General features: G+C 56.3%; 59 protein-coding genes and 3 tRNA genes (1 of these 62 cut by a window edge). 21 read left to right on the forward strand and 41 right to left on the reverse strand.

Annotated elements, in window-relative coordinates:
* Window positions 1–115: 115 nt before the first annotated feature.
* Complete coding sequence (locus tag ACOTX3_RS19245; protein ID WP_029882201.1) at window positions 116–1,534, reverse strand: PLP-dependent aminotransferase family protein; 1,419 nt, start codon at window positions 1,532–1,534, stop codon at window positions 116–118.
* 176 nt (window positions 1,535–1,710) lie between these two features.
* Here ACOTX3_RS19245 and ACOTX3_RS19250 point away from each other — a divergent pair, with 176 nt between their 5' ends.
* Entirely contained in the window at window positions 1,711–1,872 is a 162-nt protein-coding gene (locus ACOTX3_RS19250; protein ID WP_013095422.1) for a DUF1127 domain-containing protein, read from the forward strand.
* A gap of 86 nt (window positions 1,873–1,958) precedes the next feature.
* On the opposite strand, the gene ACOTX3_RS19255 is transcribed toward ACOTX3_RS19250, so the two are convergent.
* Window positions 1,959–3,347, reverse strand: coding sequence for a PLP-dependent aminotransferase family protein (locus ACOTX3_RS19255; RefSeq protein WP_058678942.1), 1,389 nt, complete (start codon window positions 3,345–3,347; stop codon window positions 1,959–1,961).
* A gap of 102 nt (window positions 3,348–3,449) precedes the next feature.
* On the opposite strand from ACOTX3_RS19255, the gene ACOTX3_RS19260 reads away from it, so the two are divergent.
* The gene (locus ACOTX3_RS19260) at window positions 3,450–3,929 is read left to right on the forward strand and encodes a carboxymuconolactone decarboxylase family protein (protein WP_013095424.1); all 480 of its coding nucleotides are present in this window, start codon (window positions 3,450–3,452) and stop codon (window positions 3,927–3,929) included.
* Here ACOTX3_RS19260 and ACOTX3_RS19265 read toward each other — a convergent pair.
* The gene (locus ACOTX3_RS19265; RefSeq protein ID WP_023620661.1) at window positions 3,916–4,818 is read right to left on the reverse strand and encodes a LysR family transcriptional regulator; all 903 of its coding nucleotides are present in this window, start codon (window positions 4,816–4,818) and stop codon (window positions 3,916–3,918) included. The genes ACOTX3_RS19260 and ACOTX3_RS19265 overlap by 14 nt on opposite strands.
* A gap of 100 nt (window positions 4,819–4,918) precedes the next feature.
* Between ACOTX3_RS19265 and ACOTX3_RS19270 the strand changes: the two genes are divergently transcribed.
* On the forward strand, window positions 4,919–6,334 hold the full coding sequence (locus ACOTX3_RS19270) for an aldehyde dehydrogenase family protein (RefSeq protein ID WP_058678941.1): 1,416 nt from the start codon (window positions 4,919–4,921) through the stop codon (window positions 6,332–6,334).
* A 49-nt stretch (window positions 6,335–6,383) separates the two neighbouring features.
* Here ACOTX3_RS19270 and ACOTX3_RS19275 read toward each other — a convergent pair whose 3' ends face one another.
* Together ACOTX3_RS19275 and ACOTX3_RS19280 are read right to left on the reverse strand one after the other, a co-directional pair.
* On the reverse strand, window positions 6,384–6,896 hold the full coding sequence (locus ACOTX3_RS19275) for a GNAT family N-acetyltransferase (RefSeq protein WP_201745556.1): 513 nt from the start codon (window positions 6,894–6,896) through the stop codon (window positions 6,384–6,386).
* Between the two features lie 12 nt (window positions 6,897–6,908).
* Window positions 6,909–7,178, reverse strand: a complete 270-nt coding sequence (locus tag ACOTX3_RS19280) for a DUF1778 domain-containing protein (RefSeq protein ID WP_013095428.1) — start codon at window positions 7,176–7,178, stop codon at window positions 6,909–6,911.
* Window positions 7,179–7,392: 214 nt separating this feature from the next.
* On the opposite strand from ACOTX3_RS19280, the gene ACOTX3_RS19285 reads away from it, so the two are divergent.
* The 6 genes from ACOTX3_RS19285 (at window position 7,393) to ACOTX3_RS19310 (ending at window position 11,578) form a co-directional block, all read left to right on the forward strand.
* On the forward strand, window positions 7,393–7,716 hold the full coding sequence (locus tag ACOTX3_RS19285; RefSeq protein WP_023620659.1) for an antibiotic biosynthesis monooxygenase family protein: 324 nt from the start codon (window positions 7,393–7,395) through the stop codon (window positions 7,714–7,716).
* Window positions 7,709–8,107 (forward strand): hypothetical protein, encoded by a 399-nt coding sequence (locus tag ACOTX3_RS19290; protein ID WP_058678940.1) that lies wholly within the window; start codon window positions 7,709–7,711, stop codon window positions 8,105–8,107. The genes ACOTX3_RS19285 and ACOTX3_RS19290 overlap by 8 nt, the downstream gene beginning before the upstream one ends.
* On the forward strand, window positions 8,079–8,774 hold the full coding sequence (locus tag ACOTX3_RS19295) for an ArsR/SmtB family transcription factor (protein WP_045295461.1): 696 nt from the start codon (window positions 8,079–8,081) through the stop codon (window positions 8,772–8,774). The genes ACOTX3_RS19290 and ACOTX3_RS19295 overlap by 29 nt, the downstream gene beginning before the upstream one ends.
* Window positions 8,775–8,977: 203 nt before the next feature.
* Complete coding sequence (locus ACOTX3_RS19300) at window positions 8,978–9,448, forward strand: MarR family winged helix-turn-helix transcriptional regulator (protein ID WP_013095432.1); 471 nt, start codon at window positions 8,978–8,980, stop codon at window positions 9,446–9,448.
* Window positions 9,445–10,512: an HlyD family secretion protein gene (locus ACOTX3_RS19305; protein WP_095440265.1), complete on the forward strand. Its 1,068-nt coding sequence runs from the start codon at window positions 9,445–9,447 to the stop codon at window positions 10,510–10,512. The genes ACOTX3_RS19300 and ACOTX3_RS19305 overlap by 4 nt, the downstream gene beginning before the upstream one ends.
* Window positions 10,502–11,578 carry a DUF2955 domain-containing protein gene (locus tag ACOTX3_RS19310; RefSeq protein ID WP_013095434.1) on the forward strand — a complete coding sequence of 359 codons (1,077 nt, stop codon included), beginning with the start codon at window positions 10,502–10,504 and terminating at the stop codon, window positions 11,576–11,578. Before ACOTX3_RS19305 ends, ACOTX3_RS19310 begins: the two co-directional genes overlap by 11 nt.
* Here the strand turns inward: ACOTX3_RS19310 and ACOTX3_RS19315 are convergent.
* From ACOTX3_RS19315 to ACOTX3_RS19325, 3 genes are read right to left on the reverse strand one after another with little or no spacing between them, the layout of a single operon-like run.
* Window positions 11,548–12,846, reverse strand: a complete 1,299-nt coding sequence (locus ACOTX3_RS19315) for a DUF445 domain-containing protein (protein WP_013095435.1) — start codon at window positions 12,844–12,846, stop codon at window positions 11,548–11,550. The genes ACOTX3_RS19310 and ACOTX3_RS19315 overlap by 31 nt on opposite strands.
* Window positions 12,847–12,849: 3 nt before the next feature.
* Window positions 12,850–13,503, reverse strand: coding sequence for a LysE family translocator (locus tag ACOTX3_RS19320; RefSeq protein WP_058678939.1), 654 nt, complete (start codon window positions 13,501–13,503; stop codon window positions 12,850–12,852).
* A gap of 48 nt (window positions 13,504–13,551) precedes the next feature.
* Window positions 13,552–14,295 carry a helix-turn-helix transcriptional regulator gene (locus ACOTX3_RS19325; protein WP_108453462.1) on the reverse strand — a complete coding sequence of 248 codons (744 nt, stop codon included), beginning with the start codon at window positions 14,293–14,295 and terminating at the stop codon, window positions 13,552–13,554.
* 136 nt (window positions 14,296–14,431) lie between these two features.
* Here ACOTX3_RS19325 and ACOTX3_RS19330 point away from each other — a divergent pair, with 136 nt between their 5' ends.
* The gene (locus ACOTX3_RS19330; protein ID WP_127869156.1) at window positions 14,432–15,802 is read left to right on the forward strand and encodes an NAD-dependent succinate-semialdehyde dehydrogenase; all 1,371 of its coding nucleotides are present in this window, start codon (window positions 14,432–14,434) and stop codon (window positions 15,800–15,802) included.
* Window positions 15,803–15,843: 41 nt separating this feature from the next.
* Here ACOTX3_RS19330 and ACOTX3_RS19335 read toward each other — a convergent pair whose 3' ends face one another.
* Together ACOTX3_RS19335 and ACOTX3_RS19340 are read right to left on the reverse strand one after the other, a co-directional pair.
* The gene (locus ACOTX3_RS19335; protein WP_013095439.1) at window positions 15,844–16,164 is read right to left on the reverse strand and encodes a hypothetical protein; all 321 of its coding nucleotides are present in this window, start codon (window positions 16,162–16,164) and stop codon (window positions 15,844–15,846) included.
* A complete protein-coding gene (locus ACOTX3_RS19340; RefSeq protein WP_013095440.1) occupies window positions 16,164–16,709 on the reverse strand; it encodes a YfaZ family outer membrane protein in 546 nt (181 codons plus the stop codon). The genes ACOTX3_RS19335 and ACOTX3_RS19340 overlap by 1 nt, the downstream gene beginning before the upstream one ends.
* Before the next feature lie 402 nt (window positions 16,710–17,111).
* Between ACOTX3_RS19340 and ACOTX3_RS19345 the strand changes: the two genes are divergently transcribed.
* Entirely contained in the window at window positions 17,112–18,470 is a 1,359-nt protein-coding gene (locus tag ACOTX3_RS19345; protein ID WP_058678936.1) for an esterase-like activity of phytase family protein, read from the forward strand.
* 58 nt (window positions 18,471–18,528) lie between these two features.
* Here ACOTX3_RS19345 and yjiA read toward each other — a convergent pair whose 3' ends face one another.
* The 14 genes from yjiA to hpaG form a co-directional block, all read right to left on the reverse strand.
* Window positions 18,529–19,482 (reverse strand): GTPase, encoded by a 954-nt coding sequence (yjiA, locus tag ACOTX3_RS19350; RefSeq protein WP_038981101.1) that lies wholly within the window; start codon window positions 19,480–19,482, stop codon window positions 18,529–18,531.
* Between the two features lie 10 nt (window positions 19,483–19,492).
* Window positions 19,493–19,696, reverse strand: coding sequence for a YbdD/YjiX family protein (locus tag ACOTX3_RS19355; protein WP_059312667.1), 204 nt, complete (start codon window positions 19,694–19,696; stop codon window positions 19,493–19,495).
* A gap of 65 nt (window positions 19,697–19,761) precedes the next feature.
* Window positions 19,762–21,915: a carbon starvation CstA family protein gene (locus tag ACOTX3_RS19360; protein WP_029882188.1), complete on the reverse strand. Its 2,154-nt coding sequence runs from the start codon at window positions 21,913–21,915 to the stop codon at window positions 19,762–19,764.
* Window positions 21,916–22,120: 205 nt separating this feature from the next.
* Entirely contained in the window at window positions 22,121–23,023 is a 903-nt protein-coding gene (locus tag ACOTX3_RS19365; protein ID WP_127869157.1) for a helix-turn-helix transcriptional regulator, read from the reverse strand.
* A 178-nt stretch (window positions 23,024–23,201) separates the two neighbouring features.
* Window positions 23,202–23,714 (reverse strand): 4-hydroxyphenylacetate 3-monooxygenase reductase subunit, encoded by a 513-nt coding sequence (locus ACOTX3_RS19370; protein ID WP_020688846.1) that lies wholly within the window; start codon window positions 23,712–23,714, stop codon window positions 23,202–23,204.
* Between the two features lie 17 nt (window positions 23,715–23,731).
* Entirely contained in the window at window positions 23,732–25,294 is a 1,563-nt protein-coding gene (hpaB, locus tag ACOTX3_RS19375; protein WP_058678933.1) for a 4-hydroxyphenylacetate 3-monooxygenase, oxygenase component, read from the reverse strand.
* A gap of 177 nt (window positions 25,295–25,471) precedes the next feature.
* Window positions 25,472–26,404, reverse strand: a complete 933-nt coding sequence (hpaA, locus tag ACOTX3_RS19380; RefSeq protein WP_058678932.1) for a 4-hydroxyphenylacetate catabolism regulatory protein HpaA — start codon at window positions 26,402–26,404, stop codon at window positions 25,472–25,474.
* 9 nt (window positions 26,405–26,413) lie between these two features.
* Window positions 26,414–27,760 carry a 4-hydroxyphenylacetate permease gene (gene hpaX / locus ACOTX3_RS19385; protein ID WP_058678931.1) on the reverse strand — a complete coding sequence of 449 codons (1,347 nt, stop codon included), beginning with the start codon at window positions 27,758–27,760 and terminating at the stop codon, window positions 26,414–26,416.
* 21 nt (window positions 27,761–27,781) lie between these two features.
* Entirely contained in the window at window positions 27,782–28,579 is a 798-nt protein-coding gene (hpaI, locus tag ACOTX3_RS19390; protein WP_421631631.1) for a 4-hydroxy-2-oxoheptanedioate aldolase, read from the reverse strand.
* A gap of 9 nt (window positions 28,580–28,588) precedes the next feature.
* On the reverse strand, window positions 28,589–29,392 hold the full coding sequence (gene hpaH / locus ACOTX3_RS19395; protein ID WP_013095451.1) for a 2-oxo-hept-4-ene-1,7-dioate hydratase: 804 nt from the start codon (window positions 29,390–29,392) through the stop codon (window positions 28,589–28,591).
* Between the two features lie 122 nt (window positions 29,393–29,514).
* Window positions 29,515–29,895: a 5-carboxymethyl-2-hydroxymuconate Delta-isomerase gene (locus ACOTX3_RS19400; protein WP_058678929.1), complete on the reverse strand. Its 381-nt coding sequence runs from the start codon at window positions 29,893–29,895 to the stop codon at window positions 29,515–29,517.
* A 9-nt stretch (window positions 29,896–29,904) separates the two neighbouring features.
* Window positions 29,905–30,756, reverse strand: a complete 852-nt coding sequence (gene hpaD, locus ACOTX3_RS19405; RefSeq protein ID WP_013095453.1) for a 3,4-dihydroxyphenylacetate 2,3-dioxygenase — start codon at window positions 30,754–30,756, stop codon at window positions 29,905–29,907.
* A 1-nt stretch (window position 30,757) separates the two neighbouring features.
* Window positions 30,758–32,224 carry a 5-carboxymethyl-2-hydroxymuconate semialdehyde dehydrogenase gene (gene hpaE / locus ACOTX3_RS19410; RefSeq protein ID WP_013095454.1) on the reverse strand — a complete coding sequence of 489 codons (1,467 nt, stop codon included), beginning with the start codon at window positions 32,222–32,224 and terminating at the stop codon, window positions 30,758–30,760.
* Window positions 32,221–33,498, reverse strand: a complete 1,278-nt coding sequence (gene hpaG / locus ACOTX3_RS19415) for a 4-hydroxyphenylacetate degradation bifunctional isomerase/decarboxylase (RefSeq protein ID WP_013095455.1) — start codon at window positions 33,496–33,498, stop codon at window positions 32,221–32,223. The genes hpaE and hpaG overlap by 4 nt, the downstream gene beginning before the upstream one ends.
* A gap of 268 nt (window positions 33,499–33,766) precedes the next feature.
* Between hpaG and hpaR the strand changes: the two genes are divergently transcribed.
* Window positions 33,767–34,207: a homoprotocatechuate degradation operon regulator HpaR gene (gene hpaR / locus ACOTX3_RS19420; protein ID WP_013095456.1), complete on the forward strand. Its 441-nt coding sequence runs from the start codon at window positions 33,767–33,769 to the stop codon at window positions 34,205–34,207.
* Between the two features lie 83 nt (window positions 34,208–34,290).
* Complete coding sequence (gene tsr / locus ACOTX3_RS19425) at window positions 34,291–35,955, forward strand: methyl-accepting chemotaxis protein (RefSeq protein ID WP_013095457.1); 1,665 nt, start codon at window positions 34,291–34,293, stop codon at window positions 35,953–35,955.
* Between the two features lie 72 nt (window positions 35,956–36,027).
* Here the strand turns inward: tsr and ACOTX3_RS19430 are convergent, their stop codons facing one another.
* From ACOTX3_RS19430 to ACOTX3_RS19475, 10 genes are all read right to left on the reverse strand, one after another.
* Complete coding sequence (locus ACOTX3_RS19430) at window positions 36,028–36,546, reverse strand: GNAT family N-acetyltransferase (RefSeq protein ID WP_058678928.1); 519 nt, start codon at window positions 36,544–36,546, stop codon at window positions 36,028–36,030.
* Entirely contained in the window at window positions 36,546–38,837 is a 2,292-nt protein-coding gene (gene opgB / locus ACOTX3_RS19435) for a phosphatidylglycerol--membrane-oligosaccharide glycerophosphotransferase (protein ID WP_058678943.1), read from the reverse strand. The genes ACOTX3_RS19430 and opgB overlap by 1 nt, the downstream gene beginning before the upstream one ends.
* 270 nt (window positions 38,838–39,107) lie before the next feature.
* Window positions 39,108–39,590, reverse strand: a complete 483-nt coding sequence (locus ACOTX3_RS19440; RefSeq protein ID WP_013095460.1) for a DUF2501 domain-containing protein — start codon at window positions 39,588–39,590, stop codon at window positions 39,108–39,110.
* An 83-nt stretch (window positions 39,591–39,673) separates the two neighbouring features.
* Window positions 39,674–40,411, reverse strand: a complete 738-nt coding sequence (gene dnaC, locus ACOTX3_RS19445; RefSeq protein WP_013095461.1) for a DNA replication protein DnaC — start codon at window positions 40,409–40,411, stop codon at window positions 39,674–39,676.
* Window positions 40,408–40,953: a primosomal protein DnaT gene (dnaT, locus tag ACOTX3_RS19450; RefSeq protein WP_014830554.1), complete on the reverse strand. Its 546-nt coding sequence runs from the start codon at window positions 40,951–40,953 to the stop codon at window positions 40,408–40,410. Before dnaT ends, dnaC begins: the two co-directional genes overlap by 4 nt.
* A gap of 148 nt (window positions 40,954–41,101) precedes the next feature.
* Window positions 41,102–41,530, reverse strand: coding sequence for an organic hydroperoxide resistance protein (locus ACOTX3_RS19455; protein WP_058678927.1), 429 nt, complete (start codon window positions 41,528–41,530; stop codon window positions 41,102–41,104).
* 84 nt (window positions 41,531–41,614) lie between these two features.
* The gene (locus ACOTX3_RS19460) at window positions 41,615–42,067 is read right to left on the reverse strand and encodes a MarR family winged helix-turn-helix transcriptional regulator (RefSeq protein ID WP_038981282.1); all 453 of its coding nucleotides are present in this window, start codon (window positions 42,065–42,067) and stop codon (window positions 41,615–41,617) included.
* Window positions 42,068–42,108: 41 nt separating this feature from the next.
* Entirely contained in the window at window positions 42,109–42,750 is a 642-nt protein-coding gene (locus ACOTX3_RS19465; RefSeq protein ID WP_013095465.1) for a TetR family transcriptional regulator, read from the reverse strand.
* A gap of 67 nt (window positions 42,751–42,817) precedes the next feature.
* A complete protein-coding gene (locus ACOTX3_RS19470) occupies window positions 42,818–43,291 on the reverse strand; it encodes a threonine/serine exporter (RefSeq protein WP_013095466.1) in 474 nt (157 codons plus the stop codon).
* Window positions 43,282–44,058, reverse strand: coding sequence for a threonine/serine ThrE exporter family protein (locus ACOTX3_RS19475; protein ID WP_029882175.1), 777 nt, complete (start codon window positions 44,056–44,058; stop codon window positions 43,282–43,284). The genes ACOTX3_RS19470 and ACOTX3_RS19475 overlap by 10 nt, the downstream gene beginning before the upstream one ends.
* A gap of 411 nt (window positions 44,059–44,469) precedes the next feature.
* Here ACOTX3_RS19475 and ACOTX3_RS19480 point away from each other — a divergent pair, with 411 nt between their 5' ends.
* Window positions 44,470–45,207, forward strand: coding sequence for a helix-turn-helix transcriptional regulator (locus ACOTX3_RS19480; protein WP_058678926.1), 738 nt, complete (start codon window positions 44,470–44,472; stop codon window positions 45,205–45,207).
* On the forward strand, window positions 45,204–45,839 hold the full coding sequence (gene bglJ, locus ACOTX3_RS19485; protein ID WP_013095473.1) for a DNA-binding transcriptional activator BglJ: 636 nt from the start codon (window positions 45,204–45,206) through the stop codon (window positions 45,837–45,839). The genes ACOTX3_RS19480 and bglJ overlap by 4 nt, the downstream gene beginning before the upstream one ends.
* 42 nt (window positions 45,840–45,881) lie before the next feature.
* On the opposite strand, the gene ACOTX3_RS19490 is transcribed toward bglJ, so the two are convergent.
* Window positions 45,882–46,340 carry a YbaK/EbsC family protein gene (locus tag ACOTX3_RS19490; RefSeq protein WP_013095474.1) on the reverse strand — a complete coding sequence of 153 codons (459 nt, stop codon included), beginning with the start codon at window positions 46,338–46,340 and terminating at the stop codon, window positions 45,882–45,884.
* A 327-nt stretch (window positions 46,341–46,667) separates the two neighbouring features.
* Here ACOTX3_RS19490 and ACOTX3_RS19495 point away from each other — a divergent pair, with 327 nt between their 5' ends.
* Window positions 46,668–48,014, forward strand: a complete 1,347-nt coding sequence (locus ACOTX3_RS19495) for a PTS cellobiose transporter subunit IIC (protein WP_013095475.1) — start codon at window positions 46,668–46,670, stop codon at window positions 48,012–48,014.
* 95 nt (window positions 48,015–48,109) lie between these two features.
* Here the strand turns inward: ACOTX3_RS19495 and fhuF are convergent, their stop codons facing one another.
* A complete protein-coding gene (gene fhuF, locus ACOTX3_RS19500; RefSeq protein ID WP_013095476.1) occupies window positions 48,110–48,898 on the reverse strand; it encodes a siderophore-iron reductase FhuF in 789 nt (262 codons plus the stop codon).
* A 92-nt stretch (window positions 48,899–48,990) separates the two neighbouring features.
* Entirely contained in the window at window positions 48,991–50,055 is a 1,065-nt protein-coding gene (locus ACOTX3_RS19505) for a GGDEF domain-containing protein (protein WP_058678925.1), read from the reverse strand.
* A gap of 216 nt (window positions 50,056–50,271) precedes the next feature.
* On the opposite strand from ACOTX3_RS19505, the gene ACOTX3_RS19510 reads away from it, so the two are divergent.
* Window positions 50,272–50,541: a DUF1435 domain-containing protein gene (locus tag ACOTX3_RS19510; protein WP_028028099.1), complete on the forward strand. Its 270-nt coding sequence runs from the start codon at window positions 50,272–50,274 to the stop codon at window positions 50,539–50,541.
* Window positions 50,542–50,583: 42 nt separating this feature from the next.
* Here ACOTX3_RS19510 and ACOTX3_RS19515 read toward each other — a convergent pair.
* From ACOTX3_RS19515 to rsmC, 4 genes are all read right to left on the reverse strand, one after another.
* Window positions 50,584–50,670 (reverse strand) — tRNA-Leu (locus tag ACOTX3_RS19515).
* Between the two features lie 31 nt (window positions 50,671–50,701).
* Window positions 50,702–50,788: transfer RNA gene (locus ACOTX3_RS19520), tRNA-Leu, on the reverse strand.
* Window positions 50,789–50,816: 28 nt separating this feature from the next.
* A tRNA-Leu gene (locus ACOTX3_RS19525) sits at window positions 50,817–50,903 on the reverse strand.
* A 151-nt stretch (window positions 50,904–51,054) separates the two neighbouring features.
* On the reverse strand, window positions 51,055–52,083 hold the full coding sequence (gene rsmC, locus ACOTX3_RS19530; protein WP_045292818.1) for a 16S rRNA (guanine(1207)-N(2))-methyltransferase RsmC: 1,029 nt from the start codon (window positions 52,081–52,083) through the stop codon (window positions 51,055–51,057).
* A 102-nt stretch (window positions 52,084–52,185) separates the two neighbouring features.
* Here rsmC and ACOTX3_RS19535 point away from each other — a divergent pair, with 102 nt between their 5' ends.
* From ACOTX3_RS19535 to prfC, 4 genes are all read left to right on the forward strand, one after another.
* Window positions 52,186–52,599, forward strand: coding sequence for a DNA polymerase III subunit psi (locus ACOTX3_RS19535; protein WP_013095480.1), 414 nt, complete (start codon window positions 52,186–52,188; stop codon window positions 52,597–52,599).
* Window positions 52,568–53,011 carry a ribosomal protein S18-alanine N-acetyltransferase gene (gene rimI / locus ACOTX3_RS19540; RefSeq protein ID WP_014830569.1) on the forward strand — a complete coding sequence of 148 codons (444 nt, stop codon included), beginning with the start codon at window positions 52,568–52,570 and terminating at the stop codon, window positions 53,009–53,011. The genes ACOTX3_RS19535 and rimI overlap by 32 nt, the downstream gene beginning before the upstream one ends.
* Before the next feature lie 20 nt (window positions 53,012–53,031).
* On the forward strand, window positions 53,032–53,709 hold the full coding sequence (yjjG, locus tag ACOTX3_RS19545) for a pyrimidine 5'-nucleotidase (RefSeq protein ID WP_045292816.1): 678 nt from the start codon (window positions 53,032–53,034) through the stop codon (window positions 53,707–53,709).
* 92 nt (window positions 53,710–53,801) lie between these two features.
* Window positions 53,802–54,394: the 5' end (the start) of a peptide chain release factor 3 gene (gene prfC, locus ACOTX3_RS19550; RefSeq protein WP_023621922.1), read on the forward strand. 997 nt of this gene lie beyond the right edge of the window; 593 of the gene's 1,590 nt are visible here — the first part of the coding sequence; the start codon lies at window positions 53,802–53,804; its stop codon lies off the right edge, out of view.

The raw sequence follows: 54,394 nt of genomic DNA on the forward strand, positions 1-54,394 counted from the left end.
CATAAACGGGTTCTTATGCCTTAGTTGTAAGTGTCTACCATGTCCCCGAACAAGTGTTCACTATGTCCCCGGACCGTACAGTGGGAGAGGGCCGGGGTGAGGGCATCAGGCCGCACTAGCCCTCCTCCATCGCAATCACAATTGCTTCACCCATCTTCTTCAATGCCTCGCGATGCTTATCCGTCGGCGGTAATGCCACGTTAATCCGCAGGCAGTTGCGGTACTTCCCGGAGGCGGAAAACAGCGACCCGGCCGCCGCCTGGATCTTCAGGCGGCACAGCTGCTTGCTGACGCACACCATGTCGACCTTCTCCGGTAGCTCCACCCACAGCAAAAAACTGCCCTGCGGGCGCGTCACGCATATGTCTGCCGGAAAATATTGCCGTACCCAGCAGGTATAGGTTTCCATATTCTGCTGATAAATCTGGCGCATACGCCGCACGTGGCGATGATAATGGCCGTCGCGGATAAACGCCGCCACCGCCATCTGCGTGCCCGGCACGTTAAACCCGCCCGCGGCGTATTTCATGTGCATCACCCGGTCGTAGTAGCGTCCCGGCACAATCCAGCCGACGCGTAACCCTGGCGCCACGGTTTTGGTAAACGAACTGCAGAGGATCACGCGGCCATCAATATCCATGGAGTGAATGGTCCGCGGGCGCGGGTATTCCGCCGCCAGCTCGCCGTAGATATCATCCTCGACGATCACGATATCGTGCCGCTGGGCCAGGGCCAGCACCTGCTTCTTACGCGACTCCGGCATGATAAACCCAAGCGGATTATTGCAGTTAGGCACCAGGATGACCGCTTTGATGGGCCACTGCTCCAGCGCCAGCTCTAATGCCTCAATGCTGATCCCGGTTTGCGAATCGGTCGGAATTTCTATCGCCTTGATGTCAAACCCGCGCAGCATCTGCATGGTGCCGTGGAACGACGGCGACTCCACCGCCACAATGTCTCCTGGTTTACAGACCGACAGCAGGGCGATGGAGAGTGCGCCGTGGCAGCCGTTGGTGATCACAATCTCGTTCGCCGCCACGGTGGAGCCCCCGTCGAGCATCAGCCGGGCGATCTGCTCGCGCAGTTCAAGGCGCCCGTCGAGTACGTCATAGCTCAGCATTTCGGCGGGGTTGTGCTGTGCGATGCGGCTCATCTCACGCCACAGGGGCTTCAGGCTCGGCTGGTTAACGTCTGGCGAACCGCCGCCAAAGGAGATCATCTCTTTGTCGGCGCGGGCATCCAGCAGCATCATCACCTCATCCCACTGGGTGACGTCCACCGGGCGCTGTACCGGGCGCGTCATGGCCGGCACCGGCGGTTGGGCCTTGCGCTTAGACACAAAATAGCCGGAACGCGGCTGGGGAGTGATGAGCTGCAGGTTTTCGAGGATCTGATAGGCCTGCTGTATGGTGCTGATGCTCACGCCGTGCTCCTGGCTCAGCGCGCGTACCGACGGCAGACGTTCACCGCTGCGATACAGCCCTTGTTCAATGCGTTCTGCCAGTAGATTGGCCAGATGTTGGTAGCGCGTCATGCTGTATCCTTTGTTGTCACCATACAGATTACAAAACCAGTACAGATTGCCGCAAAAAACGGCATGCAGATACCGTTTTAGCGGATCTGTATGTTAAACAAAAGTTGTTTTTGAGTCTGTATTGCTAAAGCCGTTTTCCACGATCATAGCCCCACTGACACGGTGAGGAGAGCATCATGGAATTCTATGAGAATCGTTCAAAACGTCCGTTTATTGTCTTCGTCTGGATCGGCAAAACGATCTGCAACTGGTATCGCATCAACCGTACCCGCCGCATTCTGAGCCAGATGAGCGATGAGCAGCTCAAGGACGTTGGATTGTCGCGGTATGATGTGTGAGACACGTCGCCGCCGGGTGGCGGCTGCGCCTTACCCGGCCTACTCGATCCCGTAGGCCCGGTAAGCGTAGCGCCACCGGGCGATGTTTAGCTCAACAGCGTAAGTGTCTGCCGCTTCGGTCTTTCCAGCAAATCCACCGCCTCCTGATATGACCGCACGTTGTTATAGCCCATCACCAGCCCGTAACGTTTGCCCGACCCGCGATACCACTCTGAAAGGGCATTCACCTGCAGCTGCTGCGCTTGCCAGCAGCACGCCACCTCCCGATCGTTGCTGCCTTTCGCCAGAAACGCCACGATATGCATTCCGCCGTCGTTTTGCTCGGTGAAAAACAGATCGCCATATACCTCACGCAGGGCGGCAATCATCCACTCCCGGCGGGTCTGGTACAGCGCGCGCATCTTCTTGAGATGACGGAAAAAATGGCCCTCGTTGAGAAAGGTGGTGAGGATTTTTTGCGTCAATACCGGCTGGCCGCTGGCGACGATGTCCGCACAGTCGGTAAATGCCTCAACCGTGCTGGCGGGCATCACGATGTAGCCCATGCGTAAGGAGGGCATAATGGTTTTACTGAAAGTGCCCATAAAGATCACCCGATCATGGCGATCGAGGCTTTTCAGCGACGGCAGCACCTTGCGGGTATAGTGAAATTCTCCGTCGTAATCATCTTCAATAATCCACGCCCCGTTCTGGCTCGCCCAGTCGAGAAGCTGCTGTTTACGCGGCAGAGAGAGCGTTACCGCCAGGGGGCTCTGGTGAGAGGGCGTCACGATAGCAAAACGGGCGTCGCGGTGATGGTGCAACAGATACTCCGTGTCGATGCCGCAGCGATCGATCGGCACGGTGTGCAGACGTGGCACAATCCGCTTAAGCAACTGCTGGCCCATGAAATAGCCCGGATCTTCAAACACCACTTTGTCGCTGCGGCTAGCGAGCGTATCGAGGATCAGGCGCAGGCTGCCGCTGTAGCCGCTGGTGATCAGCACCTGTTCGGCGGTACACGAGAGCCCGCGGGAGATATTCAGATAGCGGGCGATGGCCTGGCGCAGGGGATACCAGCCCAGCACCGGCGGGTTGAGCATCTCTTCCGGGCGCATGGAGCGCGTCGCCTGGCCTGCCAGCAGTAACCATTTTTTATAGGGGAAGCTGTCGAGGGAGGGAATGCCGGGGCGCAGAAAACCCGCTCGTTCACGCTGGCTGATAAGCGATGCCGGGAGTGTACCGGTGGTGTGATCCGCTGGAGCTGGCGTCGCGGGCAGCAAGAGATCGGGATTGACCCGCGTGCCGCGCGCGCCCTGGCTCACCAGGTACCCTTCGCCGATTAAAATGGCATACGCCGTTTCGACGGTTTTGCGCGCCACCTTGAGCTCTTCGGCCAGTACGCGAATGGCGGGCACCTTATCGCCAGGCTTCAGCACGCCGCGCGTAATGTTGTCGCGATAGCGGGTGTAAATGTCGTGATAGCCCGGCTTCATGTCCTACCTCATTTTATGGTTTTTGTATCTTTTTACTATGTCATGACCCGCGTAAATTGTCCTCATCGCATGACACATACCGTGTAAATAAGAGGAAAGACAATGAGCACTCGCGTAAACCACCATAAAGTCACTCCAGCCCTTGCCAACGCGCTGTCCGCCCTGAGCATGGAAGTGGCGAAAACCTCCATCGACCCGGCGCTGAAGCACCTGATCGACATTCGCGTTTCCCAGCTGAACGGCTGTACCTTCTGTCTGGATATGCACTCCAAAGAGGCCAAAATTGCCGGGGAGCGCGAACTGCGCCTTTACCACCTGGCGGCCTGGCGCGAATCTCCGCTGTTCAGCGCTCGCGAGAAAGCGGCGCTGGCCTTCGCCGAAGCGTTGACCCAGATTGGCGTTCACGGGGTGAGTGACGCGTTGTACCGCAGCGTGGCGGAACACTTTTCTGACGTGGAAATTTCAGAGCTGAACTTCGCCATCGTGGCGATCAACGCCTGGAACCGTTTAGGCATTACCTCGCGCATGGCCCCCGGCTCGCTGGACGCAGCTTACGGGCTGAACAAGGCTAACCTGGAATAATCCCGCGCTCGCGGATCATCGCCACCAGCGCCCGCAACCCCGGCGGGACGTGGCGATGGCCTGGATAGTAAAGACGCAGCCCGGCAAACGGCTGCGTCCAGTCGTTTAACACGCTCACCAGTTCCCCGCTTTTCAGCTCGTCACGGATATAGAGTTCCGGTAAAAAGCCAATCCCCAGCCCTGCTTTGACCGCGCGGATCGAGGCAAAAAGATCGGATGTCGCAAAACGCGGCGGCACGGCCAGCGCATACTGGACTCCCCGACGGGCCAGCTCCCAGCGGTAGATCCCACCGTGGGCCATGCGCATCCCGATCCCCTGATGCAACAGCAGATCCTCCGGCGTTTGCGGGATACCGTGGCGGGCAAAATAGTCCGGTGTGGCGGTCACGAGCTGGCGGATCTCTCCGGTCAGCGGTACGGCGATCATATCCTGCGGCACCGCCTCTTCAAGGCGGATCCCGGCGTCGTAGCCTTCAGCGACGATATCGATCATCCGCGCCTCGCTCACCGTTTCAACACGCATTTTCGGGTAGCGGATCATAAAGTCGATCAGCAGCTGGTCCAGAAACAGGGAGCCAATATTGTTCGGCACGTTCAGGCGCAGGGTGCCTGCGGGTTCACCGGTATCGCTGTGGATCTCTTCCCCGGCCTGACGAATTTCCTGCAGCGCCGGACCGATGCGCGCCACATAACGCTGCCCGGCGTCGGTGAGCGCCACGCTGCGGGTAGTGCGGTTAAAAAGACGCGTCTCGAGGCGGCTCTCCAGCCCGGCGATGGCGTTACTCACCGCCGTGGCGGACATACCCAGCTCCTGGGCGGCACCGCGAAAGCTGCCGCGTCGTACCACCGCCATCACCACTTCCAGCTCTGTCAAACCTGAACGATGCATAGATTATCCTGAAAATCGAAACAACCCTTGCAGCATAGCGTGGATTATCGCAACGGAGTAGTCGTGCCAGACTGTGTCCACACAGCCTGAGGAGGTTTATATGCACCACATCGAACAGATTTTTATCAACGGCGAATTTTTTACCCCGCATGGCACCGAGCGTTTTGATTTATACAACCCAGCGACGGCACAGGTCATAGGGCAGGTGCGTCTGGCAGATGAGGTCGACGCTGAACGCGCCATTGCGGCCGCCAAAGCGGCGTTTCCGGCGTGGTCGCAAACCACAAAACAGGAACGGATTGCTGCGTTAACACGTATGCATGCCGCTGTTGCCGCCCGTCATGATCAGCTGCTGGAGGCGATAATCGAAGAGTACGGCGCACCGGCTGCGCGCTCGGCGTGGATGGCCAGTTATCCGGCCGATGTCATAGCCCAGGCGATTGAGGCCCTGGAGGCGTTTGAATTTTCATTTTCAGCGGGGGCGGCATCGGTGCAGATGACGCCGCTAGGCGTAGCGGGTCTGATCACGCCGTGGAACAGCGATGCGGGGTTTATCTGCGGCAAACTGGCGGCGGCGCTCGCGGCGGGCTGCACGGCGGTGATCAAACCCAGCGAAATGAGCGCCCTGCAAACGCAGATCATCACCGAGGCGCTGCGTGATGCCGCATTGCCAGCGGGCGTGTTTAATATCATCACCGGGCGCGGCGAGACGGTGGGGGAGACTATTAGCCGCCACCCGGACGTGGCGAAAATCTCGTTTACGGGGTCGACGAATACCGGCAAAGCGATCCTGCGTAACGCGGCGGAGGGTTTTAAGCGCGTCACGCTGGAGTTAGGCGGTAAATCGCCGACGATTTTGCTGGATGATGTCGATCTTGCACGGGCGATCCCGCTGGTGATTCAGGCCGGGTTTATGAACAGCGGGCAGGCGTGCGTGGCCGGCACACGTATTCTGGTGCCGCAGTCGCGCAAGGCCGAGATGGAAACCGCCCTGGCGCAGGCGGTGGCGGCGGTGAAATCCGGCGACCCGCGCGAAAGCGCGACAGAGATTGGCCCAATGGTCAGCGAAAAGCAGTGGCTGCGGGTGCAGGGGTATATTCGCAAAGGGCTCGACGAAGGCGCGCGACTGCTGGCGGGCGGCGAAGGGCGACCGGACGGGACGCGGGACGGCTGGTTTGTGCGCCCGACGCTGTTTACTGATGTGAACAACCAGATGACCATCGCGCGTGAGGAAATTTTTGGCCCGGTGCTGTGCATTATTCCTTATCAGGACGAGGCAGAGGCTGTCGCGATTGCCAACGATACCGAGTACGGCCTGAGCGCGATGGTGCTGGGGCGTGACACCGGGCGTGCGCGTCGCGTGGCGCAGCAGATTGTTTCCGGGCGCGTGCTGGTGAACACCCTCGCGCATGAGCCAAAAGCCCCGTTTGGCGGGTTTAAACACTCCGGCGTGGGACGCGAGATGGGCGAATGGGGAATTGGGGCGTTTATGGAGCCGAAGTCGATTGTGGGTTAAACCCATTACGTGTTACTCACGCCCGGCTCGCGGGGCGTGAGAAACAGGCTTAATCTGCAAACAGTCTTTCAATGGTTTTAGTCGGCAGGAAGAGAGTATTTTCATTCTCTGCCTGAAGGGCGATAAACCCCAGTTTAAGGTAAAAGTTTTTGGCGCTGTCGTTCAGCGCTTCTACGAATATCCCGTGGATACCCACGGCAAAAGACGCCAGGTAGACCGTTTTCAGAGCATGGGTGACCAGTAACTCCCCCAATCCTTGCCCCTGGAAGCGTTTATCTATCGCCAGGCGGCCTAGCGTGACGCTGGGAACATTTTTGTAAGGCACTCGCTTCTGCTGGGTTTTAGAAGGAAGGTACGCCTTTTCAAAGCAGCTCCCGGACAGCGTGTAATAACCCAACACCCGCGGCTTTTCCCCGGATGCGACAAGAACGTAACCCCGCAAAAATTTCCCACGATGCTGGCGTTTCAGGTGCGCCGTCAGAAAGGTGTTTAGGCTCTCTTCTCCGCAATCGAAATGGCTTAGATCATACTCAACGTCATCTGAAAAAATCCCTATTTTCATGTTATTCACGTATCACTCCAGATCCTGGAGACGCCTGGCTGCTCGCTTCAGTCGTTCATTTGGCGTTGGCGGGTTACTGATCGCATCCATCACCTGGTTCCAGGATGCCTCGTTGAGGATCAGGCGGCGGTGCTGTTCAATCACTTCTGCTGCGCGCTCGGAGGCCGTACTTACCATGAATTGTGAAATTGACTGGTTCGTCATTGCCGCTGCTTCTTCGATCAGGCTTTTGTCGTCTTCGGTTAAGCGTAGATCGATGCGCTGTTTCTTTAGTGCTGACATGATTCGCTCTTCATCGTGACCTGGGGTTCATGCCCCGGTTGCATAGTAATATTGTGTACGGAATTTTACCGTACATAAATCATATGTCTGTCATCGTCGGATTTCAACGGGAAATTGAGCGCAGCGCCATCCGGCACAACACTTCGCTCCATACCGAAGCATCCTTGTCATCTGTCCTGCATTCTCTCCATACCATCACAACGGAGAGACCTTTATGATCGCAGTCATTTTCGAAGCCAAAGCCGCGCCGGCGCATCAGGCGCGCTACCTGCAGCTCGCGGCCGAACTTAAACCCCTGCTGGCGGATATTGACGGTTTTATCGATATCGAACGTTTCCAGAGCCTGACCACCGACGGCAAAATTCTCTCGCTCTCCTGGTGGCGGGACGAAGAGGCTATCCGCAACTGGAAGCAGAACGTTTTTCATCAGGCCGCGCAGGCCGAGGGGCGGGAGTCGATTTTTACGTACTACCGCATTCGGGTGGCACAGCTGGTGCGGGAATACAGCGCCGAAAACGGAGGGCACGCGGATGTATGATGTTCATGTGATTTTTAACGATATGCCGGGTGAACTGGCACGCTTTGGTCAGCTGTTGGGCAGTAAGGGGATTGGACTGGAAGGCGGTGGCGTATTCGGCGTTGAGGCGCATTTTCTGGTGGAAGACGGCGAAAAAGCCCGCCATGTTCTGCTTGAGGCCGGATTTAACCTGAAAGCGGTTCGTCAGCCCATCATCAGAAAACTGAGGCAGGAACGCCCCGGCGAACTGGGGGAGATAGCTGCTGCACTGGCGGCTCGCGGGGTGTCTATTCTTACCCAGTACAGCGACCACGCGAATCACCTTATTCTGCTGACGGATAATGATAAGCTGGCCGCAGCAATCACCGAACCCTGGGCAACCTATGTTAAAGACGAGCTTACCGCCAGATAACAGCGCAGCGCTGGAGCAGGCCATTGCCGCAGTAGCAGCCGCAATGGCCGATCCGTCGCGCGTGAAAATGCTTTGTGCGCTGATGGACGGGCGGGCGTGGACGGCCACCGAGCTGAGTGCGGCGGCGGATGTGGCGCCGTCTACCGCCAGCGGGCACCTTGCGCGACTGCTGGACGGAAAGCTCATTACCTGCCTGTCGCAGGGGCGCCATCGCTATTATCGCCTGGCAGGGTATGACGTAGCGGAGCTGGTGGAGCAGATGATGGGGCTGTCGTGGCACCGCATTTCTCCGCCGGAAACCAGCGCGCCAAAAGCCCTGCGTGAAGCCCGCACCTGCTACGACCATCTGGCGGGCGCGGTGGCGGTGCAGATCTACGATTTCATGCAGGCCGAAAGTTGGCTGGAGCCAGACGGTTCGGCACTGACCCTGTATGGCCGGGAGCAGTTTCTGAAACTCGGTATCCCGTTAAGCACTCATCCCCGGCGAAAGGCCTGTTGCGCCTGTCTGGACTGGAGCGAGCGGCGGTTTCATCTGGGCGGTGAAGCCGGTGCGGCGTTGCTCATGCATCTGGAAAGCAAGGGCTGGATCCAGCGGGTAGCGGGGTATCGGGAAGTGGTGCTTACGGCTTCGGGGAAGGGCGCCATTACCCGACATTTTAGCCGCTAAACTCCGCTGCGGGCTGTGCCCTCTCCCCAACCCTCTCCCTTAAGGGAGAGGGGGTCCTCCGTGCAGGCATTATTGTATGGGGAACCCTCAGCCCGCCGGGAGAGGGAGATATCCTTTCGCAATTCCTGCTCTTTCGCCTCGCGTTTCTTGATACTTACCCTGATAACTATTATCTTGACGACGTGTTTCGAGAGGTTCCCCCCATGAGTGAAGAACAACTGTTTTGCCGCAGGCCGATGGGCATGCGGATGGCGATGATTGTGCGCCAGTGGCGCGCCGTTATTGACGACGCCATTCTCGATACCGGGTTAACCCAGTCGAGCTGGACGGTAATGATGCAGCTTCATCAACTGGGGGATAACGTCTCGGTGAGTGAACTGGCGGAGGTGCAGGGCATTGAACTGCCGCCGCTGATGCGCACCCTGACACAGCTGGAAAAGCAGGGATACCTGCTGCGCACCGTATCGCCTTATGACAAGCGCATCCGGCTTCTGACGCTGACGCCTGAGGGAAAAGCCATCCTAAAAAGGCTCACCCAGGTGATTGAGACGTACCAGACACGCGTATCGCAAAACATCGCGCCTGAGCATATCGAAATTTTCAGCGCCACCTTGAATCAAATCGCCTGCAATTTGCGGACAATCCGCGAAGAAGATAACAAGACCGAAAAATAATGACTCCTGAACAAAAGTTTGCCCGCTGGGTAAGGGTGAGTATTGCCTCTTTCCTGCTGATGTTTGTCTACTTTGTCGTCGCCGATATCTGGATCCCGCTGACGCCGGACTCCACCGTCATGCGCGTGGTGACGCCGGTTTCTCCGCGCGTCTCCGGGTATGTGTCGGCCGTGCACGTACACAACAACAGCCAGGTGACGCGGGGCGACCTGCTGTTTGAGCTGGATGACACGCCGTTTCGCAATAAAGTGGAAGCGGCGCAAATCGCGCTTGAGCAGGCACGCCTGTCCAATGAACAGCTGGACGCGCAGATCGCCGCCGCCCAGGCCAGCCTGAAAACCGCCGTGCTGACCGCGCGTAACGACAAAGTGACCTTTGACCGCTACCAGAAGCTGAGCACGTTACAGAACGTCTCGCAGGCGGATCTGGATAAGGTCCGTACCACCTGGCAGAGCAGCGAGCAGTCCGTGAGCTCGATTCAGGCGAACATCCATAACCTGCGCATCCAGCGCGGCGAGCGGGAAGAGCACCGCAACGTGACGCTGCAAAAATACCGTAACGCGCTGGATGAGGCGGAGCTGAACCTCGGCTGGACGAAGGTTTACGCCCAGGCGGATGGTACGGTCAGCAACCTGCAGTTGAGCCCCGGGTTTTATGCCTCGTCCGGCTCGGCGGCGCTGGCGCTGGTGAATAATCAGACCGATATTGTGGCCGATTTTCGTGAGAAGAGTCTGCGCCATACCCATCAGGGGACCGATGCCGCCGTGGTATTTGACGCCTTTCCGGGACAGGTTTTCCGCGCCCACGTGACCAGCAGCGATGCGGGGATCCTTGCCGGACAGGAGGCGGTGAGCGGCGAACTGTCCGCGCCGGAAACCTCCAACCGTTGGGTGCGCGACGCTCAGCGAATGCGCATTCACGTGGCGCTGGATGAGACGCTGCCGAAACCGCTCCCGACCGGCGCTCGTGCCACCGTGCAGCTCTACAACAGCGAAGGGCCGTTTGCGCGCTTCTTCTCCGGGATGCAAATCCACCTGGTGAGCCTGCTCCACTATGTCTATTAGCACGCTGGCGCGGGTCTTTACCCCGCACGGCAACATCGTCTATACGGCCAATGACTTTCGCCAGACCCTGCGCATCGTCTTTGCCGGGATGATCGCGCTGAGTATTTCAAGTTTCTATAACACCAGCTACGGCGTGTTTTATGTGGTCTACCCCATCATGCTGCTGTCGCTGGTGCCGGTCTTTAACCGCCATGTGGCGAAGCAGTTTATCTTCAGCGCATCGCTAAACTGCGTCGAAATGGTGATTATCATCGGCTATCTGTCCCAGTGGCCGGTGATCATGACGCTGGTAGTTTTTGCCCTGTATGTCATGCGTTTTCGCTTTATGAGTAAGGGGCCGCTGTTCCTGTTCGGGTCGATGGGCGTGGTGTGCCAGAGCGTGATGCTCAACTTTATGAGCTATCCCACCACCGACTGGCACACGCTGCTGTTTTCCAACATTGAAGCGAGTGTGATGGCGGTATGCCTGAGCGCGCTGATGAACTACCTCCTGCCGGACGTTGAACCGCGCAAGCCGCCGCCGCTGATCGAGAAAGATGATGCCCGCGTGCGGCACGAGTCTCTGCTCTCCGGCACCGTTGCGACGATGATTTTTGTTATCTTCCAGATAAGCGATTTAAGCGATTCGCTTTCGGCGCTGATGGCCGGTGTGTTGATTCTGTTCCCGATGCACTATCGCGGCGCGGTGATGAGCTCTATCTGGCGCGTGGCTGGCGTGGTGCTGGGCTGTCTCTATATTCTGGTGGTGCAGCTTATCCTCTACGATCACAGCAGCCACATGCTACTGATGATGCCGCTTATCGGCCTCGGGCTGGCGTTTGGTGCGCGTCTGCATGTGATGGAGAAGGTGGGAGCCGGCGTTGGGTTTGCCAGCATCACCACCATCGGGATTATGTTCGGTCAGAACATGCACCCGGACAGCGACCTGGTGTTCAGCGATCTCTACCGCATCACCTCGGTGACCTTTTCTCTGGTGGCGACGCTGACGATGGTGTTTCTGGTGCACTTGATCCTCAATCGCTTTGAGGCGACGCGCTACGTCATTGCACCACCCAAAACGGAGTAATGCGCAAGCACGGCGGGCAGTTGCGAGAGTAAAAACAGGATCAGGCCAATTGTCCCGCCCACCAGGGTGCCGTTGACGCGGATAAACTGCAGATCTTTGCCGATATTAAGCTCGATCTGGCGGGACATATCTTTGGCGTCCCAGCTTTTTACCGTGTCGCTGATATGGCGAGTGAGAAACGCCGCGAAATCCGGTGCCACGCGGTGCGCCGCCTGCTCCAGATGCTCATTGAGCGATGCCCGCAGGCTGTCGTCACCGAGCAGCGTTTCGCCGAACCACTGCCCGGCGTTGGCGATGCGCTGCTTCACGCGGGAATCCTCACGTTGCATATCCGCCTTCAGCCACTGGCGCAGGTCAGCCCACATCTCACCCAGATAGCGGTTAAACGCGTCGTCGTTCTTCAGGTAATGCTTGATGTTCTCTGCCTTTGCGGCCATCTCCGGATCGTTTTTCAGGTTGTCGATAAGCTTCAGCGTGGCGCGGTCGAACGCCTGGCGGATCTGGTGGGTGCGGTCATGACTAACGTCGTCCAGCAGGGTATTCACCGCGTTTGACACCATCTCCGCGCTCTGATCGCCCAGCCACTCGGTGGGCAGCACCATCGCCTTGCGCGGATGCTCGGTCTTAAGCCAGTGGACGATCTGGTCTGAAATAAATTCCCGCGTGCTATCGCGTTGAATCAAGGTGATCAGGCGGTTGATGATGGCGTCCAGCAGTACCTGATGGCGGTTGTTTTTGGTCATGCTCTCCAGCATCACTGCGCTGGTTTCGGTGAAATCGACCTTGTCGATGGCCTTATGCACCGCGCGTTTGAGCAGGCGCTGAATACGCCCGTCATCGGTCAGCTCAAGAAAACCACCCATCACCTGAATCAGATGCTGCCCGACACGCTGGGCATTGTCGGGCTTACTGAACCAGGTGCCAATCATCTGCGCCGGCTCATAACGGCGGATCAGCGCCACCAGCGACTGGGTGTCGAGAAACTTCTCCTGCACGAACTGGCCGAGATTATCGCCAATCCGGTCTTTATTGCGCGGGATAATCGCCGTATGGCGCGAGATAAACGGAATGGGCACCCGGCGAAACAGCGCGACGACCGCAAACCAGTCCGCCAGCGCGCCAACCATCGCCGCCTCGGCAATGGCCTTCACGCCGCGCACCCAGAAGGTTTGCGGCAGAAACAGGGTGGTGATAAACGCCGCGACGGCAATCAGCAGCAGCGACAGCGCCAGCAGCTTGGCGCGTTTGAGTTCAGCGATTTTTTCCATGGGTTAAGGATAGAGGGAGACGGGGGGAAAGTGCAAAAACCGCCACAACACCCATACCCCAAAACCTATCAACACCGCGCCCGCCGCCCGCTCAATTAGCCACAGCGAACGGCTGAGCCTCTGTTGCACCGCGGGCAGCCCCATCAGCGACACCAACGCCAGATCCCACACCAGCACTACCATCACCATCCAGACGCCGCAGGTCGACTGCTGAAGCAGCGTGACGTCCGGCCCCAGTAACGCCGTCATCAGCGCCAGATAGAACAGGGCGTTCTTTGGATTTAATAACGCCGAGCCAAGTCCCAGCAGGATCTGCTTACGCAGTGAAGGGAAGCGCTGGTGGGTTTCATTCAGTGCCAGTGCTTGCGGGCGGCTGCGCACCAGATGCGAGCCGATCCACAGCAGATACAGCGCCCCGCAAAGCTCGATAAGGGTAAACAGCCACGTAAACTGGCGCAGCGCGCTCCAGCCAATAATCACCAGCAGGATATACAACCCGTTGCCCGCGGCGATGCCGAGGCACAGCCCGGCGCTGCCGCGCACCCGGTAGCGCGCCGCGTAGCCCACCAGCAGGAAGAAATCCGGGCCTGGGCTTAACAGGGCGACAAAATGCGCCAGCGCCAGAGCGAGAAAAGCGGAAGGGAATAACAGTTCCATAGCAACCTCTGTGTAAAAAACTGAGGTCAGACTACGGCGATGCAAACGCTATTTATTGTCCGATATTGATCGGCCCGTGGCGTACTGGCGCGGCGTGGCGGCGGTATAGCTCACAAAGGTCTTATGAAAATGGCTCTGATCGGCAAACCCGCTCTGGTAGCCGACATCGGCAATATCATCCCCGGCACGCAGCCGCGCTTTGGCGTATTCCACGCGGGAGATGTTGAGAAAGCTGCCCGGCGTCAGGCCAGTGTCCTGCCTGAAGGTGCGGATCAGCGTCTCTTTGCGCAGCGAGAAGCGGTGGGCAAGGTCGTCGAGTGACGGCGGGCTGGTTAAATCGGCAAGAAACGCCTGCTGGATGTGCTGGCTGGTTGTACGTAGTTCACCCGTGCGGCTGGCGCAGCGCGGAAGGGCAGAAATCAGCATGTTCAGGGAATTAGCCGACATGTTCTCAACAACGTTCTGGTAAAGAGCAAACAACGTGCTGTCGCGTATGACCTGTTCTGCCAGGGGATAATCCGTGTCGATATAGAGCATATGATAGCTGCGGGGCTGGCCCGCAACGGGGTTGCAGCTGTGCGGCACATGCGCCGGGATCACGATGAGATCGCCGGGGTGGAGGATGTACTGCGTGTCATTGCACCGGCAGCAGGTCTGGCCTTCCACTATCGCGCCAATCGAGAGTTGGGGGTGACAATGACGTTTATACGCCACGGTACTCTGCCACGTGCTGCGCAGCTCAAGGCCCGGAAGGCGGTTAAAGGTCTGGCGGATCTGTCGGGTATGGGTCATAGGCGCTCCTGTCACGACATTTTTATACCATGCCCTGGCCCTACTAAGAACCTTCCGGATATACCCAACTTTACGTCCATCACCCGTCATGTTGTCTACCCTTACTACCCTAAGCGGTAAAACATGGAGATTCGATATGGCTTATCAGACAGTAAATCCTGCCACCAACCAGCTCATCAAAGAATATCCCTCTCATACCGACGCGGATATCGAAGCGGCGCTGAAAGCGGCCGACGCCCTTTACCATTCGCAGTGGGCGAAAGGCGACATTGAACAGCGTCTGCCGGTGCTGCATAAGCTTGCTGACCTGATCGACGAACGCACCGAGGAGCTGGCTAAAATTGCCAGTCAGGAGATGGGTAAGCTCATCGAACAAAGCCGCGGCGAGGTGAAGCTGTGCGCGCAAATCGCCCGCTACTATGCCGATAACGCGAAGCAGTTCCTGGCCCCGGTGAAGTACCAGTCTGAACTCGGAGAAGCGTGGGTGGAGCATCACCCCATCGGCGTGCTGATGGCCGTGGAACCGTGGAATTTCCCGTATTATCAGCTGATGCGTGTTCTGGCACCTAACCTGGCGGCGGGTAACCCGGTGCTGGCTAAACATGCCAGCATCGTGCCGCACTGTGCCGAAACCTTTGCTCATCTGGTGCGTGAGGCAGGGGCGCCGGAAGGGGCGTGGACCAACCTCTTTATCTCGTCTGAGCAGGTGGCGAACATCATTGCTGACGACCGCGTTCAGGGGGCCGCGCTAACCGGTTCTGAGAAAGCGGGCAGCGTGGTGGCCGCGCAGGCGGCGAAGCACATCAAGAAATCCACCCTTGAGCTGGGCGGTAACGACGTTTTCGTGGTGCTGGACGATGCGGATCTTGATAAAGCGGTGAAGACAGGCGTGAATGCGCGACTTAACAACGCCGGTCAGGTCTGTACCGCAGCGAAGCGCTTTATCCTGCATGAGAAAATTGCCGATGCCTTCCTGAGCAAATTCACCGACGCCTTTAAGCAGGTGAAAATTGGCGACCCGCTGGATGAAAGCACCACGCTTGGGCCACTGTCGTCTAAAGATGCGCTCGAAACGCTGACAAAACAGGTCAATGAGGCGGTGAAAAAGGGCGCGACGTTACACTATGGTGGTAAACCGGTGCAGCGCGACGGGAGCTTCTTCGAGCCGACGATCCTGACGAATATCTCCCGCGACAACCCGGCGTACTTCGAGGAGTTCTTCGGCCCGGTGGCGCAGATATATATGGTGAAAAACGATGACGAGGCGGTCGCCCTGGCGAACGACTCCCACTACGGACTGGGCGGTGCGGTGTTCAGTCAGGATATTGAACGCGCGAAGAAAATGGCGTCACGGATTGAGACCGGGATGGTGTATATCAACTGGCTCACCGATACCGCGCCAGAGCTGCCGTTTGGCGGCGTGAAGCGCTCCGGTTACGGACGCGAGCTGTCGGATCTGGGGATCAAAGAGTTTGTGAACCAGAAGCTGGTGGTGGTGCGTAAGTAAGCAGCAATAAAAAACCTGCCAGTAGGCAGGTTTTTTAGAGATTATTGCACTTCAATTTTATCCCAGCCGCTTTTGAACATGCAGCTGTCTACGAGGGTCGCCCTGCGATCCTCATTGGCGTCTTCAACCGTGTAGCTCGTGGAAATATCCTTTTTCTTGTTCTTCAGATCCGTTTTTTCCGAGTCCGAACCGGTTACGACGTTATCCGGGGGCAGATCGATCAGCGCCTGCGCTTCACATTCCGTGAGCTTTTTGTTCATTTCAGCGTCGCTGACGCCCGGTTTCACCCATTTGTACTGGACGCAGCCGGTGAGCAGAAGCGTGAGGCTCAGAACGCAAAGCGCGGTAATGCGGTGTTTCATCAGAAGGTGACTCCACCGCCAACATACGCACCGTCAATCAGGGTGTGGCCTGGACGACCGTCTTTACCATCAACGCTCACGTGGCGGTAACCCACTTTCAGGGTCACAGGTGTAACTGGCGTCCAGCTTACGCCGCCGTTGGCTTCAACGTAGTTTTTCACGCTGTTGTTCATCCCTTCTGGTGCCACGTAGCCTTCACCATACAGATGAATGCTGTCGGTCAGGGCAACGTTTACGCCGCCACCGATCGGGAACGCCACGCCGTTATCGCCTTTTTTCGGGCCGATATAGATAGCTTTTGCACCCGCGTTCAGCATGACCGGGCCAAGACCCAGGTTATAACCTGCACCCACACCGCCGGTCTGCGTACCGTCATCGGTGTTTTTCAGCCAGTTGCTTTCCACATACAGGCCAGATGAGGATTTACCCATCTCCAGGTTGAGGTTGGTAAAGTTTTTACCCTGCTCAACGCTGCCACCCAGAGCGAGTGCAGAACCCGATACAGCAGTCAACGCAGTCAGCAGAAGGATATTCAGTTTTTTCATCTCATATGCCTCGTCATCAATTTAATCTGGGCGCACCTTAACAAGCGATGTTAATGACTGCAAATGTGATGAAAGTCGCCGTTTTATGCTGGTTTTGTTAATTTTTTAATTTGGTGGTGTTGCGAGAGTGTTGGGTTGCGAGGTCGTCAACGGGTAATGATTTGGCGTTTAGGAAGTGTTTATTTTTTTAGCTAAACATAATCTGAACGAGAGCAGAAAGAGTGGTTCGCAGCGAATTAATTGAGTTTCTAATAATTTCCAGAAATGTTTCCGCTGTTACAGATAACAACAGAGCTTTACATTTCTTTGGCGCTCCGGCCCGCGCAATGTTGCCATTCGATGTCATTTTCCTGACACGTTTCTTCTTTACGGTATGAGCTTCACTTTATGGAAGCTAACAATATGAAAAGAAAAATTATTCCTGTGCTAATCGGTTGTGCGCTCTCTTTCTCTGCCCTCGCGGCGCAGCCTACGGCTGAGCGCTATGTCGTCAGTTTTCCAGAAGGCACACACGTGAACTACACCGGCGCGTTTGCCAGTGCATTCCCGAACGGGCTTCCGGTTGGGATAGGTTCTGGCCTGCTGTTCACCGGGAAACAGGGCGATGCCCTGACCTTCGCCACTATTACCGATCGCGGTCCGAACGCGGATTCACCGAAAGTGGGTAAAAACGAAGCCAAAATTTTCGTTACGCCAGATTTCGCGCCGCTGCTGATGACGATTCGTGTACAAAACGGCAAAGCGGAGGCCATTGATGCCCGTCCTCTGCATGACGATAAAGGCGCGATCAACGGTCTGCCGCTGGAAAGCGACGTGATTGGATCCACCAATGAAGTGGCCTTCAGCGACACGTTAAAGAGGCTGAAGGGGGATAATCGCGGGCTGGATACGGAAGGGATCACCCCGGACGGTAAAGGCGGTTACTGGCTGTGCGATGAGTATGGCCCGTTTCTGATTAACATCGACAGTAAAGGGAAAATCCTGGCGATCCACGGTCCGCAGGCGGCAGAAGGGGAAAAAGCAATTGCGGGCGGTTTGCCAAATATCCTCAAATGGCGTCAGGCGAACCGCGGCTTTGAAGGCCTCACCCGTATGCCGGACGGGCGTATTATTGCCGCCGTGCAAAGTACGCTGGATATCGACGGTAAGAGCAAGAAAAAGGCGCTGTTTACGCGTCTGGTGAGCTTTGACCCGGCAAGCGGGAAAACCGCGATGTACGGTTATCCCATCGACAGCGCGGCCTACAGCAAAAACAGCGACGCTAAAATCGGCGACATCGTGGCGCTCGATGACCAGCACATCCTGCTGATTGAACAGGGAAGTGATAAAAACGACGGAATGCGTAACCTGATTTACAAGGTCGATCTCAGTAAGGCGAGCGACCTGTCAGGTTTCGACAAGCCGGGCGAGTATCCGGAGTTTGATGATGAGAAAACCCTGGCACAGCGCGGCATTACCCTTGCGCAGAAAACGCAGGTTGTTGATCTGCGCGCCCTGGGCTGGCAGCAGGAAAAGGCTGAAGGGCTGGCGCTGATCGACAGCAAAACGCTGGCGGTGGCGAACGATAACGACTTTGGCGTGAAGGTGGCGATGCAACATCCGGTCGAGGGCAAGAAGCTCAAGGATTATCGGGTGAACGCGGAAGGAAAGCTGACGCTGGATGATAAGCCGGTTGAGACGACCCTCAGCGTGAAGCCGCTGGAGAAACCGGAGTCTGACAGTGAGTTGTGGATTGTGACGCTGCCGGAGGCGGTGAAATAAGTTTATCTCTTACCCCTCACCCTAACCCTCTCCCAAAGGGAGAGGGGATGCTGGGCGGTTATCTCTTCAGCCCCGCAAACGCCGCCCGGATTTCCTCTTCCGGCAGCTGGATGCCAATAAACACCATCACGCTGCGCGGTGTCTCGTCGCCCCAGGGTCTGTCCCAGTCCGCGCTGTACAGCCGCTGTACGCCCTGGAACAGCAGGCGGTTTGGTTCGCCGTCGATCCACAGCATGCCTTTGTAGCGCAACAGCTTATCCGCAAACGACAGCAGCAGGTTCTCCATCACGCGGGAGACCTCGCTGATGTCTACCGGGTAATCCAGCTCCACCACAATCGACGCTACGTCGTTCTGCTTATCCGCCATAAAGTGAAACCGCGGTTTTGAGGTGACATGCTCTTCCAGCATAAAACCGTTGGTGTTGAACAGCTGAGACAGGTCGATATCGCCGTGCGTCACGGTGTATACCGGTGCGCGGGCGTTGATGCGTGCCAGGCGCTCGCGCAGTTTAACGCTCTCGCCCGCCACGTCGGTTTTGGTCAGCAGGATGCGGTCGGCGTAGCCCACCTGAGACTGGGCGATGGTGAACTGGTTCATCTGATCGTCGGCGTGAACCGCGTCGACCAGGGCAATCACGCCGTCCAGCAGGTAGCGCTGGCAAAGGATGTCATGCGAGAAAAAGGTCTGAATAATCGGGCCGGGGTCGGCCATGCCGGTGCATTCAATCACCAGGCGGTCGAAGTGGATGTCCCCACGATCGCGGCTGTCGAGCAGGTCCAGCAGGGCATCTTCCAGTTCGTTAGAGCGGGTACAGCAGATGCAGCCGTTGGTCAGGGTTTTGATCTGCGTGGCGCGATCGCCAATCAGCTGGTCGTCAACGGAGACTTCGCCGAACTCGTTTTCGATCACGGCGATTTTGAAACCGTGCTGCGCGTTGAGAATGTGGCGCAGCAGGGTGGTTTTACCGGCGCCGAGGAAACCGGTCAACAGGGTGACGGCAATCGGGGTCATGGTCTCTCCTTTAGCAGCAGCGGACGCCGCCTTCTCCACTTCCGCCGTAGCGCGCTTCCTGACGCTCGCGGAAGAATTCAGTGTAGGTCATGTAGGGCTTATCCGGGTGGTTGATTTTCATATGCTCAACATAGTTGTCATAGTCCGGAATGCCAATCAGCATTTTCGCTGCCTGACCGAGGTATTTTTTTGCTTCGCCTAAGTTACCAAACATAACCTGTCCTGATAAGAAAAAGCCCGGTGGCGCGCAGCGATCCGGGCTTACAGTTACATGCAGGATTAATGGTGCGAAGAGGTCTTCACGCCGCCTTCCGGTACCGGCACGTACGGGGTCTCTTTGTCCGTTCGACCTTCAGCGTTACGCACTTTCATCCAGGTTTTGATGCCGTAGAAGATAATGCTGTACACCACCACCAGGAACAGAATGCTCAGACCCGCGTTGGTGTAGTTGTTCACCACGATATGGTTCATGTTGGCAATCTGCTGGGCGGTGAGATCCGCGCCACCGGCGGCAATTTTCGCTTTGTACTGGTTAGCCATGTAGAAGAAGCCTTCCAGCTGCGGGTTGCTGCTGAACAGTTTCAGACCCAGCGCCCAGGTGGTGCAGAGCAGCAGCCACAGCGCAGGCACCACGGTGACCCAGATGTATTTGGTGCGTTTCATCTTCACCAGTACCACGGTGCCGAGCACCAGGGCAACGGCTGCCAGCATCTGGTTAGAGATACCGAACAGCGGCCACAGGCTCTTCACGCCGCCGAGTGGGTCAACAACGCCCTGGTACAGCAGGTAACCCCACAGGCCAACGCAGCCCGCAGTACCCAGCACGCCCGCCACCAGAGAGTCGGTTTTCTTCAGGAACGGCACGAAGTTCCCCAACAGATCCTGCAGCATAAAGCGGCCTGCACGGGTACCGGCGTCCAGCGCGGTGAGGATGAACAGCGCTTCGAACAGAATACCGAAGTGGTACCAGAAGCCCATGTCCGCCCACGGCAGTACTTTGTGGAACACGTGTGCAATACCTACCGCCAGCGTCGGTGCACCACCGGCGCGGTTCAGCACGGACGGTTCGCCGATGTCTTTCGCGGTCTGCATGATCTGCTCAGGCGAAATCACAAAGCCCCAGGAGCTGACGGTCGCCGCCGCGTGGGCGCTGGCGTCCTTCAACTGCGCCATAATCAGCGCCGCGTTGTCACCGCCCATCTCATGCAGGTTTGGCATGGTGATGCCCAGGCCTGCCGGCGGGGTGTTCATCGCGAAGTAAAGACCCGGTTCGATGATAGACGCAGCCACCAGCGCCATGATCGCCACGAAGGATTCCATCAGCATGGCACCGTAACCGATGAAACGCGCGTCGGTTTCGTTGGCCATCAGCTTCGGCGTGGTGCCGGAGGAGATCAGCGCGTGGAAGCCAGAAACGGCACCACAGGCGATGGTGATAAACAGGAACGGGAACAGGGCGCCTTTCCACAGCGGACCGGTACCGTCAATGTACTGGGTCACCGCCGGCATTTTCAGTTCAGGGTTGATGATCACAATACCGATCGCCAGCCCGACGATGACGCCGATTTTCAGGAAGGTCGCCAGATAGTCACGCGGAGCCAGAATCAGCCATACCGGCAGAAGGGCAGAAATAAACGCGTAACCAATCAGGGCAAAGGTGATGGTGGTGTCTTTAAAGGTCAGCGCCGGACCCCAGTACGGGTCGTGCGCAATCACACCGCCGAAGTAGATAGAGGCAACCAGCAGCACGATACCAATGACCGACACCTCGCCGACGCGGCCAGGGCGCAGGAAGCGCATATAGATCCCCATGAACAGCGCAATCGGCACGGTAGAGCAGACGGTAAAGACGCCCCACGGACTTTCAGCCAGCGCTTTCACCACGATTAATGCCAGCACCGCGAGGATGATGATCATGATCAGGAAGCAGCCGAAGAGGGCGATGGTACCCGGCACGCGGCCCATCTCTTCTTTGATCATCTCACCCAGCGACGAACCGTTACGGCGCGAGGAGATAAACAGCACCATAAAGTCCTGCACCGCACCCGCCAGCACTACACCAGCGAGCAGCCACAGGGTACCCGGCAGGTAACCCATCTGCGCGGCCAGTACCGGGCCGACCAGCGGGCCAGCGCCTGCAATGGCGGCAAAGTGGTGACCAAACAGCACATAGCGGTTGGTTGGCACGTAGTTCAGGCCGTCATTGTTAATGACCGCCGGGGTGGCACGCGTCGGGTCGAGTTTCATGACCTTCTGCGCGATGTATAAGCTGTAGTAGCGATAAGCCACAAGGTAGACGGAAACCGACGCGACCACGATCCACAGGGCGCTTACGTGTTCGCCCCGGCGTAATGCGACAACCGCCAGACAGAAAGCGCCGAGGATCCCGAGTAAGGCCCAGGGCACGTGCTTCAGTAGTTTTTTAGTATCCATAGTAAGACCTGGTTTTTTATGTAAAGAAAAAAGGGTCAGGGTTCGTTGTGAGGAGGTATTGAGTAATGCTGGAGCGATCGTGCCAGAAGCTTGCGCGCGTAAAGGGGAGAAAATGGGTGAGTGGTTGAAAGTGCCTGGTGAGCGGTCAAAGGGGGCGGCGAGTGGTTCAGGCTCGCCGCCAGCGGGAGAAATAATGTGATACAGATCACCCGGTTACCGTGGCTGCGCTCCCCGCCAGGTAGCCTTCCAGCGTTTTAACCAGCTTTTCCTTAAGCCAGGCTGGCTCCAGGATCTGAATGTTGGGTAACCAGTAGAACAGCAGCGGCAGGATCTGGTTTTCATGTGCTGCCTGACAGCGCAGCATCACACCGTCGTGTTGCTCCTCCAGCAGCTCTTGTGCCGGGAGGAGATCGCGGCGCAGGAAGTAGTGTGAAATATTATCCTTAATAAATATTTTCACCTCGAAAGTATCTTCCGATACCCACGGGTCGAGGTTTTTTTCCAACAGCCCGATCACATTTTCGTCCGGCGTAAAGGTGCGTTTCTGAATATCAAGCCAGCGAATCTGACTCAATGAGAAGGATTTTAACCGGCTATTTTCGGTAGCTTGTAAATACCATATATTTTTTTTGTTAATGAGTTTATAGGGGTTAATCAGCCGGGTTTTGCCTTTATAAACGATCTGGCAAACATTACAGTTTTTAATCGATTTTTCAATGTTGGATAAATGGCGACGAATATCACGTTCCGCCGTGTGCTCCGCCTCGTTGGCGAGAATAAGAATATGATTTTCGTCAACGCGGTTTTCGAGTTTCTCCCAAAACTCCGCGTTTCTTTCGGGGAAAAAGCTATCAGCATTCAGGAAGTTAGCAAGGGTATGGTGTAATCCTTGTCCGCCGGGCGTTTGCGCGGAATGGATCAGCCGATATAGCCCGTTTCCGGTATGTTCCACAATCGGGGAGAGCGCATTTAAATCCCGGTAGACGGTACGCTCGGTAATATTAAATTTCTCCATCAGCGCACTGCGGTTTATCACACCGTTTAAATGTAGCTCAAGGAGAATATCGACCAGACGTTCAGCCGAGCGGCTCCGCGTCGTTTTAGCCATAAGGTCTTCCTGTATATTAGGGTATGCGCTGAATGATGCGGGTAGCACTGACACAGCGTGTCAGTATTCAGGCACAGAAAATTTCTCTTATGGCTATATAACGGCGTGATTTAGCGGAAACCTTAGGAATTTTTGCAGAAAGGCGCGCTGGCCTCAGGAGGGCCAGCGCGAGAGGGGATCACACGGCTGCTTCCGGCTCCATCATTACCGGGTGGAAACGGCGTTTGAAATAGATCAGGCCGTGGCCCTCTTCACTGAGGATGATATTTTTAATTTCAACAAGATAAACCAGATGCGTGCCGATGGTTTGCACCTGACTTATCTCGCCTTCCAGGCTTGCCAGCGCCCCTTTCAGCACCGGTTGCGCCAGCGGACCTTTCTGCCAGCAGGAGAGGGTAAAGCGCTCCTCCATGGCCATCCCGGTCATACCGGCGAAGTGGCGAGCCATGATCTCCTGCTCGTGGTTGAGCACATTCACGCACAGCTTGCCGTTGCCCTGAAACACCGGGTTCATGGCGCTGTTGGCGTTGATACAGACCATGATCGACGGCGGGGAATCCGTTACCGAGCAGACGGCAGTGGCGGTGATCCCGCAGCGTCCGGCATCGCCCGCCGTGGTGATGACATTCACCGCGGCCGACAGGCTGGCCATGGCGTCGCGAAAACGCAGGCGTTGTTCATCTGAATGCATTGAAACCTCCCGCTGCGTTATTTCAGCAGCTTGTCCAGCATGTTGATATCGCTGTTGTTGTGCAGGTGTGGCACCGTCCAGCCGTGTTGGTCGTACTCAGACATGCAGCGGTCGACCATCGCCATCATTTTGTCCATGTTGCCGGAGCTTTGCGCCTGGCGCAGACACTGCAGGCGAATTTCGTCCTGGCTGCCGGAGTAGTTGATCTCATACAGCTCGTGACGGCCGCCAAATTCGCTGCCGATGGCATCCCACATCAGCTTCAAAATCTTGATGCGTTCGACGTGATCCATGCCGTTGGAGCCGCGCACGTACTTCGCCAGATACTGATCGATCTGCGGGTTGTTCAGATCCCGTGCGCTGGATGGCAGGTAGATCAGCCCGCTGGTGACGTTGCGTTCGATGATGTTTTTAATCTTCGCGTAGGCCATTGGCGCCATTACGCGATAGGTTTGCAGCGCCGCGTGATCCGGCAGGTACGCACCGTTCACCCACGGCGTGGCTTCGGAACACATGGAGTCGCTCAGCGCCCAGAACATATTGCGCCAGGCGACCACTTCGCCGAGATCTGCCTGCACGCCGCGGAACTCCAGGGTGCCGGTACACTCCAGCGATTTTTTCAGCAGGGCGGTGATGAAGTCGAGCTTCACCGCCAGACGCACGCAGGCCTGCAGCGGGTACATGCGGGCAAAACCGCCTTCCATAGTCCAGCGACGGCAGCGGTCGAAATCGCGGTAGATCAGCACGTTTTCCCATGGGATCAGCACATTATCCATCACCAGGATCGCGTCGTTTTCATCAAAACGGCTGGAGAGCGGGTAGTCGTACGGCGAGCCGGTAGCGCCAGCCACCATCTCGTAGGAGGCGCGGGAGATCAGCTTCACCCCTTCGGCATCCATTGGCGCGACGAACATCAGCGCAAAGTCCGGGTTTTCGCCCATCACCTGCGCGGAGCCAAAGCCGATCATGTTGTAGTGGGTCAGCGCGGAGTTGGTGGCAACCACTTTGGCGCCGCTGACGATGATCCCGGCGTCGGTCTCTTTTTCCAGCTTGATATAGACGTCTTTCACCTCGTCCGCCGGTTTGTGGCGGTCGATAGGCGGGTTGACGATAGCGTGGTTAAAGTACAGGCCGGTTTCCTGAATGCGGGTATACCAGTTACGGGCATTTTGCTCGAACTGGCCGTAGAAGGCCGGGTTTGCGCCAAGCGCGCAGCCGAACGCGGCTTTGTAGTCCGGCGTGCGGCCCATCCAGCCGTAGCTCAGGCGAGACCACTCGGCGATGGCGTCCCGCTGCTGACGCAGGTCGTCGGCGCTTTTCGCCACGCGGAAGAACTTATGGGTGTAACCGCCGCTGCCGGTGTCGGTGCCCCAGCACAGCGTGTCCTGCATGTCCGGTTTGTGCAGCGCGTCGTACATCTGCGCGATGGAGGCCGCCGCATTGCGAAACGCCGGATGGGTGGTGACGTCTTTAACGCGCTCGCCGTAGATATAAATCTCGCGGCCATCCTGCAGGCTTTTTAAATACTCTTCGCCGGTTAACGGGCGTTTGGCATCGGCGCGGAACTCTTCAGGCTTCATAAGGACCTCGTATCGGAATTGGTTTGTTAAATTTATGTTTTGTTTTTGTTGTTTAATTGAAGCGTGAGAGGGGCGGAACGTGAAGGGACGATTGGGACAACGGCAGGTACTTTTCGCGAGAGATCGCAGAGTGTGATTTCCCTCACCCTAACCCTCTCCCAACGGGAGAGGGGACGGTTACTCCCTCTCCCGTTGGGAGAGGGCAGGGGTGAGGGCAACAGGGGAAACCGGTACTTTCTGCGCCCGATACGCGCTGGGCGAGCAACCCGTCAGGCGATTGAAAAAGCGGGCAAAATAGGCCGGATCCTTAAAGCCCAACTGCCACGCAATCTCGCTGACCGTACTGTCGGAAAAGAGCAACAGCCGTCTGGCTTCGCGCAGCTGGCGGTCGAAGATCAGCCGCTTCGGCGGACGGTTGGCGAAGCGGCGGCAGATATCGGTCAGGCGGGATTCGGTCAGGTGGAGTTCACAGGCGTAGTCCGGCACCGTCCAGTGCTGGTGATAGTGGGTGTCAATCAACTGGGTAAAGCGCTGGAACAGTTTTAACTCACCGCGCATGCCGCCTGAAGCGTGGTCGTCGAGCCTGGCGTTACGCAGCAGCAGGGTAAAGACCGCCTGCGCGAGCAGCACCAGGGTATGCTCGCGCCCAGGAAGTTGCCCGGTGGATTCCCTGGCAATCAGCTGCCAGTAGTGCCTGAGCGCCGCCAGCTCGTCGGGCTTATCGGCCAGCGACAGGCAGATCCCCGGCAGGCCAAACGCTTCTCGCGTGCCGGGGTAGAGCACCTCCAGCAGCGGCCAGATGAGATCCTCGCGTACCGTCAGAACGTGGCCATCGCTGTCGGATTCGGTGATAAACGCGTGCGGCACCGACGGCGGGGTAATGACGAACAGCGGAGCCTGCACCGAGTAACGATGATCGTCGAGCTGGAGTTCTATCTGCCCGGTATCAAGAAAGTGCATCTGAAAATACTGGTCGTGACGATGCGCCTGCATGTCGCGGCCAAAAAAGGCCGCCATGCGGGCGAACGACTGATAGTGCACATCGTCGGTGCCCAGACTTTCGTCGTACTCTTTGCTGATATCGATATTGGCGACGGGGCTCTGGCACATAGCTCCTCCTCAGTGGATCTTCTGTGCCGCCATCCCCGGATCGCGCCCGAGGCTGTCCTGGCGGGTCATTGGGATCCGCGTCAGCACCAGCGCGCCCACCACCAGCAGCCCGGCGACGAACCACAGCCCGGAGCTGAAGCTGCCGGTGGCATCACGCAGAATGCCGATCAGCAGCGGGCTGACGGCGGATCCGACGTTGCCGATAGCGTTGATCACCGCCAGCGCCACCGCACGGGACTGCAGGCTAATAACCTGATCCGGCGTGGTCCAGAATATCGCCATGGCGGTAAACGATCCGGTTGAGGCCATGATGATGCCAAGCAGCTGGATCAGGCTGTGATCTGTGGCCGAGGCCAGCATCCATCCCGCCGCCGCGAAGAGATACGGCAGGATGGTGTGCTTTTTTCGCTCTTTCAGCCTGTCGGAGCGACGGCTCCACCAGATCATGCCGAGGATGGTGCAAAACTGCGGGATCGCCGCCAGCAGGCCGATCACAATGTTGCTGCTGCCGGTGTTGAAGCTTTGCAGGATCTGCGGCGTCCAGATGTTGATCGCACTCAGCGTGTTCGTCAGGCAGAAATAGGCCAGCGTATAGAGCAGTACCGCCGGGGTCAGGACTTCACGCAGCGTTGAACGCGGCGTGGCGGCTTGCGCCACCGCCAGCTCTTGCTCACGGGCGATCATGGTTTTCAGCGTTTGCTTTTCTTCATCATCCAGCCAGCTGGCCTGATCCGGGGTGTCGTTAAGGTAGAACCAGGTCACCACGCCGAGCACCACCGACGGTAACCCTTCCAGCAGGAACAGCCACTGCCAGCCTTTCAGATTCCACAGCCCGTCCATCGCCAGGATGTAGCCGGAAAGAATAGAGCCGAGCATCATGGTTACCGGCATGGCAATCATAAACAGTGCGTTGGCGCGGGCGCGGTGATAGGCCGGGAACCACCAGGTGAGATAGACCAAAATCCCCGGCAGGAACCCAGCCTCGGCAATGCCCACCAGCATGCGCAGCACATAGAGCGTTTCCGGGCTGGTGGCGAACATGGTGCAGGTGGACGCGATCCCCCACACCACCATGATCCCGGCGATCCAGCGCCGGGCGCCGATCTTCGCCAGCATGATGTTGCTCGGGATCCCGCACAGCACGTAGGTGACATAAAAGAGCGTCGCGGCCAGGCCAAACATCGTGGAGGTAAGGCCCAGATCTTTGCCCATCGTCAGCCCGGCAAAGCCAATGTTGATGCGATCGAGAAACGAGAAGACAAACAGGACGAAGAGAAACACGATCAAACGACGGAACAGCTTATTTATAACGCGATGTTCAACAGCTTTATTATCTTGCAGGGTAGAGGTCGTCATGGTGCGCTCCAGATCTTACGTTTAGTAGACGGATTTATTGTTATTAACTGACGTAACCGGGTGATCGATAAAACGTGCCGCCAGCGCTTCGGCGCTGCGGGCGAGCAGGGTCGTGTCGACGCCGACGGCGACAAACAGCGCGCCGAGTTCGAGATAGCGTTTTGCCAGCTGCTCGTTGGCCATCAGGATGCCGGGCGCTTTGCCGGCGCTCAGGATCTGCACGATCGCCTGTTCAATGGCCGCCTGCACTTCCGGGTGCTGAGGATTACCGGCAAAGCCCATGTCGGCGCTCAGATCCGCCGGGCCGATAAACACCCCGTCGACGCCGTCCACATCCAGGATCTGCGGCAGGTTTTTTAGCGCCTCGCGGGTTTCGATTTGCACCAGCACGCACATGGCGTCGTTGGCCTGGTGCAGGTAGTCCGGGATGCGGTTCCAGCGTGAGGCCCGCGCCAGGGCGCTGCCCATGCCGCGAATACCCGCAGGAGGATAGCGCGTGGAACGGACCGCCAGACGGGCTTCTTCGGCGTTTTGTACCATCGGTACCAGCAGGGTTTGCGCGCCCACATCCAGCAGCTGTTTGATCTGCACCGGATCGTTCCACGACGGGCGGACGACCGGCTGGCTCGGATAAGGGGCGATGGCCTGCAGCTGGGTTAAGACGGTCTGCACGGTGTTCGGCGCGTGCTCGCCGTCAATCAGCAGCCAGTCGAAACCAGCCCCCGCCAGCAGTTCGGCGCTGTAGCTGCTGGTCAGCCCCAGCCATAAACCAATCTGCGGCTTTCCGGCTTTCAGCGCCGTTTTGAATGCGTTTTGCATGGTTATCTCCTAGACAAAGCGGCAGCTGATGGAGCCCATGTTGCCGTAGTCCACGTGGAAGGTATCGCCTTTGCTGGCCGCGACCGGACGGGTAAACGAACCGCCGAGGATGATCTGCCCCGGCTCAAGCTGCACGTCGTAGGGGGCAAGTTTGTTGGCCAGCCACGCCACGCCGTTAGCCGGGTGGTTGAGCACGCCCGCGGCAACGCCGGTCTCTTCGATCACGCCGTTGCGATAGAGCAGGGCGGAGATCCAGCGCAGATCCAGCTCGTCGGGCTTAATCGGACGGCCGCCGAGGATCACGCCCGCGTTGGCGGCGTTATCGGAGATGGTGTCGAACACCTTGCGCGGGCGCTGGGTTTCCGGGTCAACGTTGTGGCAGCGGGCGTCGATCAGCTCCAGCGCGGGGATGACATAATCCGTGGCGTTGTAGACGTCGAAGATCGTGCAGTTCGGTCCGCGCAGCGGTTTTGCCAGCACGAAAGCCAGCTCCACCTCAATGCGCGGGACGATAAAGCGATCGACGGGGATGTCGCTGCCGTCGTGGAAGAACATATCGTCCAACAGTGCACCGTAGTCCGGCTCGCTGATCTGCGAGCTGGCCTGCATTGCTTTTGAGGTGAGGCCGATCTTGTGGCCTTTCAGCACGCGGCCTTCGGCGATTTTCAGGTTCACCCATTCGCGCTGTACGGCGTAGGCGTCTTCAATCGTGATCTCCGGGTACTCCAGCGAGATCGCGCGGATCTGCTCCCGGGACTGCTCCGCCTGATGCAGGCGGTGGGCGATCAGGGTATGGGTGTGTTTGTCGAGCATGGCGATATCCTGTTTTATGTTTGTTTTCTCCCTCTCCCAGTGGGAGAGGGACGGGGTGAGGGCATCGGGCCGCAGAGATTTCCCCTCACCCTAACCCTCTCCCAAAGGGAGAGGGGACGGTATTACGTAAACAACGCGTGCACGTTGTTTTGCTTGTAATTGAGCGTCGGGTGCAGTTCGTCGAGCTCAAACGACAGCGCCAGATAGCGGGCGGCCATGAGGTTGGCAAAATGCGCTTTGATCAGCGCAAACAGCATCTCCCCCACGGCCTCGCGGCTTTCCTGGCTGCGCCCGGCACCAATCTTCAGCGTCATATGCACAAAGGCGTAATCCTGCTTGCCGTCCGCCATCTGCCAGGTATCCAGCCAGTGGGCGCGGCTGCGGATACCGCCGATGGGGAAAATACCGGTGGCGGCCAGCGCCTCGTTCACTTTGGCGAACAGCCCCGGCAGGTCGGCCTGCTCGCGGATGTTGTCGGTACATTCAGCGATAAAATGCGGCATGGTGGCTCCTTACGCGGGCAGCGGGAAAACGGCGTTAACCTGGCCGGTACCGGAGCTGGCGAACAGCTCGGTGAGGAATTCAACCTTGCCGTCGTATTTGTCCCAGCCGAGCATGCCCAGCAGCATCACCGTGTCGTGCATGTTGCCCTCGCCGTAGCAGTAATCGGCGTACTCCGGCAGCATGCTGCAGAACTCTTTGAACTGGCCTTCGCGCCATAGCTTCACCACCCGTTCGTCCATCTGGCGGTCGAACTCGCGGGTGTAGCTGTTCATCCCTTCTTCCGCACGCTGGTCGTCGATAAAGCGGTGCGACAGTGAGCCGCTGGCGAGCACCGCCACGGTGCCATCATACTTTTCAATGGCGCTGACGATGGCCTCGCCCAGCCTGCGGCTGTCGGCGAAGTCGTGAACCGTGCAGAACGCCGAGATGGAGACCACTTTGAAGTGCTTATCCGCGTTCATGTAGCGCATCGGCACCAGCGTGCCGTACTCCAGCTTCAGGCTCGGGATGTTGTGCGCTTTGGCGCGCACGCCAAGCTTGACCGCCTCGTCGGCGATCAGTTGCCCGAGCTCCGGGTTGCCGTCGTAGTCGTAGGTCATGTCGCGGATAAAGTGCGGCAGCTCGTTACTGGTGTAGATGCCTGAAAAATGGTCCGCACAGTTGATGTGATAGGCGCTGTTCACCAGCCAGTGGGTGTCGAAGACGATGATGGTGTCGACGCCCAGCTCGCGGCAGCGCTTGCCGATCTCTTTATGCCCGTCGATGGCCCCCTGACGGCAGCCGTGGTTTTTACCCGGCAGCTCAGAGAGATACATTGACGGTACGTGCGTGATTTTTGCCGCTAACGCTAACTTTCCCATTTTAGATCCCCCATTTTGGAATCGGATGGTCGCCCATGGAGATGCAGACGTTCTTCATCTCCGCGAACACCTCAAAGCTGTACTCGCCGCCTTCGCGCCCGGTGCCGGAGGCCTTCACGCCGCCAAACGGCTGGCGCAGATCGCGCACGTTCTGGGTATTCACGAACACCATGCCCGCTTCGATATTGCGCGCCAGACGCAGCACTTTGCTGACGTCCTGGGTCCAGATGTACGACGCCAGGCCGTACTCCACGTCGTTGGCCAGGCGCAGCCCTTCCGCTTCATCCTTGAACGGCAGCAGGCATGCTACCGGGCCGAAGATCTCCTCCTGCGCCACGCGCATGCGGTTGTCGACATCCGCCAGCACCGTCGGGCGCAGGAAGTTACCGCCTTTCAGGTGCGCAGGCAGGTCGGCCGGTTTGTCCGGGCCGCCCGCCAGCAGGGTCGCGCCCTCCTCAATGCCCAGGCGGATATAGCCGGAGACTTTCTCCCAGTGCTGTTGGCTAATCAGCGCCCCAATCTGGGTGTTCGGATCGGTCGGATCGCCCACGCGCAGGCGGTTGGCGCGCTCGGCGAAGCGTTTGACGAATTCTGGGTAGATGCTCTGCTGGATGAAAATGCGCGAGCCCGCGGTGCAGCGCTCGCCGTTGATGGAGAAGATGGTGAACAGGGCGGCGTCCAGCGCGCGCTCAATGTCGGCATCTTCAAAAATCAGCACCGGGGATTTGCCGCCCAGCTCCATGGAGTATTTCTTCAGCCCGGCGTTTTTCATGATATTGCGCCCGGTGGCGGTGCCGCCGGTGAAGGAGACGGCCCGCACGTCGTGATGGCGCACCAGCGCATCGCCTGCCGTGGCGCCGTAGCCCTGCACCACGTTCAGCACGCCCGCCGGAATCCCCGCCTCCAGCGCCAGTTCGCCCAGACGGTCGGCGGTCAGCGGCGAGAGTTCAGACATCTTCAGCACGGCGGTATTCCCCAGCGCCAGACATGGGGCGACCTTCCAGGTGGCGGTCATAAACGGCACGTTCCACGGCGACACCAGCGCGCAGACGCCCACCGGCTGCACCAGGGTGTAGTTCAGCATCTTGTCGTCAACCGGGTAGGTTTTGCCGTTCATCTGCTGGCACACTTCGGCGAAGAACTCGAAGTTGTGCGAGGCGCGCGGGATAAGCACGTTTTTGGTCTGGTGGATGGGCAGGCCGGTGTCGGCGGTTTCCATCGCGGCAATGTCCGGCACGTTCTGATCAATCAGATCGCCCAGGCGACGCATCAGACGCGCACGCTCTTTCATCGGCAGGTTGGCCCACTTTGGGAAAGCCTCTTTTGCTGCCGCCACGGCCTGATGGATTTCCGCTTCCCCGCCGGCGGCGACTTCTGCCAGCACCTCGCCGGAGGCCGGGTTGGTGGTGTGGAAGTAGTCGCTTCCCGCCACGTTTTTGCCGTTGATCCAGTGGTTAATCTTTTTCATTTTGCCGTCTCCTCACTCACAATCCGGTTTACCAGGCGACCCACGCCTTCCACTTCCACCACCACTTCATCCCCCGGTACCACGTCGGACAGTCCTTTTGGCGTGCCGGTGGCGATCATGTCGCCCGGCTGCAGAGTCATGAATTCGCTCAGGTATGCAATCAGGTATGGGATGCTGAAGATCAGATCCGCCGTGGTCCCTTCCTGACGTAATTCACCGTTGACGAAGGTGCGCAGGGTTAAGTTATGCGGATCGGGAATGGCTGCTTTTGGCACGATGTTGGGGCTGATGGGGGTTAACCCGTCGCGGCTTTTGACCCGCAGATTCGGGCGGTAGTAATTTTCGAGATAGTCGCGAATGGCGTAGTCGTTACAGACCGTGTAGCCCGCAACAAAATCCATCGCCTCGGCTTCACTGACCTTACGCGCGGTTTTGCCGATGACCACCACCAGCTCCGCCTCGTAGTGCATGTACTCAACGTTGTCCGGGCGTACCGAGGTCTGGTTGTCGCCGTTGAAGGTATTGGGCGCTTTGATAAACACCAGCGGCTCGGTCGGTGGCGTGAATGCCAACTCGCTGGCGTGATCGGCGTAGTTCAGGCCGAGGGCGAACAGCGTGGGGTGAGGGTGCGCGCCCTGAGCCATCGCCACGTCGCGTTCATCCACCACCGGGTTTTCCAGTGCCGGGAACCCTTCCGCCAGAATGCGTACCCGATCGCCAGGGCGGATCTCGACGCGGCTTTGCGGCGTGCCGAGCAAGATCGCATCGCCCGGATTCAGGGTCGCGAACTCGCTCAGGGCGCTCAGCAGTTCGGCGGCGTTGCGCTGTAGCCCGGCGGTGTTCCAGTGGTCCGCTTCGCGGCCGTTGATTTCGGTGATGATAGTCAGGTTATCCACGTTGTCGACGGCGACCAGCTCACCCAGCGGACAAAACCCGTCCCGGCATTTGGCTTTGATTGCCGGGCGATAAAAGCTCTCTTCCGGCAGGCTTACCTCGTTGGCCAGCGCGTACCCGGCGATGTAGGCCGCTGCGTCCTCCACGCGAACTTTGCTGGCCGTTTTGCCCACCACCAGCGCGACGGTTGCGCCGCTCAGCACCGTCTCACCCTGCGGAAACGGGATGGGTTCACCTGCGCGGATCACCGTGTTGTGTGGCTTGATAAACCACACCGCGGTTTTTGGCGGGGTGTTGTAGGGGGCTTTTTCAAACGCCTCAGCCCAGGCGTCGCGCTGGCTTTGGTGGTTCAGCGCCACGGCAAAAACGGTACCTTTCATTGACATACTCCTCAGGCCGGAACGCCGGCGTTGATTTTGTTAATATGTTAATGATCTGGTTTTATGCTTTTGCTGATTATTTCGCAATCAGAAGTGAAATATTTGTGATATGAATAACAATAAATTTACATTTTCGTTTGAAATGATATATTTATCATCGTGTTAATAAAGGGCTGTTGTTTCTGTTAGACTTTTCGATGGTCAAAAAGCAGTTGATTAAAACAGCGATTTTGAATTGTTTACTTGTTAACAATAAGCGGGAGTGGCTATGCATGATTCTTTAACTATCGCCCTGTTGCAGGCGCGGGAAGCGGCAATGTCCTACTTCCGACCGATTGTGAAGCGGCATAACCTGACCGAGCAGCAGTGGCGCATTGTGCGAGTGCTGGCTGAACATCCCTCGATGGATTTTCACGATCTGGCGTTTCGGACCTGCATATTGCGCCCGAGCCTGACGGGCATTCTGACGCGCATGGAGCGCGACGGTCTGGTGCTGCGCTTAAAACCGGTCAATGACCAGCGCAAGCTGTACGTGTCGCTGACCAAAGAGGGCAACGCGCTGTACGAGCACGCTCAGGCGCAGGTGGAAGAGGCGTACCAGCAGATAGAGGCGGAATATACGCCGGAGAAGATGAAACAGCTGACGGCGCTGCTTGAGGAGTTTATCGCGCTGGGAAACCGCCATAACGCAGCGCGTGACGAAGAGTAAAAACCACAAATTAAAGGATGATTTTCGTAAAGTTTTCCCTTTCCAGGCCGAAAATTCTGTATCTGTCTGAAGGAAGAGAAAACATGTTAAACCGTATCAAGATTGTCACCAGCTTAATGCTGGTTTTAGCGATATTTGGCCTTTTACAACTGACCTCCGGTGGCCTTTTCTTCAATGCCCTGAAGCATGACAAAGAGAATTTCACCGTCCTGCAAACCATTCGCCAGCAACAATCCACGCTGAACGCCAGCTGGGTGGCATTGCTGCAAACCCGTAACACCCTGAACCGCGCGGGCATCCGCTACATGATGGATCAGAACAATATCGGCAGCGGCGCGACCGTGAACGATCTGATGCAAATTGCCTCTGTGTCACTGAAACAGGCGGAAAAAAACTGGGCCGCCTACGAAGCCCTGCCGCGCGATCCGCGTCAGAGCGACGCTGAAGCGATGGAAATTAAGCGTAACTACGATATTTATCACGGCGCGCTGGCGGAGCTGATTCAACTGCTGGGGGCAGGCAAAATTAACGCTTTCTTCGATCAGCCTACCCAGAGCTATCAGGATGGTTTTGAGAAGCAGTATGTGAACTACCTGCTGCAGAACGACAAGCTGTATCAGATGGCGGTGGAAAACAGCAACAGCTCTTACAGCCAGGCGATCTGGGTGCTGATCAGCGTGCTGATGGTTGTGCTGGTGGTCATCGTGGGCGTGTGGCTGGGTATCAAGCAGGCGCTGATCTCTCCGCTGACCCGTCTCATCGACAACATCCGCCATATCGCCAGCGGCGATCTGGTGAAGCGCATTGAAGTGGAAGGCGCTAACGAGATGGGTGAGCTGGCCGACTCGCTGCGTCATATGCAGAGCGAGCTGGTGCGTACCGTTGGTGACGTGCGTAACGGCGCAAACGCCATCTACAGCGGCGCGAGCGAAATCGCGATGGGCAATAACGATCTCTCTTCCCGTACTGAACAGCAGGCCGCTTCCCTGGAAGAGACCGCTGCCAGCATGGAGCAGCTGACGGCGACCGTGAAGCAGAACGCCGAAAATGCCCGCCAGGCGAGCAACCTGGCGCTGAGCGCGTCTGAAACCGCACAGAAGGGCGGAAAAGTGGTGGATAACGTGGTGCAAACCATGCGCGACATCGCAGGCAGTTCGCAGAAAATCGCCGATATTATCAGCGTGATTGACGGTATTGCCTTCCAGACCAACATTCTGGCACTGAACGCGGCGGTTGAAGCTGCACGTGCGGGTGAGCAGGGTCGCGGATTCGCCGTCGTGGCAGGTGAAGTACGTAACCTGGCCCAGCGCAGTGCCCAGGCTGCCCGTGAGATCAAGAGCCTGATTGAAGACTCCGTCGGTCGTGTGGAAGTGGGCTCAACGCTGGTGGAAAGCGCCGGTGAAACGATGGGTGAAATCGTTAATGCGGTGACCCGCGTGACCGATATCATGGGCGAAATCGCCTCTGCCTCTGATGAGCAGAGCCGCGGTATCGATCAGGTTGGTCTGGCGGTGGCGGAGATGGATCGCGTGACTCAGCAGAACGCCTCGCTGGTGGAAGAGTCTGCTGCTGCCGCTGCGGCGCTGGAAGAGCAGGCGAGCCGCCTGACGCAGGCCGTCGCGGTGTTCCGTATTCAGCAGGAGCAGATGAAAGCACGTGAGTTTGCCGCAGCCAAAAGCGTTGCTGCACCGGTGGTGATGCGTAAACCGGCGACCGCGGATGCGGGCGATAACTGGGAAACCTTCTAACGCCGTATGTGGTGCCGGGTGGCGGCTACGCCTTACCCGGCCTACGCAATGACGGTGCACCGTCGGGCGATATTACAGAGGCAGGCGCATGACACAGCGAGCGTCATACGCTAAACCGTGCGCCGTCTCTTCTTCGCGTTTTTCACGCAGTTCAGGCGTCAGCGTCGTTATCATTTCAAACCCCAGCCGCGCATAGAACGGCGCATTCCACGGCACGTCCCGGAAGGTTGTCAGCGTCAGCGATGCCAGCCCCCTTTTGCGGGCCTGGTCAGCGACACAGGCGATGAGCCGTCGGCCGATCCCTTTTCCCTGCCAGTCCAGATGCACCGAAAGCTCCACGATGAACAGCGACGAAACGTGCGTCTCTGCGAGGATAAAACCGACCGGCTGGTCGTTGGCCAGCGCCAGCCAGCTCAGTCCGCGTTCGGCGTAGTCGAGATGCTGCTCAGCGGAAATGACCTCGCCCTCTGCAAGCCAGGCGAGTTCCGGGTAATCCCGGAAACGCTCGCCCGCCGCGCGTTCTATGGCGGGCAGGGCGGTGACGTCACCGGGGCGTGTTGGGCGAACGGTGATGTTAAGGCCGACACGCATTAGCCTGCGTTACCCACGATTTTAATTTCGACCATGCCAATCCCGAGCTCGCGCGGTGAGTGGCCGAGAATATTGCCTTCATTGGTAGATTGCGGCTCTGGCGGCACAATCACCAGGGTATTACTCCGTGAAGGATTATCGAAATGCAGCGTGGTGGTGCTGACTTCGTTGCCAAGGGTCAGCGTCTGCTCGCTGTCGCCCACCCGTACCGGAACAGGGCGGTTAGCATTAGCGCCATACGCTTTGGCGGTGATCACCAGGTCGAATTTCTGCGGCAAGGGGTGGGCATACTCAATTTTTACCTCATTGCCCAGCTGTGCGTTGGACCAGCGTCCCCAGGACTCCGGACGAGAGATACCGCTGAACTGTTTAACCTCTTCCGGCGCACCGGCGACGTTGAAGATAAAGCTGTCGGCTTTATAGCGAATATCGTTATCGACGATTTTCAGCATATCAATGTTGCGCTGATAGCGGGCGGTATCGATAACCGTATCCCTGAAGGCGGTTTTGCCCTTCCATACTGGCTTATCCACGTGCTGCACGGTTTGCTCCCCGCCAAGCTGCCCCTGAGAGACGCACCAGTCCGTCGACAGCGCCAGCGGCGGCGACCAGAGCTGGCCCATTTTGTAGCACTTATCGACCCAGACAAAGTTATCTCGCGGGGCAAACTCCGCCAGCTGGAAGCGCAGCGGCGCCGAGTATTCGCTTTCAGGCAGCGGCTCAACGCGGTTATCCGACACGCGCAGCAGCAGCGGCAGCCGGAAGTGGCTGCCTGAGAAGGCGATCGTTTTTTTATCCTGATCGATAGTGAAGTCTTTCATCTCTTTCGGGAAGTTCCACAGACGTATGATATCCGGCTTCCAGGCGAGGATTTTTTCCTTCATGTTGAGGAACACTTCGGACAGCGATTGTCCCGACAGCGTGCTGCGGCCCAGACCAATAAAGTTGTCACCGCCAAGAATATCCAGCACCGTGGCGCCGTTATCCATCGAATTACGCTTGGTGGCGATTACCTCCTGCTGCGGTTTGTCGCCGCGCAGAACGAAGAACAGGTTGCTGCGATCCTGTTTGTTCAGCTGATCCCACGCGCTGTTTTTCATCGCCAGATGGTCTGAAGAGACCACGATCACCGTGTTTTTGAACCAGGGTGAGGTTTTGATTTTCTGAACAAGGGCGGCGATATGCTCCTGGCTACAGGTGACGGCGCTGAAGGATTTATTATCTTTTCCGTCAATGTCGTAGCGTTTGCGCTTGCAGGTGCGCGAGACAAAACCGTCAGGATGGTGAGTATCTACCGTCAGGGCAAAGAGGGAGAAGCGTTTCCCGGCGCGGGACAGTTCTTCGAATTTTTTCCAGGTCTCCTCCAGCACGGTATCGTCGTAGAAGCCCCAGTCGTTGCGGTAAGTGGGGTCGGCGACGGTCGTTTTTAACTCTTCTGAGCCGTACAGATGATCAAACCCGTGTGATTTCAGGAACACATCTTTCCCGGCAAAGCGCAGGTTGGCCCCCTGGACAAAATAGTTCTCGTAACCGGAGTTTTTCATGATGTCGCCCAGGCAGATATTCTGCGGGAAGAAGCTCGACATTGAAGCTGAGGCGTTACCTTCAAAGGGGGCAAACAGAGGAATGCCGCACTGGGAGGCAACCATTCCGGCAATGGTGTAGTCGGTGCCGGGCAGCTGCATGGTGTGACTGAAGTCGAGGCCTTCGTTTTTCAGCGCGCCCAGATCCGGCGTCAGGTTCGGGAAGGCGTCGTTATCGAAATAGGTCCTCTCCAGACTCTCGCCGTAGATGTACACCAGATTAAGCCTCGGGTTGGCTATCGTTTTCGATGGCTCTTTATAGTACGCCACGAAATCCGGGTCACCGTCGCGCGACTGGGATTTCACCAGCTCGGTGATCTGATGAAATGCCGGGCTGGCATCCACGGAGGCCAGCGCAAGGAAAAGCGCCAGCAGGCTGTAGCCATGGTGGTGCGGAAGATGACGGCGGCGGCGCAGCACCCAGGCGAGCGCGCCAAAAATGGTCACCAGCGCCAGCACCAGGCCCAGACCGGGGAGGACATATTTACCCACGCCCGCGCCCGTCAGGCTATTGGTCAGGGTGTAGAGCACCGCATCGTTTATCCCGTCTCCGGTAAAGTAATCGCTGGCGTAGAGCGTAATGTTTAAAACAATAAAAATGCCGAGCACCACCAGCGTGGCGATAAACCACCAGGTGTTACGGCCAGCTTTCCAGGCGTAAACGCCGATGGAGGCCAGAAAAAGGGCAAGGGACATTAACTCTGACAACAGCATATCCTCATGACGCCAGGTGCTTCGCTGGCTAATTGATTATTTTTTGGGTAATACAATGTAATGGCGATGTCGCTAAGCTGCAATTTTAGTGTCACGAAAGTGTGCCGTTGTTAGGAATTGGTTTAGAAAATCGTTTTTTTGAAGGCGGTCGCATCCTGCTGTACGGATGCTGAGACGAGGGCAGAAGGGGAAAATGCCGGTTTCACGCCGCGTTGCAAGACTAACGTATTAAACGCGGCGTGTTGTGGCAGGAAATGGGGCCGATCAGGAGATGAAATTAACGCCTTGTTTCAGCACCAGATCGCAGGCTTTGGTTTTCACCTGTTTCGCCAGAGATGAGTTGCCAAGGGTGCTCAGATTCAGCTGCTGACCATTTTGCGCGTTCAGCAGACCCTGAATGCCGTCCATGTAGTTGGTGTCGGCTTTCTGCTCCTGGGTGTCCAGACCCAGCTTACCGAGCACCTGGTTTTTCACATTTTGCGCATCGGTCACGGAAGCCAGCTTTTGCTTCGCACAGTATTCCAGGATGCCTGCTGCGTTGTTCATTGTGCCGGCACTCAGACTCTGGGAGCTATTGCCCAGCAGGCTGGTGAGGGAAGAGGCTGACAGCCCGCCCTGAGTGCTGCCGCTCTCTTTGGTGAGTTCGCTGGCGGCGCTGGAAAGGGACTCCTGCCATGACGCGGCATGGGCCATGCCGGTGACCAGCAGGGCGCCTAAAAGTGTGCTGAAAAGAATCTGTTTTTTCATAATGGCTTTCTCAAAAAGGTCCGTTTTGGGCCGGAAGAGGTCCAGTATATACCTCCGCTCCGGCGGCGATTCCTGGAACTGTCTTAATACTCTTTACCGGTGACGCGGCTGCGATAGCTTTCCCAGTCAAAGATGACGTAGAGGCTGTTGCCCAGCTTCATGCGATCCATCACGCGCTCGCCCAGTAAGCGGGTCATCTCGTCGATATTGTGGTTGGTCAGCATGCCGGTGGGACGCTTGGAAGAAGAGCGGCGATCGACAATCTGGTTAATGATCACCTTTTCATAGCGGGATTCGGTTTGAACACCAATCTCGTCAATAACCAGCAAATCCACATTGCTCAGATCGTTAAGCAGCTGCTCTTCGCTGGTTTCACGGTTGCTGAAGGTGTCTTTCATGGCAGACATGATATCGGCCACGGTAATGATTAACACCGATTTCCCGCGCAGAAGCAGTTCGTTGCAGATGGCGGCGGCCAGGTGATTTTTACCGGTGCCGGGCTTACCGCTGAAGATAAAGCTGGCGATGTTGCCGTCGAATTCGTCCACGTACTGCCGGGCGGCGGCCAGGGCGTTCATCTGCCCGTTGGTCTCAATTTTATAGTTATCGAATGAGCAGTTCTGATGCAGGGGGCGAATACCGGAGCGGTTAAAGGTACGCTGCATTTTCATCGCCCGGTTTTCACGGGCGAGGGCGGCAGCGCGGATCTCACCCTGTTCTTTTTGCCACGCCAGAAGTTCTTCACCCGTTGTGAAGGCAGGCTTCACATTGGCTGGCATCATCTTTTGCAGTCGTTTCATCAGGTCGCCGACGTTTTTCATTTCGCACCTCGGAATCCATTAGGGATCTGTTTATCCGGTTCTGAAAAAGCGTTGATATCGCGTTTTGGCTGGCCGTTATTGCTGGCGCGGTTAATTTGCAGATGGCGGGCGAGCTTTTGCTGCCACTGAATGTGGGTGAAGACTTTGCCCTCTGCCTGCCACCAGGCAATAAAGGCGGCAAGCTCCTCAGGGGTAGCCGGTTGCGTCAGCGCAATGCCCCACAATGCCGCCTGCCGCTGGAAATCCACATCCGGATGCCAGCCCGCGTACAGGGCAAATTTCCCCATCGGCACCGTGACGGGGGCGTTACCCGGCTCTTCAAAGAACTGGTTATCGAGCGTGACGTCACTTGCCGGGCGCGACAACCGCGCTTCTATCTCCAGAAGCTGCGCCAGACGCTCCGGGGTGAGGGCGTAAAACGCCGGGGCGTTATCGGCCAACACTGCAAGCGTGCCGCCTTCGGCGTGCGTCAACACACCGCGGGGATCGCGCATAAAGGCATCAATACCAGCAATGCTGGTGGTCAGAATTCTGGAGGACATAACGCTTTCTCTACTGATTACTACGGGCGTGATATGGGCTTATGGTAGCACAGAGAGGATGAGGGAATGGAGGGGATTTCCCCGGTGGCGCTGCGCTTACCGGGGCTACAGTCGTAGGCCTGATAAGCGCAGCGCCATCAGGCATTTATCACGCGATGATATTCAGGGTCACGTCGATATTGCCGCGGGTTGCGTTAGAGTACGGGCACACAATGTGCGCGGCATCCACCAGTTTTTGGGCTTCTGCAGGATCCATGCCTTCAACGTGAATGTTCAGTTTGGCTTCGATACCAAAACCGGTTGGCAGTGGACCAATTCCCACTTCACCTTCAATGAAGGCCTCTTTTGGCAGCGTAAATTTGTCGCGCGCAGCCACAAATTTCATCGCCCCCAGGAAACAGGCAGAGTAGCCGGCAGCAAACAGCTGTTCAGGGTTGGTCACTTCGCCACCCATGCCGCCCATCTCTTTTGGCACACCCAGTTTGACGTCCAGGACGCCATCGGAAGAGGTTGCGCGGCCGTCACGGCCTCCGGTCGCTTTTGCTTTGGCAGTGTAGACAACTTTTTCTAAAGACATGGCAGGTTCCTCATTTTACGTTAGTGCGTGCTATTAAATAGCACGCGATGTATTTGGGTAAATAAATACGCGTAAAGTATAGCCTTACGCGTGATGTAACTGATGTCGCAAAATTTCAAGCTGCTGCTTGAGTGCCAGCATGGTGTCAGTGTCACATTGCGCTGCGCATCCCACCGCGTGAGGGATCCCGGAGGCCTGCTGCTGTAGCTCACGTCCCGCATCGCTCAGCGTGACGGCAACCTGGCGCTCGTCTTTACGCGAACGCTGACGGTTGATCAGCCCGGCGCTTTCCAGACGCTTCAACAGCGGCGTCAGGGTGGCAGAGTCAAGAAACAGCCGCTCACCGATGTCCGACACCGTAATGTCATCTTGCTCCCACAGTACCAGCATCACCAGGTATTGCGGGTAGGTCAGGTTAAGCGGCGCCAGCAGTTGCCGGTACAGCTTGTTAAGCGCCAGGTTTGCCGAATAGAGGGCAAAACAGAGCTGGTTATCCAGCAGAAGCGCGTTGGTGGTGTCGTTCGTTTTTGCGTTCATGAGTTGAATATAGATAGTGTGCGATATAATTGCAAGCAATTTTATGGACAGGTATAACGAAGCGCCACCTGAACGGCCATTTTCCGGTAGTGCTGGCGCTGAGCCTGCTCGTCTGCTCCCTCTTCAAACAGCAGCGTAAAGGTGTAGCTGTTGGCAACATAGTGGAAGCTGAAGCTGCTGATCAGGCGGTGAAGATCCCGCGGGTCAACCGACTGGCTGAACAGCTGCTTTTCTTTTCCGCGCCGCAGGATATCGTCGAGCAGGTCGAGCGCGCTGCGGTTGACCTGGCGCAGGTAGCTGGATTGCTGCATAAAGCGACCACGCTGCATGTTCTCCATGCAGATAATACGAATGTAATCCGGGTGGTCTGCGTGGTAGTCAAAGGTGGCTTCCACCAGGTGCACCAGCGCTTCAACCGGCGGTATGTCTGCAAGGCTGAGCGCTTTTTCACTGGCGCGGATCCGGGTGTAGACGTACTCAAGAACGAGAAGGTAAAGATTTTCTTTGTTCTTAAAATGGTAAACCACCATCCGTTTAGTGGTGCCTGCTTTCTCTGCGATCTGCTCCATGCGGGCGCCGTTCAACCCATATTCAGCAAAAAGGGCGATAGCGCTCTGAAAGATTTTTTCCTTCAGGCTGGATTCTTCACTGTGCTCCGGGAGTTCGCTGCCAGGGTTTGCCACATCCTTTCCTTATCGTCACTAAACGGAATAGAAAGATTATCCCCATGGCAGCGAAATAACACAAACATCAAACGCGCGGGCGTTTGCGGTAAAGCCACAGCCCCGGGATCGACAACCCGATAGAGAGTGCGCCAACAATAGATGAGGCCTTAAGAAAGTTGCTCAGCAGCAGGATCATTTGTGGCTCGGTGTAGCCAAAGTGGCTGATTTTTACCGCTGAAATCATGGCCGTATAGGCTGAAATGCCGGGGAACATCGGGATGACGGCCGCGACGGTGAACACCTTAGGATGCGCCAGATACCAGCGCGACCACTGAATACCAATGCTGCCGACCAGCATGGAGGCCATAAAAGTTGACCACTCGATGTTAAAACCGGCGGTCATCATGATCATTCTCGAGCCATGACCGATGGCGCCCAGCAGCGCACACCATGGCAAAGCGCGCTGCGGGACGTTGAAGACCATCGCAAAGCCGACGGCGGGAATGGCGGCCAGGATCATGTCCTGCATCAGTGCCAGCAGAAACGTTATCACGCCCATCCGCGTAACCCCCACAGCGTCATGGCCATCACTACGCCGATACAGGTTGCCAGCGTAAGCAGGCTGGCAATCGCCCAGCGCGCCAGACCGGTATTGATGTGCCCTTTAAACATATCGGCAACGGCGTTAATCAGCGGGAAGCCCGGAACCAGCAGAAGCACGCTGGCGGCCATGGCGATGGTGGGCGTGTTGGCAAACTGCGGCAGGCGCAGCAGCAGCCCCGACACCGTGGTGGCAACAAACGCGGTGATGCAGAAGTTAATTTGTGGGTGCAACTGCCGGTGCGTCAGTACCTGGCGTACATACATGGCGATGCTGCTGGCGCAGAAGGTCACGAACGCGCCGTCCCAGCCCCCTTTATTGAGCTTACAAAAACAGGCGCACGATAACCCCACCATCAACACCACCAGCCAGCGCGGATAACGTAGGGGTTTAATTTGGTTGAACCGTTTTTCTATCTCTTTCAGGTCGAGCAGCTTATGTTCAGCCAGAATGACGATGTGCTGCACTTCGGTTACCACATGCATATTAATGCCGCGGTCGTGGTTTTTACGGGTAGAGGTGAGGCACTGGCCATCTTTGATGGTGGTCAGCACGATAGCGTTCGATGAAATCGCGCTTTCGACGCTATCCATCCCCAATGCCAGCCCCAGACGCGTCGAAAGCTCCTCGACCAGGGCGCTTTCCGCCCCGTGCTGGAGCAGGAAAAGTCCGCACTGAATACACAGCCGCGTGGTGGCACGCTGCATCGATATTTCTGCCTGCATGTAGTGTCCCGAAGTGTTGGTGAGTCGCTTGCCTGTTGGCCCTGATGCTTACTTTTAGCACAGAGTGCGGTATCCCTTGCTCTGGGTCAGATCAAGATTCCTGCAAACAGTTGCAGCCCGGTTCGCGAAAAAGAATGAGGTTTAAATATAAATACGATGAATTTGTATGAGTCGAAATATAGAATATTTATATTAAGTTATTCTTATTTTATATTTTCATTATTTTAATGCTCTTGCAATTAAATTTAATTGCGCTTTGTGAGATATTAGCGTTGTTTTAGGCCTTTCTTAAGCTAAGAACATATCTCATCTTCTGCTTGTATTAATCAGTCTACACTCAGGGACGAAAAAACATAAATCTTGATGCGTTTAGACGCTACTCATCAAATGAAAAATGGACACGGAGGGTCTATGTTGTCATTGAATGGTAAACATGGCGTAGTTATTAGCAGGGTACCCGTTATGCAAAACGGGTTAGGCAGCGTTATGGCAAACCATTTCCCAGAATTTGAATTGACTTATTGTCGTTCGCTGCAGGAGTTAACGTTACTTCAGCTTCGCCGGGCTAATGTCATTATTGCTGATATTTCAGGTGAATACAGGAAACCCCGGGGAACGTTAGAAGAATATTACAACTTACTGAACCAATACCGGGATATTCACTGGATTTTTATGGTCTCTCGTCCCCTTTATCCCATTGCAGTGGAACTGCTTATGCGCCCGGAAAGCACGTTGCTTTCTGAAATGGAACCGATTGAAGGCGTGATTAAAGCTATTCGTGCAGGTAGCGAGCGGGCAGAGAGGATAAGCCAGACGTTATTGTCTCCTGAACCCGCCGAGGCGGAAACCGAAGACGAACCGTTTGTTGCGCTGACCCACTCTGAACGAAAAGTGTTACGCCTGCTAGGTAAGGGCTGGGGAATTAACCAAATTGCTACCTTGCTCAAGAAGAGCAACAAAACGATCAGTGCGCAGAAAAACAGTGCGATGCGACGGTTGTCGCTGCGCAGCAATGCCGATATGTACGCCTGGATTAACAGTGCACAGGGAATGAGAGAGCTGAGTTTAATGTCAGCCTATGGAGAGTATGAGGAATGGAAAAAACCGATACACCAGGACATATCGCTGTCATCGAAAATTGCACAATGAGTGCCGTTGGGCTGCAGCATCTTTTTGCGATGCCGATGCTCAGCCATTATCGACTGCACCTCTTCAGTCAGTTCGAAAGCTTTAAAAAGGCGCTGACCAATATCTCTTTTTTCTCGGTGATCTATTCGCTCTCGGATGCGCGTGAAGAGCGTCGTAACTGCCTGGCTTCCCTGCGGGATCTCGCTTTCACCCATAGCGATATTCAGCGAATTGTACTTGCGTCTGATGACATGGAAGCGCGCCTGATAAGCCATCTGTCGCCTTCTCGTCTGCATGGCATTGTGAGTAAATCGGTACCGCTGAGCCACCTGCAGGAGGAGCTGGTGGTGCTATTGAGAGAGACGCATCATATCAATGACAATATGCTGAACCACTGGTATGTCAATCAAAACAGATTGTTAAGCCCAACGGAGCGGGCGATATTGCGGTATATGTCTTTCGGGTTTTCCATTCCTGAAATCGCGACACAACTTGAACGCAATATTAAAACCATCCGCGCGCACAAGTTTAATGCGATGGTGAAACTGGGGGTGAATTCTGACGTAGGGCTGCTTGATGCGGCGGATATTCTTACTCATCTTCCGGCAAGAGACATGCGCTGTTCGGTGTCAGGCTCGCCGGCATTTTTATAATCGGTGATTTTTTGATGCGCCAGATACATTCTGGCACATCAATTAAATGCATACATCGACCCACTTTGCGGACGTCAGCTCAGCCATCCGGTCTGGAGAAATGCGTACGGCGCTGTGGATGGCACCTGCAGCGGGCAGCACTTCCGCGTACTGTTTTAACGAAATATCGCAGTAAACAGAAAGTGGGTTTTCCAGCCCGAACGGACAGACTCCCCCGACGGGATGGCCTGTAATCGTCACCACTTCATCACTACTGAGCATGCGCGCTTTTGCACCAAAGGTATCTTTCAGTTTTTTGTTGTCCAGACGCGCATCGCCTTTCGCCACTACCAGAATCACCTCATTTTTTACTTTTAGCGATAACGTCTTGGCGATTTGTCCCGGCTCAACGCGATGAGCGGCAGCAGCCAGCGCAACGGTCGCGGTACTTTGACTCAGTTCAATGATTTCTATATCCGGCGCGTTGTCGGCAAAAAACTGCTGTACAGACTGCAAACTCATTGTTTCCTCCTGACAAATATCCTGCGTAATCTGTCATAAGAATTTATCTGCTGTAAATATCTCTTAAGTAACAAATATCCAACATGGCCGATTTCTGGATCGCCTTCACATTCACGGAAACCGGTTACAGTAACCGGTTGCAGAGCGTGAATCAGAGATTAATACTGACGACGTAACGTCCCCTGTATCCAATATAAGAGCACATTATGAAACCATTCCGTCTGAGCAGTACCGCTGGTACACGAGCCAGCAAGGTTGTGAAGCTGATTTATGGAACAACGTGTGGCGTGAAAACGCCCGTATCGAACGTCTGACAGGAGATCTGCTATGTCTGCCAACCATGCTGCGTTTAATCTGATATTCCGTTTCGTTGAAAATTACGTCAGTCCCATTGCCGGGCGGATCTCTTCCCAGCGTCATGTTATGGCTATCCGCGACGGGTTTATCTCCGCGATGCCCTTCATGATTGTCGGTTCATTTTTGTTAGTGTTTGCTTACCCACCGTTTTCGCCAGACACCACCTGGGGCTTCGCGCGCGCCTGGCTGGACATGGCAAAGCAATTTGAAGGCCAGATTCTCACGCCGTTCGATATGACGATGGGCATTATGTCCATTTATATTTGTGCGGCCATTGCCTATAACCTCGGCAAACACTATGTGAAATCGCATCAGTTAGATCCGTTCATGTGCGCCATGCTGTCGCTGATGGCGTTTCTGTTGGTGGCTGCACCTAAGACCAAAGGCACGCTGCCCGTAGACAGCCTGGGAGGCACGGGGATCTTCACTGCGATTCTGGTAGCAATCTACTGCGTTGAGATGATGCGTTTCCTCAAAGCGCACAATATCGGTATCCGTCTGCCGGACCAGGTTCCTCCGATGATCAAAAACTCCTTTGATCTGCTGATCCCGGTGCTGGTGGTTGTACTGACGCTCTATCCGCTGAGTTTGTTGATTCAGTCTCAGTTTGGCATGCTGATCCCGCAGGCCATTATGTCAATCTTCAAACCGCTGGTTTCCGCTGCGGATTCTCTGCCTGCCATCCTGCTGGCGGTGTTGATTGGTCATTTACTGTGGTTCGCAGGGATCCACGGGGCGGCAATTGTCTCAGGAATGCTGCAGATGTTCTGGCTGACCAATCTCGGGGCTAACCAGACCGCCCTGGCGGCAAGCCAGCCTCTTCCCCATATCTTTATGGAAGCGTTCTGGACGTTCTTTATCGTGATTGGGGGCTCGGGGGCGACAATGGGGCTGGTGTTCTGCTACCTGCGCAGCCGTTCAGCGCATCTGCGCTCAATCGGGCGTCTGAGCGTGGTGCCGAGCATCTTTAATATCAACGAACCGGTCATTTTTGGTACGCCGATCGTCATGAACCCGGTGTTCTTTATTCCGTTCCTGCTGGCACCGATGGTCAACGCCGTGCTGGCCTGGGCGGCAATGAAGTTTGATTTGATAAGCCGCGTGATCTCTGTTGTGCCATGGACAGCACCCGCACCTGTGGGCGCCGCATGGGCGCTGGGCTGGGATTTCCGCGCGGCCATTCTGGTAGTGGTGCTTGCGTGTGTCTCCGCCATTATCTACTTCCCGTTCTTTAAAGTGTACGAGAAGCAGCTGCTGGAGCAGGAAGCGGAAGAAGCGCAGCGTAATGCGGAAGCGGAAAATCAGCAGGTGGCCTAGGTAAAAGCAAAACGGCAACATAAGTTGCCGTTTTTAGTGTTTGTTCCCTCTCCCTGTGGGAGAGGGGCAGGGTGAGGGCATCAGGCCGGGTACGACTACTTCAGCGTACAATCCCCGCACTGCTGAACGTCCGGCAGGCGATAGCGCTGGCAGCAAGTGCGGCGCACCAGAAGCCCGTCACGCGGCACCACGGTACGGAATAACGGGTTATCGCGGCCATCCGCAAGCTGTTTCGTAAAGAACAAGGACTGACGCAGGGCATCCACCTTCTCATCACCGAGCAGGGGCTTCATTTCCGTCAAATACCAGTGGATTAAATAGCCGGTATTACTCCAGATAAGCTTCCCGTTGATCTCACCTGTCTCTTCCAGAGCATTCACTACCGGCATCAGGGCGCGGGTCACGAGCCGCTCCATCCGCTGCGTGGCAGAAAGATGCATGGCCGTTGGGTCTTCGTGAAGATCGATCCAGAAGCAGGCCGCACGCCCCGTCTCGTGGAACTCAACGTGAAAATACTCCGGGGAGAGATCCAGCATGGTCTCCTGGGTGAGCAATGCCAGCATGAGCGGAGGCGCCATCAGGCCGATATACCATTGCGCCCAGAGAGAGAGCAGGGGCTTGTTTTCCCGCGTAAGGGTGGGTTGATTGCGATAGATATGGTCAGAATAGGTTGCCAGCAGCGACTGGCGTTTTGCCGGCTGCTGCCACTGTGCCAGTGTCATGGCGTGGTGCGGATGCGGCTCATCCAGTTTGATAAAGTCCAGCAGATGGGCACGGGTTGCCGCTATCTTTTCGCGTATGGCTTCCGCAAGCGAAGAGTCTCCCGTGGTGAGACGGGCTCGCCAGAGGAGGGGTTCAACAGTCTGTACGGTATGAGTGGCCATAATAGATAGAAATCTAAATGATAATGATTGCCAATCCTAACTATTGCTCATACCGATGGCAAGACTTTTGTCCTGGAGAGAGAATGCTGTGCTTAAACCGCCTGTAGCTCTTCGCTGAGCAGAATGTTATTCCGCCCAAGATGCTTTGCTTCGTAGAGGGCTTTATCTGCTTTTTCCAGCGCGCCTTCTGCGTCTTCATTCTCAAAAATGGCAATACCAATGCTGATGGTGACGTTAGTCGCGACGCGCTCATTGAACATGTGGGGGATTTTTAAGTCGTACACTTTCTGACGAATGCGCTCTGCCGTCTGGCGGGCATGTTCCAGCGAGATGTTCGTCAGCAGTACCATAAACTCTTCCCCGCCAAACCGCGCCACAATGTCCCGCGAGCGTACGGCATCACGAATGGCTGCCGAGACACGGATTAACGCCTGGTCACCCATCATATGGCCGTAGTGGTCGTTATAGGCCTTGAAGTGATCGATATCCATTAGCAGGACAAAGTGTTCGCCGTTCTCTACCGCAGGCAGATTCTCCAGTCGGCTTTGCAAGCCGCGACGGTTATACAGGCCGGTAAGCGGATCCATCATGCTGAGATCGGTCAGGGTTTCTCGTTCTTCCAGTAACCGGGAGAGGAGCTCCTGAGCGAAGCGATCGTTACGTCTTTGTAGTACGTGGTGAACGCCGATAGCCACGACCGGAAGAATGAAAGAGTAGATCATTCTCAACCAGTGTTCAGAGGGGCTTAACCACAGGCAGACAATAAATGCGGGTAATGAGTGGAGCGTAAACGCTTTGATATTAATGGCGAATGCCAGCGAACCGATAAAAAGCACCGTTAATAGCGCCATGATCAAATATGTCGCCCGATCGTGCGTAATTAACGAAAATTTTGAGGCGATTTGCCAGGCCCATAAAATACCGAATATCGCTGAAACCACAGGAATATTTATCTTGCGGGTACTCTTTTGCCAGTGCCAGAGCAGCAATCCGGTGCTGAGCGTAAAAATAGCCAGCAGGGGGAAAGATAACAGCTGAACAGAATAGAGCGGATTTGTTACCGAGAACACCGCTGAGGTTGCGTTCAAAAATAAAAATAAACGTAACGATAATTGATATTTGCTGTTGACCAAAGACCGCCAGGATTGTGATGTCATAGTAGTGCGTTTTTATTAAAATTTAATTAAAACAGATAAATGGGTGTTGTTTCGCAATAATGGAAGCAAAAAAAATCAACGAGTAATTATCAGAGAAACTTTATGAGTAGTTAACAGGTGGGCAATTTATCACCTTAAACAATGCCTGTCATTACGGGAAAGGTAAACGGCCACGGTTTTTAATTATCGGTGCTGACAAATGATAATGCTTGTCATATGATATTGGTTATCATTATCGATTCGAAAGGGCAAACCATGTTGAACCGGGTGTTAGGAAGTGGTTGGGGGGTATTACTGCCGGGAGCCATCCTCGGCGGTCTGATGTTTGCCGATCTCTCCATTGAACTCTGGAAAGCCATCATTGTGTCAGGGCTGCTGATGACCTCAGCGATGATCTGGCATAAGCAATTACGGCACTTTGTTTTGTTGCCATCATGCGTCGCGCTGGTCAGTGGAATTCTGGTGATACTGATGAGTTTGAAATAATAGGGAATAGCAAGAAGGACTTCAGAGGGGATGCAAGATAATTGGTGCGAGGGGGGGGACTTGAACCCCCACGTCCGTAAGGACACTAACACCTGAAGCTAGCGCGTCTACCAATTCCGCCACCTTCGCACAGTTATCTTACTTTTTGATATCGCCTCGTTGGTGCGAGGGGGGGGACTTGAACCCCCACGTCCGTAAGAACACTAACACCTGAAGCTAGCGCGTCTACCAATTCCGCCACCTTCGCCCAGTGCGAGCAATATCAACGTGATTTATGGTGCGAGGGGGGGGACTTGAACCCCCACGTCCGTAAGGACACTAACACCTGAAGCTAGCGCGTCTACCAATTCCGCCACCTTCGCATACCATCGATACTGTAAAAGTATCGTAACCACGGAGGCGCATTCTAGATGTTTTGAGCTTTACGTCAATAGAAAAATGCGCGCGTTGTTTTGATTGCTGCAAAAATGGCCGGAGGGGGATGGCACTTCTCCGGCAAACAATACCCGTGGATTACTTTTTAGCCTGACGCGTCATCACGGTACGGTAGACCTTAAAACGGCCCGTTTGCGCGATAACTTCATGGAAGCCGAAGGTTTCATCCAGCACTTTCGGGTACGGCAGAAACGCGTTGGCGACGATCCTCAGTTCCCCCCCGCTGTTCAGGTGACGTACAGCGCCACGGATCAGCGTTTGCGCTGCTTCAAGGCTGGTTTCGATGCCATCGTGGAACGGCGGATTTGAAATAATCATGTCGAACCGACCGGTAACGTCAGAGAAGACGTTGCTGGCGAAGACATCCCCTTCGAAGCCGTTTGCGGCAAGCGTCGCACGGCTGGCTTCAACTGCTGGCGCGCTGACGTCACAGAGCGTCAGGCGGACTTTTGGTGAGTGGCTTGCCAGCACCGTGGCCAGTACCCCTGCACCGCAGCCTACGTCCAGCACTTTGCCTTTGGTGTGCGGCGTCAGCGTGGAGAGCAGCAGCTTACTGCCCACGTCCAGCCCGTCACGGCTGAAAACGCCCGGCAGGGTTTTAATGGTCAGGCCATCAAGCTGATACGCATCCCAGTATGTCCCGGCACCAAAGGAAGGCTGGTTTTCCAGACGACCATGATACAGGCCGCAGCGACGGGCGCTGTCGACTTTATTGAGCGGGGCGTACGCTTCCAGCATCTGCTCTGCGCTTCGCACGCCGCTGCGGTTCTCACCGACCACGAAAATATCGCACCCTACCGGCAGCAGAGAGAGCAGATTCATCAGCTGGAACTGCGCTTCCGGTTTGTTCTTCGGCCAGTAGTAGATCAGCGTGTCGCAGTCAGCGACATCACTCTGTTCCGCCACCAGGCTAAAGCGTGCGCGCTCGCCCATCTGGCGGCTCAGCACCTGCCAGTGGTGGTAGTATTGGGTGTGGGCACGGCTTTCAGCACAGTCGAAACGCGCGGGCAGGTCATCCTGCATATCTCCGGCAAACAGAATACGGCTTTCTTCGAAATCATCACTGTGACGCAGCAAGACTTCACTTGCCGGGGTAAATGCAGACATGAATTGTTCCTCAATAAACTCAGGCGGGGATTATAGTAGGTAGATGGCGCACTTTCGACACATTTGCTATATTTGCGCGCCTGAGAGACAGGAGTTTTCGCTATGACATCCCGACGTGACTGGCAGTTGCAGCAGCTGGGTATCACCCAGTGGGCCTTGCGTCGCCCGACGGCGTTGCAGGGTGAAATCGCCATCGCCATCCCTGCGCATGTGCGTCTGGTGATGGTGGCGGAAGAACTGCCTGCCCTGAATGATGCCCTGATTGGTGATGTCCTTCGCAGCCTGAAGCTGACGGCCGACCAGGTTTTACAGCTGACGCCGGACAGGGTCGCCATGCTTCCTCCTGACAGCCATTGCAACTGCTGGCGAATGGGCGAGACAAACGACATATCCCTTTCCGGGAGCCAGATCAGCTCCCCCGTGCTGGAAGAGCTGAAAGCCAACCCAAAAGCGCGAAGCGCGCTATGGCAACAAATCTGCGAATATGAACACGATTTCTTCCCTCACGACGCCTGATCTGCGTGCGGCGTATGCGATTGAAACACGCGCCCATGCGTTTCCGTGGAGCGAAAAGACACTCGCCAGCAATCAGGGCGAACGGTATCTGAATTACCGCCTGGACGTTGACGGCACCCTGGCTGCATTTGCGATAACCCAGGTCGTTCTGGATGAGGCCACGCTGTTTAATATCGCGGTGGATCCCGCATTTCAGCGCCGTGGGCTGGGAAGAGAACTGCTTACGCATCTCATTCGTGAGCTCGAAACCCGTGACGTTTTCACCCTATGGCTGGAGGTGCGCGCGTCAAATGTCGCCGCCATCGCGCTCTATGAAAGCTTAGGCTTTAACGAGGCGACAATTCGCCGTAACTACTACCCGACCGCAGAGGGACGTGAAGACGCCATTATTATGGCTCTGCCGATTGGATAACGAAAAATAAGGTTGTAACGATGAAATGGGACTGGATTTTCTTTGACGCCGACGAAACGCTCTTTACGTTCGATTCGTTCGGTGGTCTACAGCGGATGTTTTTGGACTATAGCGTGACCTTCACCGCTGAAGATTTTCAGGACTATCAGGCGGTGAATAAACCGCTGTGGGTGGATTACCAGAACGGTGCCATCACCGCGTTACAACTGCAGCACCAGCGTTTCGATGTCTGGGCCGAACGGTTAAATGTAAGTCCAGGCGCGTTAAACGAGGCATTCCTCAATGCGATGGCCGATATCTGCGCCCCGCTGCCGGGGGCGGTTTCCCTGCTTGATTCGCTGAAAGGCAAGGTCAAACTGGGGATCATCACCAACGGTTTTACCGCGCTGCAGCAGATTCGCCTTGAGCGCACGGGCCTGCGCGATCATTTCGACGCGCTGGTGATCTCAGAAGAGGTGGGCGTGCCGAAGCCGGATCCGCGTATTTTTGATTATGCACTGGCGCAAGCCGGCAACCCCGATCGCGACCGTGTGCTGATGGTGGGTGATACCGCGGAGTCGGATATTCTGGGCGGCATGAATTCTGGTCTGTCCACCGTCTGGTTGAATGCGCATGGCCGCATGAAGCCAGAAGGTATTGAGCCAACCTGGACCGTAACGTCGTTGAACGAACTGGAGCAGCTCCTGTGTAAACAATGATTGCCTGCCCCCCATTGATGGGTAAAATAGCCGCATTTTTCGTATTCCATGATGCGCGGCCTGCTGTCGCGCTTATATAAGAAGATTTGATTATGACGTTGTCTCCTTATCTGCAAGAGGTGGCCAAACGCCGCACTTTTGCCATTATCTCGCACCCGGATGCCGGTAAAACCACCATCACCGAGAAGGTGCTGTTGTTCGGACAGGCCATCCAGACCGCCGGTACCGTAAAGGGCCGTGGCTCCAGCCAGCACGCAAAATCTGACTGGATGGAGATGGAAAAACAGCGTGGTATTTCGATTACCACCTCCGTGATGCAGTTCCCGTATCACGACTGCCTGGTGAACCTGCTGGACACCCCAGGCCACGAAGACTTCTCCGAAGATACCTACCGTACGCTGACGGCGGTGGACTGCTGCCTGATGGTGATCGACGCCGCAAAAGGTGTAGAAGACCGTACCCGTAAGCTGATGGAAGTGACCCGTCTGCGCGATACGCCAATCCTCACCTTTATGAACAAACTCGACCGTGACATCCGTGATCCGATGGAGCTGATGGATGAAGTGGAAAACGAGCTGAAGATTGCCTGTGCGCCCATCACCTGGCCAATTGGCTGCGGTAAGCTGTTTAAAGGTGTTTACCACCTTTATAAAGACGAAACCTATCTGTATCAGACAGGTAAAGG

Source organism: Enterobacter cloacae complex sp. IR5384 (genome assembly GCF_049237265.1).
Lineage (GTDB): Bacteria > Pseudomonadota > Gammaproteobacteria > Enterobacterales > Enterobacteriaceae > Enterobacter > Enterobacter cloacae.

Bases quoted from the DNA above. Each gene is read 5' to 3' on its own strand.
- ACOTX3_RS19245 (WP_029882201.1), bottom strand. From the start codon at position 1,534: ATGACGCGCTACCAACATCTGGCCAATCTACTGGCAGAACGCATTGAA.
- ACOTX3_RS19480 (WP_058678926.1), top strand. From the start codon at position 44,470: ATGTTGTCATTGAATGGTAAACATGGCGTAGTTATTAGCAGGGTACCC.
- ACOTX3_RS19340 (WP_013095440.1), bottom strand. From the start codon at position 16,709: ATGAAAAAACTGAATATCCTTCTGCTGACTGCGTTGACTGCTGTATCG.
- ACOTX3_RS19335 (WP_013095439.1), bottom strand. From the start codon at position 16,164: ATGAAACACCGCATTACCGCGCTTTGCGTTCTGAGCCTCACGCTTCTG.
- ACOTX3_RS19475 (WP_029882175.1), bottom strand. From the start codon at position 44,058: ATGCAGGCAGAAATATCGATGCAGCGTGCCACCACGCGGCTGTGTATT.
- ACOTX3_RS19270 (WP_058678941.1), top strand. From the start codon at position 4,919: ATGCACCACATCGAACAGATTTTTATCAACGGCGAATTTTTTACCCCG.
- hpaG (WP_013095455.1), bottom strand. From the start codon at position 33,498: ATGAAAGGTACCGTTTTTGCCGTGGCGCTGAACCACCAAAGCCAGCGC.
- ACOTX3_RS19430 (WP_058678928.1), bottom strand. From the start codon at position 36,546: ATGCGTGTCGGCCTTAACATCACCGTTCGCCCAACACGCCCCGGTGAC.
- rsmC (WP_045292818.1), bottom strand. From the start codon at position 52,083: ATGTCTGCATTTACCCCGGCAAGTGAAGTCTTGCTGCGTCACAGTGAT.
- fhuF (WP_013095476.1), bottom strand. From the start codon at position 48,898: ATGGCCACTCATACCGTACAGACTGTTGAACCCCTCCTCTGGCGAGCC.
- ACOTX3_RS19310 (WP_013095434.1), top strand. From the start codon at position 10,502: ATGTCTATTAGCACGCTGGCGCGGGTCTTTACCCCGCACGGCAACATC.
- yjiA (WP_038981101.1), bottom strand. From the start codon at position 19,482: ATGACCCCGATTGCCGTCACCCTGTTGACCGGTTTCCTCGGCGCCGGT.
- ACOTX3_RS19250 (WP_013095422.1), top strand. From the start codon at position 1,711: ATGGAATTCTATGAGAATCGTTCAAAACGTCCGTTTATTGTCTTCGTC.
- ACOTX3_RS19315 (WP_013095435.1), bottom strand. From the start codon at position 12,846: ATGGAAAAAATCGCTGAACTCAAACGCGCCAAGCTGCTGGCGCTGTCG.
- ACOTX3_RS19505 (WP_058678925.1), bottom strand. From the start codon at position 50,055: ATGACATCACAATCCTGGCGGTCTTTGGTCAACAGCAAATATCAATTA.
- hpaX (WP_058678931.1), bottom strand. From the start codon at position 27,760: ATGACGACCTCTACCCTGCAAGATAATAAAGCTGTTGAACATCGCGTT.
- ACOTX3_RS19360 (WP_029882188.1), bottom strand. From the start codon at position 21,915: ATGGATACTAAAAAACTACTGAAGCACGTGCCCTGGGCCTTACTCGGG.
- hpaI (WP_421631631.1), bottom strand. From the start codon at position 28,579: ATGCAAAACGCATTCAAAACGGCGCTGAAAGCCGGAAAGCCGCAGATT.
- hpaB (WP_058678933.1), bottom strand. From the start codon at position 25,294: ATGAAGCCTGAAGAGTTCCGCGCCGATGCCAAACGCCCGTTAACCGGC.
- ACOTX3_RS19345 (WP_058678936.1), top strand. From the start codon at position 17,112: ATGAAAAGAAAAATTATTCCTGTGCTAATCGGTTGTGCGCTCTCTTTC.
- yjjG (WP_045292816.1), top strand. From the start codon at position 53,032: ATGAAATGGGACTGGATTTTCTTTGACGCCGACGAAACGCTCTTTACG.
- ACOTX3_RS19280 (WP_013095428.1), bottom strand. From the start codon at position 7,178: ATGTCAGCACTAAAGAAACAGCGCATCGATCTACGCTTAACCGAAGAC.
- rimI (WP_014830569.1), top strand. From the start codon at position 52,568: ATGAACACGATTTCTTCCCTCACGACGCCTGATCTGCGTGCGGCGTAT.
- ACOTX3_RS19535 (WP_013095480.1), top strand. From the start codon at position 52,186: ATGACATCCCGACGTGACTGGCAGTTGCAGCAGCTGGGTATCACCCAG.
- ACOTX3_RS19400 (WP_058678929.1), bottom strand. From the start codon at position 29,895: ATGCCGCATTTTATCGCTGAATGTACCGACAACATCCGCGAGCAGGCC.
- ACOTX3_RS19260 (WP_013095424.1), top strand. From the start codon at position 3,450: ATGAGCACTCGCGTAAACCACCATAAAGTCACTCCAGCCCTTGCCAAC.
- hpaR (WP_013095456.1), top strand. From the start codon at position 33,767: ATGCATGATTCTTTAACTATCGCCCTGTTGCAGGCGCGGGAAGCGGCA.
- bglJ (WP_013095473.1), top strand. From the start codon at position 45,204: ATGAGTGCCGTTGGGCTGCAGCATCTTTTTGCGATGCCGATGCTCAGC.
- hpaH (WP_013095451.1), bottom strand. From the start codon at position 29,392: ATGCTCGACAAACACACCCATACCCTGATCGCCCACCGCCTGCATCAG.
- ACOTX3_RS19330 (WP_127869156.1), top strand. From the start codon at position 14,432: ATGGCTTATCAGACAGTAAATCCTGCCACCAACCAGCTCATCAAAGAA.
- ACOTX3_RS19285 (WP_023620659.1), top strand. From the start codon at position 7,393: ATGATCGCAGTCATTTTCGAAGCCAAAGCCGCGCCGGCGCATCAGGCG.
- tsr (WP_013095457.1), top strand. From the start codon at position 34,291: ATGTTAAACCGTATCAAGATTGTCACCAGCTTAATGCTGGTTTTAGCG.
- ACOTX3_RS19460 (WP_038981282.1), bottom strand. From the start codon at position 42,067: ATGAACGCAAAAACGAACGACACCACCAACGCGCTTCTGCTGGATAAC.
- hpaA (WP_058678932.1), bottom strand. From the start codon at position 26,404: ATGTGCCAGAGCCCCGTCGCCAATATCGATATCAGCAAAGAGTACGAC.
- ACOTX3_RS19325 (WP_108453462.1), bottom strand. From the start codon at position 14,295: ATGACCCATACCCGACAGATCCGCCAGACCTTTAACCGCCTTCCGGGC.
- ACOTX3_RS19275 (WP_201745556.1), bottom strand. From the start codon at position 6,896: ATGAAAATAGGGATTTTTTCAGATGACGTTGAGTATGATCTAAGCCAT.
- ACOTX3_RS19495 (WP_013095475.1), top strand. From the start codon at position 46,668: ATGTCTGCCAACCATGCTGCGTTTAATCTGATATTCCGTTTCGTTGAA.
- ACOTX3_RS19320 (WP_058678939.1), bottom strand. From the start codon at position 13,503: ATGGAACTGTTATTCCCTTCCGCTTTTCTCGCTCTGGCGCTGGCGCAT.
- hpaE (WP_013095454.1), bottom strand. From the start codon at position 32,224: ATGAAAAAGATTAACCACTGGATCAACGGCAAAAACGTGGCGGGAAGC.
- ACOTX3_RS19510 (WP_028028099.1), top strand. From the start codon at position 50,272: ATGATATTGGTTATCATTATCGATTCGAAAGGGCAAACCATGTTGAAC.
- ACOTX3_RS19490 (WP_013095474.1), bottom strand. From the start codon at position 46,340: ATGAGTTTGCAGTCTGTACAGCAGTTTTTTGCCGACAACGCGCCGGAT.
- hpaD (WP_013095453.1), bottom strand. From the start codon at position 30,756: ATGGGAAAGTTAGCGTTAGCGGCAAAAATCACGCACGTACCGTCAATG.
- ACOTX3_RS19295 (WP_045295461.1), top strand. From the start codon at position 8,079: ATGTTAAAGACGAGCTTACCGCCAGATAACAGCGCAGCGCTGGAGCAG.
- ACOTX3_RS19455 (WP_058678927.1), bottom strand. From the start codon at position 41,530: ATGTCTTTAGAAAAAGTTGTCTACACTGCCAAAGCAAAAGCGACCGGA.
- dnaC (WP_013095461.1), bottom strand. From the start codon at position 40,411: ATGAAAAACGTCGGCGACCTGATGAAACGACTGCAAAAGATGATGCCA.
- ACOTX3_RS19255 (WP_058678942.1), bottom strand. From the start codon at position 3,347: ATGAAGCCGGGCTATCACGACATTTACACCCGCTATCGCGACAACATT.
- ACOTX3_RS19440 (WP_013095460.1), bottom strand. From the start codon at position 39,590: ATGAAAAAACAGATTCTTTTCAGCACACTTTTAGGCGCCCTGCTGGTC.
- ACOTX3_RS19300 (WP_013095432.1), top strand. From the start codon at position 8,978: ATGAGTGAAGAACAACTGTTTTGCCGCAGGCCGATGGGCATGCGGATG.
- ACOTX3_RS19265 (WP_023620661.1), bottom strand. From the start codon at position 4,818: ATGCATCGTTCAGGTTTGACAGAGCTGGAAGTGGTGATGGCGGTGGTA.
- ACOTX3_RS19365 (WP_127869157.1), bottom strand. From the start codon at position 23,023: ATGGCTAAAACGACGCGGAGCCGCTCGGCTGAACGTCTGGTCGATATT.
- ACOTX3_RS19355 (WP_059312667.1), bottom strand. From the start codon at position 19,696: ATGTTTGGTAACTTAGGCGAAGCAAAAAAATACCTCGGTCAGGCAGCG.
- ACOTX3_RS19370 (WP_020688846.1), bottom strand. From the start codon at position 23,714: ATGCATTCAGATGAACAACGCCTGCGTTTTCGCGACGCCATGGCCAGC.
- ACOTX3_RS19470 (WP_013095466.1), bottom strand. From the start codon at position 43,291: ATGGGCGTGATAACGTTTCTGCTGGCACTGATGCAGGACATGATCCTG.
- ACOTX3_RS19290 (WP_058678940.1), top strand. From the start codon at position 7,709: ATGTATGATGTTCATGTGATTTTTAACGATATGCCGGGTGAACTGGCA.
- dnaT (WP_014830554.1), bottom strand. From the start codon at position 40,953: ATGTCCTCCAGAATTCTGACCACCAGCATTGCTGGTATTGATGCCTTT.